Consider the following 55,261-nt stretch of genomic DNA (forward strand, 5'->3'; position numbering starts at 1 on the left):
CACCCCCGCCGTGGTCGCACCCTCGCCCCCGGGCCCCGGGGCCCCCCCCCCCCCCCCCCCCAACCGGGGGGGGGGCGGGGGGGGGGGGGCCCCCCCCCCCCCCCGCCGGAGCCGCTGCCGATCAGGCGTCGACCGCCGCCATGACCTCGTCGCTGACGTCGAAGTTGGCGAAGACGTTCTGCACGTCGTCGCTGTCCTCCAGCGCGTCGATCAGCTTGAACATCTTGCGCGCGCCCTCCTCGTCCAGCTCGACCTGCATGGTCGGGACGAAGCTGGACTCGGCCGAGTCGTAGTCGATGCCCGCCTCCTGGAGCGCGGAGCGGACCGCGACCAGGTCGGTGGCCTCGCTGATGACCTCGAACTGCTCACCGAGGTCGTTGACCTCCTCGGCGCCCGCCTCGAGCACGTGCTCCAGGACGTCGTCCTCGGTCAGCTCGCCCTTGGGCAGCACGACGACGCCCTTGCGGTTGAACAGGTACGAGACCGAGCCCGGGTCGGCCATCGAACCGCCGTTGCGGGTCATGGCGACGCGCACGTCGGACGCGGCACGGTTGCGGTTGTCGGTGAGGCACTCGATGAGCACCGCGACGCCGTTCGGGCCGTAGCCCTCGTACATGATCGTGGCGTAGTCGACGCCACCCGCCTCAAGACCACCGCCGCGCTTGACCGCGGAGTCGATGTTCTTGTTGGGCACCGAGCTCTTCTTGGCCTTCTGGATGGCGTCGAAGAGGGTCGGGTTGCCGTCCGGGTCGGCACCGCCGGTGCGGGCCGCGACCTCGATGTTCTTGATCAGCTTCGCGAAGAGCTTGCCGCGCTTGGCATCGATCACGGCCTTCTTGTGCTTCGTCGTAGCCCATTTAGAGTGGCCGGACATCCGCCTGTCTCCTTCGCGTAACCAACAGTGTTCGCCTCAGATCCTACCGGGGCCGCGTCAGGCGCTCGCGCGCACCATGTCGACGAAATACGCGTGGACGCGGTCGTCGCCGGTGAGTTCCGGGTGGAACGAGGTCGCCAGCACGTTGCCCTGACGCACCGCCACCGTGTGGCCGTCGTACGTCGCGAGGACCTGGGCGGAGGCGCCGACCGACTCCACCCACGGCGCGCGGATGAAGACGCCCTCGACGGGGCCGCCCTCGATGCCCTCGAAGGCGATCTGCGCCTCGAAGGACTCGTTCTGGCGGCCGAACGCGTTGCGGCGGACGATCATGTCGATGCCGCCGAGCGTCTCCTGGTCCTCGCGGCCGTCCAGGAGCTTGTCGGCGAGCATGATCATGCCCGCGCAGGTGCCGTACACCGGCATCCCGGCGCGCACGCGCTCGCGCAGCGGCTCCAGCATGCCGAAGAGGACGGCGAGCTTGGACATGGTCGTGGACTCGCCGCCGGGGATGACCAGGGCGTCGACCTCGGCGAGCTCCTCGGGGCGCCGGACCGGCCTGGCCACGGCGTCAGCCGCGGCCAGGGCGATCAGGTGCTCCCGGACGTCGCCCTGGAGGGCCAGGACGCCGATGATGGGAGGGTTGTTCATGTTCCGGGGTGCCTTACCAGCCGCGGGAGGCGTAGCGCTCGGCCTCGGGCAGGGTGTCGCAGTTGATGCCGACCATGGCCTCGCCCAGGTTGCGGGAGGCGTCCGCGATGACCTTCGGGTCGTCGTAGAAGGTGGTGGCCTTCACGATGGCGGCGGCGCGCTTGACCGGGTCGCCCGACTTGAAGATGCCGGAGCCGACGAAGACGCCCTCGGCGCCGAGCTGACGCATCAGGGCGGCGTCGGCCGGGGTGGCGACGCCACCGGCGGAGAACAGCACGACCGGGAGCTTGCCGAGCTCGGCGACCTCCTTGACGATCTCGTACGGGGCGCGCAGCTCCTTGGCGGCGGCGTACAGCTCGTTGTTGTCGTAGCCGCGCAGCTGGGCGATCTCGTTCTTGATCTGGCGCAGGTGGCGGACGGCCTCGACGACGTTGCCGGTGCCGGCCTCGCCCTTCGAGCGGATCATGGCCGCGCCCTCGGCGATGCGGCGCAGGGCCTCGCCCAGGTTGGTGGCGCCACAGACGAAGGGGGTGGTGAAGGCCCACTTGTCGGAGTGGTTGATCTCGTCGGCCGGGGTGAGGACCTCGGACTCGTCGATGTAGTCGACGCCGAGGGACTGCAGGACCTGGGCCTCGACGAAGTGGCCGATGCGGGACTTGGCCATCACCGGGATGGAGACCGCGTCGATGATCTCCTCGATCATGTTCGGGTCCGACATGCGGGCGACGCCGCCGTCCTTGCGGATGTCCGCGGGGACCCGCTCCAGGGCCATGACGGCCACGGCGCCGGCGTCCTCGGCGATCTTCGCCTGCTCGGCGTTGACCACGTCCATGATCACGCCGCCCTTGAGCTGCTCGGCCATGCCGCGCTTGACGCGGGAGGTGCCGATGGCCGACTCAGCGGACTGCGGGGTGGTGGGAAGCGTGCTCACGGATTGACCTCACTCGATGGAGACGGGGTACTGCGGTACTACGCAGCCAGGAAACCCGGCGGGGGCCGGAAAGTCCGACCTGAGCCAGCAAACCGGGCCGATCAGTCCACTGCAAGGGCCAATGTGGAGCGAGTGGATCCTTCCGCATGGCCAGAGTGGCCAGTGTCAGCTGCCGGGGCGGTCTGCCAAGGCCACCGGAGGCTCATCGTCCATTTCGAAGGCGAGCGGGAACGGCGCGTGGCCGGCCAGCCGGAACCAGCGGACCTTGCGGTGGCGGCGCAGGGCACGGGCCGCGCGGACGGCGTCGTTGTGGAACCGCCGGGCCATGGGGACGCGGCGCACGGCCGCGGCCAGCTCGCCGGCGGCCTCCTCGCCACCGGGCGCCTCCTTGACGGCCTCGACCTGGTCGGGGTCCTCGAAGACGGCCCGCAGGGCCTGGCTGAGCTCGCTCTCGGCGACCTCGCGGTGGTCCTCCTCGGCCTGGCGGGCCGCGTGCGCGGCCTCGTAGAGCACGATGGACGCGGCGGGATCGAGCACCCCCGAGGTGGCCACCTCCAGCGCGACGGAGGCGCGGCGCACGAGCTGCGCGTCGAGTGCGGCGCGGGCGGCGTCGATGCGCGTGTGCAGCCGGTCGAGCCGTCCGGCGGTCCAGCTGAGGTAGATCCCGACGGCGACGAGCGCCAGGGCGATCCAGACGAGGGTTTCGATCACGCCCGGCGACTCTACCGGTCCGCTGCGCTTGGCCGACCTCCGCGGTACCGGTCTGGCGCGCCCGGCCGGCCTCCGCAGTACCGGTCCGCTGTACGGCGCCCGCCCGGCGCCCTCGGGCTCGGCGGACTCCGGCGCGGACGGCATCCCGGCCGGCGCGCTCGCGCCAACCGCGCGTCGGCGCCTGCCGCGGGCCGTGCCCCCGCCCACCGGGAGGAGGTACCCCACCCCGCCCTTCTTCCGTTCACCGGGACTCGGCCCCGGACCCCCGCGCGAAGGACGGAGGTGCGGCCGACCGGCCGCGGCGTGCCTCGGGCAACGCGTGCGGCCCGGGGCGGCGGCTTTCAGCCCCTGCGGCGTTTGAGCAGCGGGGCCCGGGGCGGAGATCCGGTGAACGGGAGAAGGGCGGGGAGGGGCCGCCCCGCAGGGCAGCGGCCCCGGAGCCCGGGGGCGGCTCCGGGTGCACGGCTTCGCTGCCTGGGCCGCGGCCAGGGCGCAGCTTCGGGAAGCCGGGGCGGGCTCCGGACAGCCAGGAGCCCGTTTCGGCTGCGGCGCCCGGCCTTCGCGGCTTGGGCGCCGTTTCAACCCGGCCGGGGCCTCTTCGGCAGGTCGGGCCGCTCCGGGTGGCCGACGCCGGGGGCCGCTTCCGGGAGCTTGGGCCCGCTTCGAAATAGGCCAGGGCCCAGTGCGCGCAGGCCGGGGAGCCCAGGCCCGCTGCGCAGAGGCAGGGGAGGAGCCCAGGGCCTGGTCGGGAGCCCAGGCCTCCTCGGCAGTGGCCTGGGAGGGAGCCCGGGCCCGCTGCGCGGAGGCCCGGGAGGGGCCAGGGGTCACTTCCGGGCGGCCGTTCCGGGGGCCCGGGCCTCGCTTCGGGGGCCCGGGGCCGCGGCGGCGGTCAGTCCCGGGTGAGGCCCCATCTCGTGCGGAGGGGGACACGTTCGTCGGTGGCGACCGAGGCCGCGCCGTCCGTGACCGTCTCGTAGACCGCCAGGATGTCCGCGCCCACCGTCGACCAGTCGAAGCGCTTCACGTGCGCCGAGCCCCGCGCGCTCAGCTCCGCGCGCCGGGCCGGGTCCTCCAGCAGCCGGACCGCGCCGCGGGCCAGCGACGCCGGGTCCTCGTTCGTGAAGAGGTCGCCCGCCGCGCCCTGGTCCAGCACCTGCGCGAACGCGTCCAGGTCCGAGGCCAGCACCGGAGCCCCCGCCGAGAGGGCCTCGACCAGGATGATCCCGAAGCTCTCGCCGCCGGTGTTGGGCGCCACGTACACGTCCACGCTGCGCAGCAGCCGCGCCTTGTCCTCGTCCGAGACCATGCCCAGGAAGGTGACCTTCGAGCGGAGCTCGGGCGGCAGCGTCGCCACCGCCTCCTCCTCGTCGCCCCGGCCCGCCACGAGCAGCCGTACGTCCGGGCAGGCCGCCGCGATCTCCGGGAACGCCGCCATCAGCACCGGCAGCCCCTTGCGCGGCTCGTCGATGCGGCCGATGAAGCCCAGGGTCCGCCCGGTCCACTCCGGGTTCGGCTCCGCCTTCTCGAAGAAGCCGACGTCGACGCCGTTGGGGATCACCACCGCGTCGCCGCCCAGGTGCTCCACCAGCGTGCGCCGCGCGTACTCGCTCACCGCGATGCGGGCGCTGATCTTCTCCAGCGCGGGCTGGAGGATCGGGTACGCGGCGATCATCGCCCGGGAGCGCGGGTTCGAGGTGTGGAACGTGGCCACGATCGGCCCCTGCGCCGCCCAGCAGGCGAGCAGGCCGAGCGAGGGCGAGGCCGGCTCGTGGATGTGGATCACGTCGAAGGTGCCGTCGTGCAGCCACCTCCGCACCCGTGCCGCCGACAGGAAGCCGAAGTTCAGCCGTGCCACGGAGCCGTTGTACGGCACCGGCACGGCACGCCCCGCGGAGACCACGTACGGCGGGAGCGGGGTGTCGTCGTCCGCGGGCGCGAGGACGGAGACCTCGTGGCCCAGCCGGATCAGGTGCTCGGCCAGGTCCCGGATGTGGAACTGGACCCCGCCCGGTACGTCCCAGGAGTACGGGCAGACGATGCCGATCTTCACGCGCGGTCCCCCCGCGGTTCGAGGTCGTCCAGCCACAGCCGCTGGAGCATGTGCCAGTCCTCCGGGTGCTCGCCGATGCCGGAGGCGAAGGCGTCGGCCAGCGCCTGCGTCATCGTCGCCGTCTTCGCGGGCCTGGTGCCCTCCTCGGGCACCTCGACCGGCGGGTGGATGCGGCCGCGCATCATGGCCGCCCCGTCGTACCAGAGCGTCACCGGCAGCAGGACGGCCCCGGTCTGCTGCGCCAGCAGCGCGGGCCCGGCGGGCATCCGGGCCGCGGCGCCGAAGAAGTCCACCTCGACGCCCGAGGAGGACAGGTCCCGGTCCGCGACCAGGCAGATCAGGCCGCCCGAGCGCAGCCGCCGGGCGAGCGTGCCGAAGGCCGCGCCGCCGCTGTGCGGGAGCACCTCCATGCCGAGGCTCTCGCGGTAGGCGACGAACCGGTCGTACAGCGACTCGGGCTTGAGCCGCTCCGCGACGGTGGTGAAGGGCACCCCGAGGTACGTGGTGACCCAGGCGCCCGCGAGGTCCCAGTTGGCCAGGTGCGGCAGGGCGATGATCACACCGCGTCCGGAGGCGAGCGCCTCCCGCAGGATGTGGTCGTCCTTGATCTCCACGGTCTCCCGGACCCGCGCGGCATCCCAGGCCGGCAGCCGGAACGACTCCATCCAGTAGCGCATGTACGAGCGCATGCCGGCCCGCGACAGCTCGCGCAGCCGCTCGGCGTCCGCCCCGGGCACCACCCGGGCCAGGTTCGACTCCAGCCGCAGCACGCTCTTGCCGCGCCGCCGCCAGGCGAAGTCGGCGATGCGCCGCCCCAGCCCGGTGGCCGCGGGCTCCGGCAGCTTCTTCACGGTGCTCCAGCCGAGCCCGTACACCCCGTCCGTCAGCCGGTCGCGCAGGTTCACGCGGCACCGTCCCCGGCCGTGTGGGCGCCGTTCTCGGCGGTACGGGAGCCGTCCCCGGCCCCGCCGTCCCCCGCCGTACGGGAGTCCCCCGCCGTACGGGAGCCCTCCGCCGCGTCCGCCTCCGCCGACTCACGCCGCACGGTCACCACGCGCTGCACCAGCGTGACGAGCGAGCCGACCGCCACCACCCAGAGCGCCACCGGCAGCAGCACGCCGATCCAGCCGGGCACCCCGAAGATCTGGAGGCCCGACAGTCCGGCCGCCACCAGCGTGATGACCAGCCGCTCGGCCCGCTCGACCATGCCGTTCACGGCCACCGGCAGCCCGATCGACTCGCCGCGCGCCTTGGTGTACGAGACCACCTGGCCGCTCGCCAGGCAGAAGATCGCCACGGCGCACAGCACGTTGTCGTGCCCGCCGCCCGCGTACCAGAGCGCCAGGCCGCCGAAGATCGCCGCGTCGGCGACCCGGTCCAGGGTGGAGTCGAGGAAGGCGCCCCACCGGCTGGACACGCCGGCCTGCCGCGCCATGTTCCCGTCGACCAGGTCGGAGAAGACGAACAGGGTGATCGTGATCGTGCCCCAGAAGAAGTCGCCCCGGGGGAAGAAGACCAGCGCACCCGCCACCACCCCGGCGGTGCCGATGAGGGTGACCGCGTCCGGGCTCACCCCCCGGCGGAGCAGAAACGCGGCGAACGGTGTGAGGACACGCGTGAAGAATGCACGCGCGTACTTGTTCAGCATGGCCTTCCCGGAGGGTCGCTGGGCCGCGCGGCCACAGCGGCCACCGGCTGGCCCATCGTAGCCAGGGGTGGCGTGTTCACCCCCTCGCACCCACCGGTTCGCGTCGGGTACGACGTATGGACGCACCGTGACACGGGTGCAAAGCTCGAAGGACCGCGGGCGTCGCCGGAGCCGTCGATTCCCCTCGCGACTCCCCTGGGTCCGCGCTCACATCCTCCTCGCCGTGCAAGGAACAGGGAGGCAAGGCAACCATGGGCGACAAGGCGAACCAACAGCCCGGGGCCGCCGGCAGGGCACTGACGGCCGACCGGCCCTCCGACATCCGGAACGTGGTGCTGGTCGGCCACAGCGGAGCCGGGAAGACGACCCTGGTCGAAGCGCTCGCGCTGACCGCCGGAGCGGTCAACCGGGCCGGACGGGTCGAGGACGGCGGCACGGTCTCGGACTACGACGAGATCGAACACCGCCAGCAGCGGTCCGTACAGCTCTCGCTCGTCCCGGTCGAATGGGGCGGCATCAAGATCAACATTCTGGACACCCCCGGATACGCCGACTTCGTCGGGGAACTCAGGGCCGGTCTGCGGGCGGCGGACGCGGCCCTTTTCGTCGTCTCGGCCTCCGACGGCGTGGACGGCGCCACCCGCATGGTCTGGGAGGAGTGCGCCGCGGTCGGCATGCCCCGGGCCATCGTCGTCACCCATTTGGAGGCATCCCGCGCCGACTACGCCCAGATGACCGCGGTCTGCGGCGAGATCTTCGGCGCGGACGACCCCGACGCCGTCACACCGCTCTACCTCCCCCTCCACGGCCCCCCGGGCCCCGACGGCCACGCCCCCGTCCACGGCCTGCTCGGCCTGCTCTCCCAGCGCGTGTACGACTACACCTCGGGCGAACGCCGCGAGCGCGACCCGGAGCCGGACGAACTGGCCCTGATCGCGGACGCGCGGAACCGGCTCATCGAGGCCGTCATCGCCGAGAGCGAGGACGAGGGCCTCATGGACCGCTACCTGGGCGGCGAGGAGATCGACCTGAAAACGCTGGTCGACGACCTGGAGCGGGCCGTCGCCCGCGGCACCTTCCACCCCGTGCTGATGGCCGCGCCCGCCACCGACGGCGCCCGCCAGGGCCTGGGCACCGTGGAACTCCTCGAACTGATCACCGGCGGCTTCCCCACACCCGAGGAACGGCCGGAACTCGCCGTCACCACCCCCCAGGGCGGCGCGCGGCCCGCCGTCACCTGCGATCCCGCCGGCCCGCTCGTCGCCGAGGTCGTCAAGACCTCCTCCGACCCCTACGTGGGCCGCGTCTCGCTCGTACGCGTCTTCTCCGGCACCCTGCGCCCCGACGAGACCGTGCACGTCTCCGGCCACGGCCTGGAGGACCGCGGCCACGAGGACCACGACGTCGACGAACGCGTCGGCGCCCTGTCCTCCCCCTTCGGCAAGGCCCAGCGCAGCCTGGGCAGGGCCATCGCCGGCGACCTCGCCTGCGTGGCCAAGCTCACCCGCGCGGAGACCGGCGACACCCTCTCCTCGAAGGACGACCCGCTCCTGATGGAGCCCTGGGTGATGCCCGACCCCCTGCTCCCCCTCGCCATCCAGGCCCACAGCAAGGCCGACGAGGACAAGCTCTCCCAGGGCCTGGCCCGGCTGGTCGCCGAGGACCCGACCATGCGGCTGGAGCAGAACAAGCACACCCACCAGGTGGTCCTGTGGTGCCTGGGCGAGGCCCACATGGACGTGGCGCTGGAGCGCCTGCGCACCCGGTACGGCGTCCACGTCGACGCCGTGCCCCACAAGGTCTCGCTGCGGGAGACCTTCGGCGCCAGGGCGGCCGGTCGCGGCCGCCACGTCAAGCAGTCCGGCGGCCACGGCCAGTACGCCATCTGCGAGATCGAGGTCGAGCCGCTGCCGCCCGGCAGCGGGATCGAGTTCGTCGACAAGGTGGTGGGCGGCGCCGTGCCACGGCAGTTCATCCCGTCCGTCGAGAAGGGGGTGCGCGCCCAGGCCGCCAAGGGACTGGCCGCCGGGTACCCGCTGGTCGACGTACGGATCACCCTGGTCGACGGCAAGGCGCACTCGGTGGACTCCTCCGACGCCGCCTTCCAGACCGCCGGCGCGCTCGCCCTGCGCGAGGCCGCCGCGGAGGCCCGGATCCACCTGCTGGAGCCGGTCGCGGAGCTGTCCGTGCTGATCCCCGACGAGTACGTCGGCCCGGTCATGAGCGACCTGTCCAGCCGGCGCGGCCGGGTCGTCGGCACCGAACAGGCCGGCCCCGGCAGGACGCTCGTACGCGCCGAGATCCCCGAGATCGAGATCGACCGGTACGCGGTGGAGCTGCGCTCGGTCTCCCACGGCACCGGCCGCTTCGACCGCGCGTACGCCCGGCACGAGCCCATGCCGCAGCAGTTGGCGGACAAGATGCGCGAAGAGGCCCAGAAGGGAACGTAGTCGGTCATGCCATCCGGAGCCGCCCGCCCAACTCGCTTGCGGCGGGCGGCATTTCCGGGTCCCGTACCGGGGTGATGCACCTGGCGGATAGGCTTCGTCACGAAGTGTGCCGGGTGTGACCACGGGGAACAGCCGCAAGGTAGGGGGCACCGCCCGGGCACGGCGGGCGGGGTCAAGCACGCGTGATGGGGGCAGCGGTGGCGGACGATCTTTTCGACTTCAGTCCCGGAGCACAGGTCCCGCTCCAGGGCGCGGGCGGCCAGACCGCGGCGACGAACGCCCTCGCCTCGGCGGCGTACCGCGACAGCCCCGTGGACGAGATCCAGAAGGCCGACAACGACTGGTACAAGACCGACGTGAAGGCGGGCAAGCTCTCGCTCTTCAAGCCCAACCTGGGCGAAGCCTTCTGCACCGCGGTCGAGGCCCGGATGCTCGGCGCCAAGCGCAAGGCCCTCGTCCAGTCCTTCGGCGCCGAACCGCAGACCGTGGTCGAGCACTGCCTGGCCGCCTCCCGCATCCGCAAGCAGCGCGACGCCAAGCTCCGCATGATCATGTTCGTGTGCGGCGTGGTCTTCCTCCCCGGCCTGCTGCTCTGGCTCGGCCTCTTCCAGCTCCGCAAGACCCTCGCGGGCAAGGAGGGCGACCGGAAGGCCACCTGGATGGGCACCGCCGTCCTCGTCGGCATCGGCATCGTCGCCGCCGTGGCCATGTTCCGGCTGCCGTTCACCGGCTTCTGGGGCTACTACCTCCGCGCCATGGTGATCGCCCCCGCCGTCGGCTGGCCCCTGGCCCGCCGCATCTGCGAGGCCACCGCCAAGGACATGCGGGCCCGCTGGGACGGCCTGCTCTCCGGGGGCGGCATCGGCGCCAAGATCCCCGAGGCGGTGCCCGGCAACCCCGACGAGACCGCGGCCGAGGAACTGCGCCGCCAGCTCGCCAGGCTCACCGCCGAGGACCGCAGCAACTCGGTCTTCTACGCCGGCCCCAAGGGGATACTCGGCATGGGCACCCGGTGGGGCAGCTGGCAGCTGGCCGAGGAGCTGGCCCCCCGCACCGCCGGCACGGAGATCCACCCGTTCCGCAGCTGGGACGTCATCCGCATGATCGAGAAGCAGCTCACCCAGCTCGACCGCGGCCCCCTGCACACCGGCGGCTTCCCCGCCCCCTCGGTCAAGCACTGGATCGTCAGCCCGGTCGGCGAGGGCGCCAAGGAGGTGACCCGGCCGTCCGGCGAGGGCGCCGACAGCTTCCAGATCACCGGCCAGGAGATAACGCGGATCTGCAACGAGCAGCAGTTCGGCAGCGGCAACCGCCACTACCTGGGCGTGCAGTTCACCCTCTGGGACGGCCAGCTGGTGCTCACCATGCTGGTCACCGTCACCGTGCTCTACCAGACCCTGCGCGTGGAGGTCACCGGCCACGCCCTGGGCCCGGTCCACGGCCTGTTCACCACCAAGTCCGCGCCGAAGACCCACGAGGTCCCCAAGAGCATCCGCTTCTGGGAGACCGTCGAGATCGTCGAGCCGCTCTGCGACACCAACGAGGTGGTCAGGCTCAGCGTCCGCGCGCTGCTCAGCTGGTACCCGCCGGTGCTGAACTTCCTCGGCGGCAAGATCGTCCTGCCCGAGCCGTTCGGCGTCCGCCACGTCTGGGCCGCCCAGCCCTGGCGCCACCGCTTCATGGCCGACGACGCGATGCGCGCCGCCACCCCGGTGCTGCGGGTGGTGCACTCCGCCGCGATGAAGGTGCTGGAGGAGAACGGCGTGGACACCGAGCGCTTCACCAACCGTTCCATGATCGTCAGCGGCCTGGTCCAGGACCCGTCCCCGCGCAAGGCGGACCTGTACGACGCGTAGCGCGCCCGGCGCGACGCGAGGGGGCCCGTACGGCGATCCGTACGGGCCCCCTCGCGTCCGGCACCGGGCCGGCGGCCGGGGCCGGCCGCTCGGCCGGGCGGCGTCAGTCGCTCGGCCAGGCGTCCGCCAGCATCGCGCGGGTGTCCGCCAGCAGCTGCGGCAGCACCTTCGTGTGCCCCACCACCGGCATGAAGTTCGTGTCCCCGCCCCAGCGCGGCACGATGTGCTGGTGCAGGTGGGCGGCGATGCCGGCACCGGCCGCCGCGCCCTGGTTCATGCCGATGTTGAAGCCGTGCGCACCCGAGGCCTTCCGCAGCGCGACCATGGCCCGCTTGGTCAGGTCGGCGAGCTCCGCGGTCTCCGGGCCGTCCAGGTCGGTGTAGTCGGCCACGTGCCGGTACGGGACCACCATCAGGTGCCCGCCGTTGTACGGGTACAGGTTGAGCACCGCGTACACGTGCCTCCCCCGCGCCACGACCAGGCCGTCCGTGTCGGACATGTCCGGGATCCCGCAGAACGGACAGCCGTCGCCCGCCTCCGGGCCGGTGGGCTTGTTCTCCCCCTGGATGTACGCCATCCGGTGGGGCGTCCACAGCCGCTGGAACGCGTCCTGCACCCCGACACCGATCTGCTGCTCCGGCTCAGTCGTCATGCCATGCAGCATATGGCTTCGCCCCCGCGCGGCGTGTCGCCGGGGCGCACACCGGCCGGCCTGCGGCGATCCTGTCCGGATGGAGACCGAACCCGAATCCCGCCTGGCGCGCTGGGAGAGCCGTACCGAGCTGCCGCTGTTCCTGATCTCCCTGGCGTTCACCGCCGGATACGCGGTCCGCGTACTGGTCCCGGACTCCGAGGAGACAATGCGCGAAGCCGGCCTCGCGATCACCTTCGCGGCATGGGGCTGCTTCGCCGGCGACTACCTCGTGCGCCTGGAACTCAGCGGCCGGCGCCCGCTGCGCTTCGCGCGCACCCACATGCTGGACACCCTCGTGCTGATCCTGCCGCTGCTGCGGCCGCTGCGCATGGTGCAGGTGTACAACGCCGTCCAGAAGCGCCGGGACCAGCCGCGCCTGGGCCTGTACGCGCGCGTGATCGCATACGCGAGCCTCTCCGCCGTGCTGCTGGGCTTCTCGGGGGCGCTGACCGTGTACGACCACGAACACGAGGCCCCCGGCGCCTCGATCGTCACCTTCGGCGACTCGATCTGGTGGGTGTGCGCCACACTGACCACCGTCGGGTACGGGGACGTGGTGCCGGTGACCCCGATGGGGCGAACCGTGGCGGCTGGCCTGATGTTCGGCGGCATGGCCCTGCTCGGCGCGGTGACCGGCTCCTTCTCGTCCTGGCTGCTCCAGGTGTTCACCAGGGAGGACGAGAAGACCCCCGGGAAGTGACCTTCCCGGGGGCCGGCCCCGCACGCGGCGGGGTTCAGTCCTCGATGCCTCGGAGCAGGACCGGGCCTCAGACCTGGACGCGGTCCTCGACGACCTTGACCAGCTTGGCCAGCGCCTCGTCCTTCGGGATGCCGTTCTCCTGCGAACCGTCGCGGTAGCGGAAGGAGACGGTGCCCGCGGCCATGTCCTCGTCACCGACGATGATCATGAACGGGACCTTGAGCTTCTGGTGGTTGCGGATCTTCTTCTGCATGCGGTCGGAGGAGGCGTCCACCTCGACCCGCAGGCCCCTCTTCTTCGCCTCGGCGGCGAACTCCTGCAGGTACTCGACGTGCGCGTCGCCGATCGGGATGCCGACCGCCTGCACCGGCGCCAGCCACGGCGGCATGGCACCCGCGTAGTGCTCCAGCAGCACCGCGAAGAACCGCTCGATGGAGCCGAACAGCGCGCGGTGGATCATGACGGGCCGCTGGCGCGAGCCGTCCGCCGCGGTGTACTCGAGGTCGAAGCGCTCCGGCAGGTTGAAGTCCAGCTGCACGGTCGACATCTGCCAGGTGCGGCCGATGGCGTCGCGCGCCTGCACGGAGATCTTCGGGCCGTAGAAGGCCGCGCCGCCCGGGTCGGGGGTCAGCGGGAGGCCCTGCTTCTCGGCGACCTGCTGGAGGACCGCGGTGGCCTCCTCCCAGACCTCGTCCGAGCCGACGAACTTCTCCGGGTCCTTGGTGGACAGCTCCAGGTAGAAGTCGGTCAGGCCGTAGTCGCGCAGCAGGTTCAGCACGAAGGTGAGGGTGCGGTCGAGCTCCTCGGCCATCTGCTCACGGGTGCAGTAGATGTGCGCGTCGTCCTGGGTGAAGCCGCGGGCCCGGGTCAGGCCGTGCACGACGCCGGACTTCTCGTACCGGTACACGGTGCCGAACTCGAAGAGGCGCAGCGGCAGTTCACGGTACGAACGCCCGCGCGCGTCGAAGATCAGGTTGTGCATCGGGCAGTTCATGGGCTTGAGGTAGTAGTCGGTACCACCGTCGAGCTGCATGGGGGGGTACATGCCCTCCGCGTACCAGTCCAGGTGACCGCTCTTCTCGAAGAGGGCGCCCTTGGTGGCGTGCGGCGAGTAGACGAACTCGTAGTTCTCCTCCTCGTGCCGCTTGCGGCTGTAGTCCTCCATCACCCGGCGGATGATGCCGCCGCGCGGGTGGAAGACGGCGAGGCCGGAGCCGATCTCGTCCGGGATGGAGAAGAGGTCCAGCTCGTTGCCGAGCTTGCGGTGGTCGCGCTTCTCGGCCTCGGCGAGGAAGTCGAGGTGGGCCTTCAGCTCCTCCTTCGACGGCCACGCGGTGCCGTAGATGCGCTGGAGCATCGGGTTCTTCTCGCTGCCGCGCCAGTAGGCGGCGGCGTTGCGCATCAGCTTGAACGCCGGGATGTTCCGGGTGGTGGGCAGGTGGGGACCGCGGCAGAGGTCCTTCCAGCACAGTTCGCCGGTCTTGGCGTCCAGGTTGTCGTAGATGGTCAGCTCGCCGGCGCCCACCTCGACGTTCGCGCCGTCGTCGGTGGAGGCCGAGCCCTTGATGCCGATGAGCTCCAGCTTGTACGGCTCGTCGGCGAGCTCCTCGCGGGCGGCCTCGTCGGTGACCACGCGGCGCGAGAAGCGCTGGCCGCGCTTCTGGATCTCCTGCATCTTCTTCTCGACGGCCTTGAGGTCATCGGGGGTGAAGGGCTTGGCCACGTCGAAGTCGTAGTAGAAGCCGTCCCGGACCGGCGGGCCGATGCCCAGCTTGGCCTCGGGGAAGAGCTCCTGCACGGCCTGCGCCATGACGTGCGCGGTCGAGTGGCGCAGGATGTTCAGGCCGTCCTCGGAGGAGATCTCCACCGGCTCGACGGTCTCGCCGTCCGCGGGCTCGTACGAGAGGTCCTTGAGCTCGCCGGCGACGCGCGCGGCGATCACGGTGCGCTCGCCGGAGAACAGGTCCGCCGCAGTGGTGCCCGTGGTCACCACGCGCTCTTCCCGCTCGGAATCGCGTTGGATGATCACACGGACGTCTGACACCGGTCTCTCCTGACTCTGGGGGCACCTCCCGGGCGACTGCCCGGGGAGATCGCGGCAGTGGTCACTGCGCGCCTGAATCGTACCGAGCCGACCGGCCCGCCCGCGAAACGGTTAACCCCCAGGTCCCGCCGTCAGTCCTCGCCGCACGCCTCCGCCAGGAAGTCCACGCCGTCCCCGCTGCCCTGGAGCGACTTCATCAGCCGGTCCCGCTCCACCTCGTCCAGCGGTACGGGAGCCACGTCGCGGGCGTCGGTCAGCCGCCGGAACCCGCCCCGGCGCTGGAGCCGGCCGGACAGCCGCACCGGCAGCCCGGCCAGGTGCGCGTGGCCCGCGACCTGGTACGCCTCCTCGTCGAGCGCGGCGCGGACGTACGGCACCTCCGCCCCGGCCAGCACCCGCAGCCGTACGCTCCCGCCGCCCCGCGCGGACGCGCGCCGCATCCGCACCACCGTGCCCGCGATCCGCACCGGCACGGCCGGCTCGTCCCGCGTGTACCGCTCCCCCGCCTCCCGCAGCACCGGGAGGTCCCCCGGCGAGAACTCCACGGGCTCGGGCCGCACCGCGCACCCGGCGGGGGTCCCGGCCGCCGGCGCCCAGGCCAGCGCCACGCGCGCCCCCTCCGTGCCCCGCACCAGGGAGATCAGGGCCTCGGCCAGCTCGCGGCTCACGCCCGCCTCGACCGCCGCGTCGAAGGCCTCCATCCCTCCCGTGGCCCGCCGGTAGTCGACGGCCTCCCGGGCGGCGTGCAGCGCGTGGTGGAGCCGGATCACCGTGCCCCGGCCCCCGTCCACCGGCACGAAGGCGGTCAGCCTCGACCCGCCGGGCGAGGGCCCGACCAGCACCCCCTCCAGGGCCCGCTCGGCCTGCGCCCGGTGCCGCGCCCCGTGGTAGCCGGCCCGCGCCCGGTCGGCCAGCGCCCCGGCGAGCAGCAGCCGGTGCGCGGCGTTCCGCAGCTGTTCCTGGGCGCCCCAGGAGGACTCCTCGCGCAGCCCGGGCGGGACCTCGCGCCACCAGCGCACCTCGTCGCTGGGCACGGTGAGCCCGTAGAGCACCTCGCGGGCGCCGGGCAGGGCGCTGCGCGACAGGGCGGTGAGGGCCTCGCCGAGCAGGTCCTCGCTGTCGGGGAAGCCGGTGCTCTCGGGCACCAGCAGGCTGGTGCCGCCGGGGCCGGCGCCGGGCGGCGTCCAGCGGCCGTACTGCCCGGCGGCCCCGCCCCTGCGCTGCCAGCCGTGCCGGTGCAGCAGGGCGCCGAGCACGGTCGGGTCGACGTCCGCGGCGGCCGGCCGGCGGGGCGGGGCGGCGGGGTGGTCGTGGTGGGTCCAGTGCATCAAGGTCTCCCTCCGACCCCGACCCGGGTCATGATCTCGCAGAGCGCGCGGTCGTCGAAGATCCGGTGGGTGGGGATCCTGACGGTGGTCCTGCTCCGGCCGGTGACGGGGTGTCCGGCCAGGTTGGTCCAGTAGCAGCAGTGGCGCAGCCCCAGGGCGTCGTGCCCGGCCCCGATCCAGTCCTCGCGGGACCGGGGGACGAGCATCACGACGAGGATCTTGTGCACGGCGACGGGGGTGCGGGCGAGCTTGACCAGGTGGTCGTTGTCGAGGGTGAAGCCGAAGCTCGGACCCGGCGGGCGGGGGGCCACCTGGTAGGTCGCCTTGAGCTGGACCTTGATGGTGACCTCGTCGTCGACGGTGTGGCCGTCGGAGCCGTGGCTGACGTGCCAGTCGATGCCGTTGTCCGGGAACGGCTGGGACAGCGAGCAGCCCGCCGCCGCGGCGACGGCGTGCAGATAGCCCACCTGGAGGGTCTCCATGCAGGCGGTGGTGGCGAGGTTGCCCCGCAGCGGCTCCGTCCGCTCGGGTTGTACGAGCGCCATGGCTCCCCGTGCCTTCCGGGTCGTGTCAGCAGGTCCATGACGACCGTTCAGGTGTACGGTCCCCCACCGGTGTTGTCTCCGCGACGGCCGTGCCGCAAACGGCGTACGGCGCCGGGGCCACGGGTATCACGCTCTCGGGCAGGGGTGGCCGGATCGAAGGCGCGCGCCATCTGCCGATCGGGGACGAGGAGTTCGGACATGACGCGCTGGTACGAGGGGCCGCTGGCCGCATTTGACACCGAGACCACCGGGGTGGACGTCGAGCAGGACCGCATCGTCTCCGCGGCGGTGGTGGTCCAGGAGTGTGCGGGCGGCCGGGTCCGGGCCACCCGCTGGCTGGTCAACCCGGGCATCCCGGTGCCCCGCGAGGCCACCGACGTGCACGGCCTGACCGAGGACCACCTGCAGCGCAACGGCCGGTGGCCGGCGCCGGTGGTGGAGGAGATAGCCCGCGCGCTGGCGGAGCAGACGGCGGCGGGCCGCCCGCTGGTGGTGATGAACGCCCCCTTCGACCTGACGCTGCTGGACCGGGAGTTGCGCAGGCACCGGGCGTCGTCGCTGTCGCGGTACCTCGACAACCGGCCGCTGACGGTGCTGGATCCGCGCGTGCTGGACAAGCACCTGGACCGGTACCGCAAGGGGCGGCGGACGCTGACGGACCTGTGCGCGCACTACGGCATAGCGCTGGAGGGCGCGCACGACGCGGCGGCGGACGCGGTGGCGTCGCTGGAGGTGGTCCGGGCGGTGGGGCGCAGGTTCGCGGCGCGGCTGGAGCGGCTGAGCCCGGCGGAGCTGCACGCGCTGCAGGCGGTGTGGCACGCGGCGCAGGCCCGGGGGCTCCAGGCGTGGTTCGCGCGGAACGGCTCGGAGGAGGCGGTGGACCCGCACTGGCCGCTGCGCCCGGAGGTGCCGGCGGCGGCGTGAGACGGGGCGCGCGCCGCGGAGGAACCGGCGTACCCCGGAAACGAGTTGAGGCCGGTCCGTCTGCTGACGGACCGGCCTCTCCCGGTGGGCGATACTGGGATCGAACCAGTGACCCCTTCGGTGTGAACGAAGTGCTCTCCCGCTGAGCTAATCGCCCGGGAACGAGTTGAACCATACAGGGCACGGGCGGGTGGTTCAAAACCCGGTCCTCAGGCAGCGTCCCGGCCCCCCGCCAGGAAGCGCGTGAGCCCGCGCCGTCCGGCGCGCATCATCAGTGCGTGGTTGGCGCGGAAGGCCGGGCGGGCGGGCACCGCGAGCCGCCGCATCAGGGGCTTGCGCACCACGACCTCCTGCTCGTAGACGGCCCGCGTGCCCCCGCCGGGGCCGGGGCGCACGGTCCACCGCGCCCAGCCGTCGAGGTCCCCGCTCATCGCCACCTCCAGCACGCCGGCCCCGGGGTCGTTGCGCCGCTCCGAGGCGGTGACGACCAGGTCGTACGGGAGGAGGGAGCGGAAGCGCGCGGTGCCGGTGCCCGCCCCACCCGGGGCCACGCGGCGGACCTGCGGCCACCACTCGGGGTACCGTCCGGGCTCCGCGAGCACGGCGAAGACCCGGCCGGGCGGCGCGGGGAGCTCCCACACGCTGCGGAAGCGGTAGCGGCACCAGTCCATACGGGGAGTCTGCGCGCCGGGCGGGCCCGGTACTCGCCGGCGGCCGCCTTTCCCCGCTCCCTCCGGCTTCCGCGGCTTCCGCGGCTCACCCGGCTTCCGCGGCTCACCCGGCCGCCGCGGCTCCCCCGGGCTGCCGACGGGCACCCACCCGTACTCAAGCGCGTCCCCGGGGAAATCTGAGTATCCGCACCCATGTTCCCGCCGGGTGACCGGCGCCACACTCCGGGCATGGAAAACGTTCCGCCGCACATGCCGCCGCCCCAGGGGCCTCCCGGGCCCGGCGTACCGCCGCCCGCCGAGGAGCTCGTCCTGCTCGACCGGGAGCTGGTGCAGCTCGACGCGCGCCGCGCGCAGCTGCTGGCCCGCCGGGCCTGGCTGGTCTCGGTGCTGACGGCGCCGGCCGCCCCGGCCGCGCCCTTCCCCGGGTGGCAGGCGCCGCCGGCCGCCGGTCCGGCGCGTGACGCGTCCGGGCCGAGCGCCCAGAACGTGCTGCTGACCCTGGGCGCGGTGCTGCTGACCATCGCCGCGTTCGCGTTCACGGTGGTGAGCTGGGGCTCCATGGGCATCGGCGGCCGGGCCGCGGTGCTGGGCGTGGTGACGGCCGCGGCGCTGGCCGCGCCGGTGGCGCTGCTGCGCCGCGGGCTGCGGTCCACGGCCGAGTCGGTGGCGGGGCTGGGGCTGGCGCTGACGGTGCTGGACGCGTACGCGCTGTACGCGGTGGCGCTGCCGGGTAAGGACGGCACGGCGTACGCGGCGGGTGCGGCGGCGGTGCTGGCCGCGCTGTGGACGGGTTACGGGCTGGCCCTGGGCGCGCTGCGGCTGCCGGTGCCGGTGGCGCTGGTGACGGCCCAGCTGCCGCTGCCGCTGGGCGCGGTGGCGGCCGGGGCCCCGGCGCCGGTCGTGGGCTGGGCGCTGCTGGGGACTGCGGCACTGGACGCGGCGGTGGCGCTGTGGTGGCGGGACCGGTTCGTCCGGGTGCTCGCGGTGGTGGCCGGTGTGGCGACGGGTGGCTGGGCGCTGCTGGGCGCGCTGTGGCTGTCGCTGGCGGCCGGTGACCCCGCGGCGGCGGTGGCGCCGGGCGCGCTGCTGCTGGGCGGTGCGGTGCTGGCGCTGGCCGTGGCGTTCCGGGTGCCGGAGCCGGGCGCGGTGCCGCTGGCCGGTCTGGCGGGCGCGGCTGCGGTGGCGGCGCTCGGCGGGGTGCCGCGGGCGGTGCTGCCGGACGGCTGGGGGGTGCTGCCGTACCTGGTCTGCGCGGTGCCGCTGCTGCTGTTCGCGCGGGTGGCCGGGCTGCGTGCGGGGGTGCGGCGCGGGCTGGCGGGTGCCGGGGCGGGCGTGGCGGTGCTGGGCGCGCTGTCGGCGCTGCCCGCGGTGCTGCTGGCGCTGGCGCTGCCGGTGGAGGTGTGGGGCGGCGTGTGGGCGGGCCGGGTGCCGGTGCCGGCCGACGCGCGGCTGCCGGGGATGCACGCCGCGCCCGTGGTGCTGCTCGCGGTGGCGGGCATGGCCTGGCCCTGGCTGCGGCGGCGGGCCGAGGCGGGGGTGGCGGTGGTCGTCCTGGTCTGGGCCGGTCTCTTCACGGCCTCGGCGGTGCTGCCGCCGGCCCAGCCGGTGGTGCTCGGCTCGCAGGTGCTGCTGACCGCGCTGGCCGTGGGGTACGCCCTGCGGGCCGACGGGCCGGTGGCGGGGGCGCTCGGGCGGTCCGTGGCCGCGGGGGCGTGCGCGGTGGCCGGTGCGGCGAGCGCGTCGGTGCTGTCGCTGGCGGGGAAGCCGGGCACCTTCGCGGTGCTGGGGGCCTTCCTGGTGCTGTTCGCTGCCGCCGCCTTCGCGGGCCGGGGGCCGGTGTGGGCGCGGTCGGCGGCCGCGGTGCTGTCCGTCGGCTACGCCACCGGGCTGCTGCTCGCCCTGGGGCGGGCCCTCGGCCTGCCGGCCCACACGACCGCGCTGCTGGTGCTCGCGGTGCCCGTGGCGGTGGCCCTGGCCGCGGTGACGCCGGCGGCCCGCCCGGTGCGGGTGCCGTTCGAGGTGGCCGGTGCGGGCGCGGGGGCGTTGGCCGTGGCGCTGGCGCTGCCGGACCTGCCGGTGCTGGCCCTGGTGCTGGCGCTGCTCGGGGTGGTCTGCGCGGGGACGGCCGTACGGGCCGACCGGCGTCCGGTGGGGTACGCGGCGGGGGCGCTCTTCCTGCTGGCCGCCTGGGTGCGGCTGGCGGCGTCCGGGGTGACCGTGCCGGAGGCGTACACGCTGCCGGTGACCGTGCCCGCGCTGGTGGTGGGCCTGCTGCGGCGCCGGCGCGACCCCGGAGCGGGGTCCTGGACGGCGTACGGGCCCGGACTGGCCGCGACGCTGGTGCCGAGCCTGGTCGCCGCCTGGGGCGACGCGCACTGGCTCCGGCCGCTGCTGCTGGGGGTGGCCGCCCTGGTGGTGACGCTGCTCGGGGCGCGGTACAAGCTGCGGGCGCCGCTGCTGCTGGGCGGCGCGGTGCTGGCCCTGGACGCGCTGCACGAGCTGGCGCCGTACGTCGTCCAGGTCGCGGACGCGCTGCCGCGCTGGATGCCGCCGGCGCTGGCCGGGGTGCTGCTGCTGGCGGTGGGCGCGACGTACGAGCGGCGCCTGCGGGACGCGCGGCGGGTCCGTGAGGCGCTGGGCCGCATGAAGTGACGCGGGAACGCCGAAGGCCCGGAGACTCTCACGAGTCTCCGGGCCTTCGGTCCGGGTGGGCGATACTGGGATCGAACCAGTGACCCCTTCGGTGTGAACGAAGTGCTCTCCCGCTGAGCTAATCGCCCCGGCGCACCTCAAACATTACCGCATGTCAGAGGGTGCCCGGGACCACGGAGGCGCCGGGCGCCCGCGGGGTCACTCGGGTGCGTTCCAGGGCATGGCGAAGCCGACCCTCCAGAGGTAGATCCCCAGCGCCGCCAGGATGATCACCAGGCCGATGGAGGTCAGGATGATGTTGCGGCGCCGGACCTTCGGGTCGAGCGCCTTCTGCGCGGCCTCGGTCACCTTGCGCTTGGTCCAGCGCAGGACGAGCTGCGCCCAGACGAACTCGGTCGCCCAGATCGCCATGCCCGCGAAGATCACCAGCCAGCCCGGGCCGGGCAGCGGGAGCATGATGACGCCCGCGACCACGACGGCCAGGCCCACGATGAAGACGCCGACCTGCCAGCTGAGGTGCAGGGTGCGGCGTGCCTTGATGAAGTCCGGCGCGCGCGAGCCGAGCGGCGCCTCTTCCGTCTCTGCGGCCGGGTTCTCGCTGTCCCCGCGGCCGTCACTCCCCGTGTTCATGGGAGCAAACCTACCGGAGCTCCAAGCACAGGTGAACGGGCTGCGGGATCCGCCGTACGAGGTACCTGAACGCCCGCAAAACGGTCAGAGGGGTTTACAACGGCACCGTAGGTGGCATGTCGATTTCGCCGACGTGCGAATCCCCGAGCGCACACTGAGCGAAAGGCCCTGGCGCTTATGAACACCACGGTCAGCTGCGAGCTGCACCTGCGCCTCGTTGTGTCGAGCGAGTCCTCACTGCCTGTACCCGCGGGCCTGCGGTATGACACGGCCGACCCCTACGCCGTGCACGCCACCTTCCACACCGGCGCCGAGGAGACGGTCGAGTGGGTCTTCGCCCGCGACCTCCTCGCGGAGGGCCTCCACCGGCCCACCGGTACCGGAGACGTCCGCGTCTGGCCGTCCCGGAGCCACGGTCAGGGCGTCGTCTGCATCGCCCTGAGCTCACCGGAGGGAGAAGCCCTGCTCGAAGCCCCCGCGAGGGCCCTGGAGTCGTTCCTGAAGCGGACCGACGCGGCGGTGCCACCCGGCACCGAGCATCGCCACTTCGACCTCGACCAGGAGCTCTCCCACATCCTGGCGGAAAGCTGAGCCAGGGCGAGAGCCGCCCGACACCGTCCGACTCGGGGCGACGGTGTGGGCCGGACAACCACATACGGCAGTGCCGGCGCTGTTCCCGCGGAAGCCACCCGCGCGGACGGCGCCGGTGCGCTTTTTCCAGGGGACGCTATTGTTCGGCGACATCGGCGGGCACCGGCTCGCAGGCGGCCCCAGGGAGCGAGAACCCCATGCAGATCCCCCACGACACGCGTCGCGCACTCGACGTCGTCGTCGATCTGGTGAACACCGCGCCCGATCCGGGCGGGCCCGACGGGCTGGCCGATCTCGGGGCGCTGCGCGAGTTCGTACGGGAGCACGAGATCAGCGACGTCGGGGTGCTCGGCGCCCGCGACCTCGCAGGGGTGCGGACGGTACGCGGACTGTTCGGGCAGATCTTCGCGGCCGGCACCGACCGCCTGGCGGCCGGTGTGATCAACGAGCTGGTGGCGGCGGCCGGCACGACGCCCCGGCTGACCGACCACGACGGCTACGACTGGCACGTGCACTACTTCGCCCCCGGCGCCTCCGTCGGCGACCACATCGCCGCCGACTGCGGGATGGCGCTGGCCTTCATCGTGGTCTCGGGCGAGCGGGAGCGGCTGCGCCGGTGCGAGGCGCCCGACTGCCGCCGGGCCTTCGTGGACCTGTCCCGCAACCGGTCGCGCCGCTACTGCGACTCCCGCACCTGCGGCAACCGCCTGCACGTGGCCGCGTACCGCGCCCGGCGCAAGGAAGCCGCCGAGTAGCCCCCGCTCCGGCCCCTCCCCGGCCCTAGAGGAGGAAGAGGTCGTGCGTGGCGGCGAGCAGCAACAGGGTGCCGATCACCGCCAGGAAGATCATCAAGGGTGGCTGGGAGAGCGCGAAGAGGCAGCCGCGCTGTTCCTCCGTGGGAACGGTGGTGGCGGGCTCGCCCCGCGATGTGTCCAGCATCTCGGGGCGAATGATGACGCAGCCCCCTCGCGCCACACCCTCAACACGCCAGGACCACGCGGCAGTTCGCCGGATCCCGCGTTTCTTGATCGAGATGCGCCCGACCTGCACACACTCGCGACCACCTGTGATCGTCAGATCCCGTGCTTCTTCAGGATCGCTTCGATGTCGGAGAAGTCGTCCGCCGGAGTGGCAGCCGGGGAGGCGGGCTTCCGTTGCGGGCGGGTGGTGGTCGGTGCCGGCGCGGGCGCGACGGCTGCCGGGGCCGTGCCGGAGGCCGCCTTGCGTTCCTTGCGGGTGCCGGTGCCGCGGCGCTCCACGGCGCGGGTGGTGGCGAGCAGCACCCAGGCCAGGGCGAGGAGTCCGAAGCCGATCCAGACGCCGGGATTGAAGACGATGCCGGTGACCCACTCCACGAGGCCGGTCATCACCAGCGCCACGGGCACCAGCGAGTAGGCCGCGATGCGCGTGGCCGCCAGGTACCGCTTGCGGTAGGCGGTGAGCGCGGCGATGCCCAGGCCCGCCGCGGACACCGCGGAACATATGGTCTCGGCAAGCATGCGGTCCCTCCAGCTGTGGGTGTGGCGCGTGGGCGGGCGTTTCCGCCCCTTCCATCCTGCACCGGGCGGGTGCGCGCGGGCCACGGATCGGGGCCCGTGGCGGCACATCTCGGGGAGATCTCCGGGGCGTCTCGGGGTCGGTCTCCTCCTCAGGGAGGGTCTGGGAGACTGACCCCATGAGCGATTCCCAGCCTTCCGGCGCCCCCGGTCCCGTCGTCCTCGAGGTCTGGTGCGAACTCCAGTGCACCGACTGCCGCACCGCCCTGGACGACGTGCGCGCCCTGCGGGCCCGGTACGGCGACCGGATGGACATCCGGCTGCGGCACTTCCCCCTGGCGAAGCACAAGCACGCCTTCGCCGCGGCCCAGGCCGTCGAGGAGGCCGTGGAGCAGGGCCGGGGCTGGCCGTACGCGGAGGCCGTGCTCGCCCGCACCGAGGAGCTGGAGCGCCGGGGCGAGGCCTTCCTCGTCCAGACCGCGAAGGAACTCGGCCTGGACGCCGAGGAGTTCGACACCGCCCTGATCGACGGCCGGCACATCCTGATCGTGGACGCCGACCAGGCGGAGGGCAAGGCGATCGGCGTCACCGGCACCCCGACCTACGTGATCGACGGCGAGCGCCTGGACGGCGGCAAGAGCCAGGAGGGCCTCCGCGAGCGCATCGAGGAGATCGCCGACCGCCTGCTGGCCGCCCGGTAGGACGCCCCCGGCTGCCGGGATGCCCGGCAGCCGCGGTCGGGCCGCTCCCCCGCCGGGTCAGATCAGCGGCTTCGTGAAGTTGTGCTGGACGACCTGGTACCCGAGGGACTCGTAGAGCCGCCGGGCCGGCGTGTTCGACACCAGGACGTGCAGGCCGATCAGCCGGGCCCGGCCGGCCAGGGCGGCCCGCTCGGCGAGCAGCATCAGCGAACGCCCGTGGCCGCGCCCGCGGTGCTCCCCGGCCACCGCCACGTCGAAGACGTACGCGCCGGGGTCCCCCGGCAGGCCGGCGACGCCGCAGCTCACCCACACCTGGCCGACGGGCACGCCCCCGCTCTCCAGGACCGAGAAGGACGTGCCGGGGGTGTCGAGACCCCGCGGCAGCTGCTCGTCGTGGGCCTCCCGCGACCGGGCGAGCGCCGCTGCGGGCGCCAGGCCGCGCTCCCGCCACACGGCCGCGTAGCCCTCGACGGCCGGGCCCAGCCAGGCCTCGAACTCCCCGGCCGTCATCGGCCGGCCCGTGTCGCCCGCGGGCAGCGCCGGCGGCCGGGCGGAGACGCGTTTGACCATGTGGCGGCCGGTCTCGGTGTAGCCGAGGGCGCCGGCCATCCGGCGCGCATCGGCGGCGTCCCCGGGAACGGCGACGTCGATCCGCCGGCAGCCCCAGCCGCGCAGCACCTCCTCGGCGGCGAGCGCCGCGACCGTGCCGCGGCCGCGCCGCCGGTCCGGGCGGTCGATCCACAGCCCGCGAATCAGGCCGACGGCGGGGCCGGCGGCCGGATCGGCGGCCAGCTCCACCTTCCCGACGACGCGGCTGTTGACGCGGACCTCGTACGGGCGCGAGCGCGCCCCTTCCGCGGTGCTCTGGAGCGGCCCGGCCGGCCGCAGGGTCGTGGTCATCACGCCTGTTGTACCCGCCCGCGGGCCCGCCCGTCACCGGTGCGTCGCCCGCGCCCCGCGACTGCGCCGCCTCCGCTACGCGGGGTCGGCGTCCTGGGCCGCGCGCTCGTCGAAGATGCGCATGGCCTTCGCCGTGACGGGGCCGGGGGCGGCGGCCAGCTCGCGGCCGTCGACCCGGTGGACGCCCTGCACGTCGCGCAGCGTCGAGGTCAGGAAGATCTCGTCGGCGCGCTCCAGCACGTCGAAGGGCAGGTCGGTCTCGTGCGCCCCGGTCCACTCGACCGCCAGGGCGCGGGTGATCCCGGCGAGGCAGCCCGAGGGGACGGGCGGGGTGTGCAGCTCGCCGTCCAGGACCACGAACACGTTGGAGCCGGTGCCCTCGCACAGCTGCCCCACGGTGTTGGCGAAGAGCGCCTCGGAGGCGCCCGCCTCGTTGGCCTTGGCCAGGGCGACGACGTTCTCCGCGTACGAGGTGGTCTTCAGGCCCGCGAGGGCGCTGCGCTCGTTACGCACCCACGGGACGGTGATCACGGCGGTGGTGTCGGGGCGCCGGATGGTCTCGCCGACGGCCACGACCAGCGTGGGGCCGGTCTCGCCGCGGTCGGAGCCGAGCGGCGACAGCCCGCCGGTGTAGGTGATGCGCAGGCGGCCGAGCGGCATCGGGTTGGCCCCGAGGACGGCGGCGCAGGCGCGGCGCACCTCGTCGAGGTCCGGGTCGGGCAGGCCGAGGCCGCGCGCGCTGCGGGTCAGCCGGTCCAGGTGGCGGGTCAGCGCGAAGGCCTCCCCGTCCACGGCCTTGAGCGTCTCGAAGACGCCGTCCCCCACGGTCAGCCCGTGGTCGAAGACGGAAACCCGGGCGTTCTCGGCGTCCCGCAGCTGCCCGTCGAGCCAGATCCTCACCGTACGGTCCCTTCACTCGCCTGGTACGTACCCGACGCTACCGCGAGCAGCCGGGCGGCCTTCAGTTCGGTCTCGGCCCACTCACGCTCGGGGTCGGAGCCCCAGGTGATGCCGGCGCCGGTGCCGAAGCGGAGCCGGGGGCCGCCGGGGGCCTCCCGGTCGATCCAGAAGGTCCGGATGCCGACGGCCAGCTCGCCGGTGCCGCGGTCGGCGTCGACCCAGCCGATGCCTCCGCAGTACGGGCCGCGCGGGGCGGTCTCCAGGGCCTCGATGATCCGCAGGGCGGAGGACTTGGGGGCGCCGGTGACGGAGCCGGGCGGGAAGGTGGCCGCCAGCAGCTCGGGCCAGCCCGCGCCGTCGGCCAGCTCGCCGCGGACGGTGGAGACCAGGTGGACCAGTCCCGGGTGCTCCTCGACGGCGCACAGCTCGGGGACGGTCACGGAACCGGTGGCGCAGACGCGGCCGAGGTCGTTGCGGACCAGGTCCACGATCATCACGTTCTCGGCGTGGTCCTTGGGGAGGAGGTCGTCGGCGGTGCGGCCGGTGCCCTTGATCGGTCCGGACTCCACGGTGCGGCCGGTGCGGCGCAGGAAGAGCTCGGGCGAGGCGGTGGCGATCTCCACGCCGTGCGCGGGGAGCCGAATCGTTCCTGCGTAGGGGGCCGGGTTGCCGCGGGCCAGCAGTGCGGTGAGGGCGTCCACGTCTGCGCCGTCGGCGTCCGGGAGCGGCGCGGACATCACGCGGCAGAGGTTGGCCTGGTAGACCTCGCCGCGCGCGATGTGGGCGCGGATGGCCCGTACGCCGGCCACGTAGGCCTCGCGGTCCAGGGAGGAGGTCCAGGACGCGGGCTGTGGTCCCCGCCAGGCCCCCGGGACGGGTGCGGGGACGGGGTCGGGGCGTATGTCCCCGAAGCGCGCGCACACGAGGCGGCCTTCGAAGTCCGCCGACACGGCCCAGAAGCCGGCCGAGTCCAGCGCTGAGGGGTCGCCTGTGACGTCACGGAGGTCGGTCGCGATGAGGCCGCCGAAGCGGGCCATGGGAGGCAGGTGCTGCACGGCTGTGAGTCTAGGACGGGTGGGGTGGGGGCGTCGGTGAGTGTGGGGTGGGGACGTCGGTGAGTGACGGGTCGGACCCCCGCTGAGCTGGCCGTGCGGGTGGGCTTCGGTGAACGCCCGCAGCACGCTGCGGAAACGCGTTTTTGAGCTGGCCCGGGAATCCGCTAGAGTTCAACACGTCGCCGGGGAGCGAAGGAAAAAACCCCGGAAGCAACACCGGCGACCTGCGGACGTGGCTCAGTTGGTAGAGCATCACCTTGCCAAGGTGAGGGTCGCGAGTTCGAATCTCGTCGTCCGCTCGAAGTGGGGGATCTTCCCGAGAACCCCTGCAGCTCCGTGGTGGAGTGGCCGAGAGGCGAGGCAACGGCCTGCAAAGCCGTCTACACGGGTTCAAATCCCGTCTCCACCTCCAAGGACGATTAGCTCAGCGGGAGAGCGCTTCCCTGACACGGAAGAGGTCACTGGTTCAATCCCAGTATCGTCCACTTGATCCGCAAGGATCATCCCGCGCGATTAGCTCAGCGGGAGAGCGCTTCCCTGACACGGAAGAGGTCACTGGTTCAATCCCAGTATCGCGCACGCAGCACGCCCGACCTGCGGTCTCCGGACGATGGTCAACGGATCCGCAAGGATCTTCCCGCGCGATTAGCTCAGCGGGAGAGCGCTTCCCTGACACGGAAGAGGTCACTGGTTCAATCCCAGTATCGCGCACCACCCGGAAGCCCCGGCCGATCTGATCGGCCGGGGCTTTCCGCCGTGTGCGGTCGCGGTCGCGGACGCCTGCGGTCTCCGGCCGCCCGTACGGCGGGCCGGGACCGCAGTGGCGTCGGCGCCCTCGGGTCAGGAGGAGAACAGCATCCGGCCGAAGCCGCCGCGGTGGTGGTGTCCGTGGCCGTGTCCGTGGTGCTGCGGGGCACCCCAGGCGGGCGCCTGGCCGGCCGGGTAGGCGGGGGGCGCGGGCGGCGGCGGGACCTGGCCGTACTGGGACTCCAGGCGGGTCAGGGCCTCCAGCTCGCCGTAGTCCAGGAATATGCCCCGGCACCCGCTGCACTGCTCGATCTGGACCCCGCTGCGGTTGTACGTGTGCATCATCGCGTGACACTTCGGGCACTGCATGATCGGCTCAACTCCTCGCCGTCGGACGTCGTCCCCGGAATGCTGCCCGGTGACGTGACGCTCACCCTACGACGGAAGGACGGACTCCAAGTCCGGTGGGAGTGTGGCGATTCGGGAACAACTGTCGGCCATCATCCGCTCCACCTCGTCCAGTCCGCGCCGCTCCGCGACCGACTTGGCGATGGCCAGGGCCGCGGTCTGGACCGTCAGCGCCCGGGCGGGGACGTCGAGTTCGGGCCAGGGATCGGCACCCCGGGGGCCGGCGGCGGGGCCCCCGGCGTCCTGGTAGGCGCCGAGGAACCGTGTCCACACGTCCGGGTCGAGGAGACCGGCGGCGTACCAGGCGGCGGGGCGGGCCAGGTCCCAGCCGGGGTGGCCGAGCCCGAGGTCGTCCACGTCGATGAGCAGCCAGGGGCCGTCGGGGCCCGGGTGCCGGACCAGCTGGCCCAGGTGCAGGTCGCCGTGGCAGACCGTGGCGGAGGGGGGCGCGGGCACCTCGCCGCGGGCCCAGGCGGGCAGCCGGGCGACGGCGGCGAGGACGACGGCGGAGTCGGGGTGCGGGCCCACGGCGGCCATGCGGGACAGGGCGCGGGCCACCTTCGCGGGGCCGCGCATCGGGGGCAGCCGCTCGGGCAGGGCGGCGGCCGGGAGCGTGTGCAGCCGCGCCAGCAGCCGGGCCGCGTCCTCCCAAGGGGCGGCCTCGGGGGCGGCGGGGTCCACCGGGGTGCCGTGCGGCCAGGCGGAGACGGCGCGGCCCCGCAGCACGGTGGTCAGGGCGGGCTCACCGTCCCGGGCGAAGGCGGGCAGCGGGGGCAGCAGGATCCCGGTGAGGGCGGGGGCGGCGGCCAGGCGGACCCGTACCGCGAGGGCGGCCTGGTCGGTGCCGGGCGCGTGGGCCTTGACGACGACGCCGCCGGTGCGGACCACGGTGCCGTCGGGCCGGTCCGCGAGGAGGGTGTGCTGGCGGGGCACGCCGGGCCGGCCCCGCGGGGCGTCCCCGCCGACGAGCGCGGCCAGCTCCGCCGCGAAGCGCGCGTTCACGGATTCCCCCAGTCGTACGGTCCCGGTCGCCTCGGATCGTACGGGTTCCCGCGCCCCGTACGCGCGTCCCGGCCCGGTGCCGCGGCCAACGCCCACCGGGCGGAGGACGTCCCGGGGCCGGGACGTGGAAAAGGGTGCCGGCGGCGACGGCTCCCCAGCCGTCACCGCCGACACCCTCTACAGCCGTCCGCCGCACCCCCGTCCCCACGGGGTTGATGGGCGATGTCCCGGTCCGGGCCGCTCTCCCGGACCCGGGGCGCCGCTCAGCGCCCCAGCAACGCGCCCACGGACGACGCCTGTGTCACCACCGATTCCCAGCCGCCGAAGACGACGACCAGGAGGGCGGCGAGGGGGAGGACCATGGCCGCGGCCACCAGCGGGTGGCGCGTCCCGGACGGCTTGCGTCCCTGCGTGCGGATGATCGCCATGTCCCGCTCCTCGGTCCTCTCTCCCTGGTCTGGCAGCGGCGGGTGTCTGACCTCGGGGGACGAGTGCTCCACCCGCCGCTTGTCCTCAACACTAGGAGCGCGGGCGTCCCGAGTCCTCATGCCTCCGTACCCATTCCCGGGCCTCCGGGAGGATGACGGGGGTCCCCCTCGCGTACTCCCCTGGGTGGAGACGGTCCTCCCGGAGTCGGGGTCCTCCCGGAGGGGATCCCGGCTTGCGGCCGGTTACACCCCGCGACCGCGTGACTTCGGTCACTTCCGCCCCAGTGGCGGGCGTCCCGCCGCCCGGCCCGTCGGCTCGCCCGGGCGGGCGCCGGTCCGCACGCACGCCGTCGCGCCGGTGCGCCCCGGAACGCGCAGCCGGGACCGCCGCGGGGCCCAATCCCCTTTGCCGCGGCGGATTTTGATCGCACGGCCCAGGCGAACCGGTGTTCGAGCACAGGGATCTGACCAACCCTCAAGTGTCCCTCGCCGTACTGACAATCGAATCCCCGGACGAGGGCGCGGCCTCTGAGCACACATGGCGGATCGTCCGTAAGCTGTGGCTCGTCAACAGGACGACCGGGCAGCGGGGTGGACATGGCGATGATGCGGCTCCGGCGCGAGGACCCGCGTGTCGTCGGCTCGTTCAGGCTGCACCGGCGGCTCGGTGCCGGCGGCATGGGCGTGGTCTACCTGGGGTCCGACCGGCGCGGCCAGCGCGTCGCCCTGAAGGTGATCCGGCCGGATCTCGCCGAGGACCAGGAGTTCCGCTCCCGCTTCGCCCGCGAGGTCTCCGCCGCCCGCCGCATCCGGGGCGGCTGCACCGCCCGCCTGGTGGCCGCCGACCTGGAGGCCGAGCGCCCCTGGTTCGCGACCCAGTACGTCCCCGGACCCTCCCTGCACGACAAGGTCAACGAGGGCGGCCCGCTGTCCGCGGCGCAGATCGCGGCCATCGGCGCGGCGCTCTCCGAGGGCCTGGTGGCGGTCCACGAGGCCGGCGTGGTGCACCGCGACCTGAAGCCTTCGAACATCCTGCTCTCCCCCAAGGGCCCCCGGATCATCGACTTCGGCATCGCCTGGGCCACCGGCGCGAGCACCCTCACCCACGTGGGCACGGCGGTCGGCTCGCCCGGCTTCCTCGCGCCCGAGCAGGTGCGCGGGGCGGCCGTGACGCCGGCCACCGACGTGTTCTCGCTGGGGGCGACCCTCGCGTACGCGGCGACGGCCGACTCCCCCTTCGGGCACGGCAGCTCCGAGGTGATGCTCTACCGGGTGGTGCACGAGGAGCCGCAGCTGTACGGCGTACCCGACTCGCTCGCGCCGCTGGTGCGGGCCTGCCTGGCGAAGGACCCCGAGGAGCGGCCCACCACCCTCCAGCTGTCGATGCGGCTCAAGGAGATCGCGGCCCGCGAGGCCCAGGGGCTGCCCGAGGCGCGCACGCCGGCCCCGCGGACGGACCCGGAGCGGCCCAGCGGGCGGCTGGCGGAGCAGTACGCACGCCAGCGCACGGAGCGCCGTACCGCGGGCACGCCCGCTCCGCGCCCCCAGGGCGGCGCCACCAGCGGCACCCGGAACCCCGCGCGCGGCGCCGAGCAGGCACGGCCGGGTGCGGGCCGGGACACCGGCCGGGACACCGGCCGCACGGGTCCCCGTACCGGATCGCGGACCGGCGGCCGGCCGGCGCCGCGGAGCACCACGGGCGGGCGGCGGCCGGCCGGACCCGACCGGCGGCTGCTGCGGCAGCGGCTCATCGTGTTCGTGGTGGTCACGCTGATCGTGGCGCTCGGCATCGCGGCGGCGCAGCACTTCTAGACGGCCCGCGCGGAGCGGTGGGCGCCGGGCGGGGACTGTGGGCCGGGCGGCCCGATCCGGGGATCTCCCGCCGTATCCCTGCGTCGTCATGGCCCAAGGTCATACAGTCCGTGGCATGTTGGACTTCCAGTTGCTCGGCGCCATCGCCGGTATCGGGGGCGTCGCCCTCGGCGGACTGTTCCTGATCTACCGCAACTTCATCCAGAACCTGATCCGGCAGCGGCTGTTCCGGACACTGACGGCCTTGCAGGCGACCGTCCTGTTCGGGGCCGTGATCACCCTCACCTTCGCCATCGCGATCCTGGGCATCTTCGCCACGCTCGCGGACGGCAGGGGTGCGACGAAGTTCATGGTCATGGTGGGCCTGCTGCTGCTCTTCCTGCTGGCGGCGGTGGTCGTGGTGGGACGGTTCGTGGCGCCGCGCCCCGGACCCGCCGCCGGGGCCGACCCGGAGGAGCGGACCCTGGCGCGGGTGGCGCGGCTGGTCTCCCAGGGCGAGCCCGCGGCGGCCGAGCGCGCGCTGGAGGGCTCGGGCACGGACCGGGAGTCCGAGGAGTTCTGGTACTGGAAGGCCCGGATCGCGCTGGCCGGCGGCAATGCGGCGACGGCCCTGGGGTACGTGGACGAGGCCCTGAAGCTGGAGCCGGGCAACCCGCACGCCACCGCCCTCAAGATCCGGATCCTGCTGGTCGGCCAGGACCCCGCGGACCTCGGCCGGGCGCAGGCGCTGGCCACGGCCGCGGAGGGACGGGACGCGGGTCTGGACGTGTGGCTGCGCCGGCTGCGGGCCGAGGGGATGTTCCGGGTCGGCGTCCGCACCAACACCGAACTGGACGACCGCTTCCCGCTGCCGGTCCGGCAGGGCCGGCCGGCGGGGCGCTGACACACCGATGGCGGAGGAAGAGCGCATGACGGACGACTTCTGGGAGGCCGGGCCGGGGGCCCCGACCGTGTTCTACGTGCCGCGGACGGCGGGCGGGGAAGACCTGGCGTCCTTCGCCGCCGTGGAGTCCGAGACCCGCTGGCAGGCACGGCGGAAGGGGCTGCGGCTGCTGGGGAGGACGGTCCGGGCGCCGGAACTGGTGGACCTGTTACTGGACCGCCAACCGCGGGCCGGAGTGCTGGTCCGGCCGGTGCTGGAGGGCCGGACGCTGCGGGAGTACCTGCTCGGCGGGGGCCCGGAGCTGGTGGAGGGGCTGCTCGCGCTGGGGGCCTCGCTGCGGCTGTGCCGCGAGGGCGCCGAGATGTCCTGGGCCGCCCGGGACGACTGGTCCGGCGGCCGGGTGGTGATGCTGGTCGCCGATCCGTTCGGCCGTGCCGGGCTGCCGGCCGGGGAGCGGGCGGGGCGCGAGCGGGCATGCGCGCGGTACGCGGCGTTCCTGGGGGCGTACGGGATCGACGTCGTCCACGACCGGGCGACCTACGGGGAGTTCGTCGACCGGGAGCTGGGCCGCTTCCACCGGGATCCGGGCGTGACCGTGGTGATCCACGCGGATGCCTTCGCGGACGGAGCGGCCGGGGCGGCCGCGGCGGAGGGACGGCCGGCGCGCCGCGAGAGCCCGCTCTGGCGGTGGCTGGAGCGGGGGGCGGTCGTCCACTCGGCGGGTCGGGTGCGGGTTCCGGCGGAGCCGGGACGGGGGGTGCGGGCCAAGGGGGAAGGGTCGTCGGCCGGGGAGATGGGCGAGGCGGAACCGATGCGGGAGGAGCGGGAGGGGACCGAGCGCACCGAGGGGCCGGCGGTCCGGACGGAGGCCGAGTGGCAGGCCCCGGTGGGGCGGGCGGTGAGCGCGGAGCGGCTGCGGGATCTGGAGGCGGAGGTCGAGCGGCTGCGGCAGCAGACCGCTCTCCTGCGCGAGCGGGAGGGGGAGCAGCTGGACCGTGCGGCCGCCGTGCCGCCGCAGGCCCAGGCAGCCGCCCGCGAATTCCTGGGGACCGTTTCCGTGGGCGGGGACGCTGCGTACTACGACGACGCGTTTCCCGGCGTCGGCGAGCGGGACACCGTCTCCACGCGCTCCGTCCGCCCCCGTTACAGCGACGCCGGCAACCGGCCGTCCGTACCGCCCGCCCGGAGTGAGCCCGGCCGGGATCCCGGGGCACCGCTCCCCCGCGACGGGCTGTTCATCCGCCGGAGCACCGCCTACGGCACGCGGGCCGGGCTCGGGGTGCCCGAACTCATCGAGAACGGGGTGATGGTCGGGCAGGACCAGATCCGGTTCGACGACTTCGTCGCGCCCCGCGCCGACCAGGTGCCCGGGCCGCCCCCGGGCGAGGCCGTCGCCGTGAACCACGGGATCGCCGCCGTGCCCGCCGGGTCCAGGGCCCGCGCGGCCACCACCCACTTCGTCGAGATCGCCCTCAAGGCGGGGGCGGGCGCGGCGGAGGGGGCGCCCGCCGGCGAACCGCTCCCGGTCAACCTCGTCTTCGCGGTCGACGTCAGCGGCTCCATGGTGGGGGCCAAGCTCGACATGGTGAAGGCCGCCCTCCACGAGGTGTACCAGCGGCTCCGCCCCGCCGACTCGCTGGGCATCGTCACCTTCGCCACCGAGGTGGCCACCCTCCTCCCCGGCACCCGCAAGGCGGATCTGCCGCCCGAGCGGTTCGCCGAGCTGGTGACCGGCATGACGGCCGACGGCGGCACGGACATCAACCTCGGCGTGCAGTACGGGATCGCGGAGACCGGCCGCCGGGCGAGCCCCGCCCGTACCGTCAACCGGCTGTACCTGCTCTCGGACGGCGACCCGAACTCCGGCGAGCGCAACTGGACGGTGATCCGCCGGAACGTGGCCGCGAGGCTGCGCGGCGACCTGACCCTCTCCTGCTTCGGGTTCGGCGCGAACGCCCGGATGACGGAGCTCTCCGCGCTGGCCGGCACCGCCGGCGGCAGCGCGACCTTCGTCGCCCGCCCCGAGCAGGTCGCCACCGGGCTGCTGGACGACCTGGAGCGGCGGGACCACCTCGCCGCCGTCGACATCCAGCTCCGCATCGACCTCGACGCCGGGGTCGTGCCGTGGCACCTCTACGGGCACGACCTGGTGACCGACCCGCGGGAGCGGGCCCGGGTGTTCGAGGACGCGGCGGAGGCAGCCCGGACGGCGCGCGAGGTGTACGGCACCGAGGTGCTGCCGGACCTGATCACCGACGAGAAGGGGATCCGGATCTTCGCGCCCGACCTGGCGTACGGCGAGACGTACTGGGTGGTGCTGGAGGTCCAGGTGCCCGAGGGGTGGCGGGCCGGGGACGGGCTGGGCACGGCGACCGTGCAGTACGCCGACACGCTCGCCCGGGAGAGCCGGAGCCGCGGGATCGCGCTGGCGGAGGGGGGCGCCCTGGCCGAGGAGACCGTGGTCGTGCACGCGGTGGGCCTGCGGACCAGCGAGGTCACGTACCGCGCGCTCGACGACCTGTACGCGAACGACCGCATGGCCGCCGGGCGGCGGATCGACCGGCACATCCGGGTCCTGCGGGACGTGGCGGCGGCCAGCCCCGCCGAGGAGCTGTCGAACGACCGGGTGACGCTGGAGAAGTTCAAGGCGCTGGCGGAGGGCCTGGGCGCGGCGGTCTCCTACTCGGATTCCGGCGAGCCGCCCGCCGGCATCCGGGCGATGAACGCCTTCGCGCAGGTGCGGTCGGGCGCCGTGTCCTTCTGAGGGGGTGGGCGGGTGCGGCGTGGACGGCCCCGGAAAGGGGTGTCCACGCCGCACCGGCGTCAGCTGATCGGGAGGTGTCCCACCGCACCGGCGTCAGCCGGTCGGGAGGTGTCCCGCCGCACCGGCGTCAGCCGGTCGGGAGGTGTCCCGCCGCACCGGCGTCAGCCGGTCGGGCGGCCCGTCGCCACCGCGTAGAAGGCCACGGCGGCCGCCGCGCCCACGTTCAGGGAGTCCACGCCGTGGGCCATCGGGATGCGGACCCACTCGTCGGCCGCGACCAGCGCCTGGGTGGACAGGCCGTCACCTTCGGCACCCAGCATCAGCGCCACCCGGTCCAGGGTGTGCGGGGCCGCCTCGTCGATGGCGGAGGCCTTCTCGTGCGGGGTGAGCGCGAGCAGCTTGAACCCGGCCTCCCGCACCGTCTCCAGTCCCTTCGGCCAGGACTCCAGGCGGGCGTACGGCACCGAGAAGACCGCGCCCATCGAGACCTTGACGGACCGTCGGTAGAGCGGGTCCGCACAGTCCGGGGAGAGCAGCACCGCGTCCATGCCGAGGGCGGCCGCGCTGCGGAAGATCGCGCCGATGTTGGTGTGGTCGTTCACCGACTCCATGATCACCACCCGGCGGGCGGTGGCCAGCAGCTCGTCGGCGGTGGGCAGCGGCTTGCGCTGCATGGACGCCAGCGCCCCCCGGTGGACGTGGTAGCCGGTGACCCGCTCGGCGAGCTCGGGGCTGACCGCGTACACCGGGGCCGGGAGCTCGTCGATGACGTCGCGCATGACGTCCACCCACTTGGCCGAGAGCAGCATCGACCGCATCTCGTACCCGGCGCTCTTGGCCCGTCTGATGACCTTCTCGCCCTCGGCGATGAACAGGCCCTCGGCGGGCTCTCGCTTGCGCCGCAGTTCGACGTCGGTCAGGCCCGTGTAGTCGCGCAGGCGCGGGTCGTCGGGGTCCTCGACGGTGATGAGATCAGCCACAGGGTGATACTGCCTTGTCCTGGGTGTGGTGCCAACGGCCGGGTACGAGATCTGTTACCCGCGGTTACTCGGTGCGGCCGGATCAGTCGGTGACCGGCGCGGCCGCGATCGGCGGGATGCCGACGTTGACCACGTCGCCGATCACGATGACGGCGGGCGGCCGGACCTCCCGGGCCACCACGGTCTCGCCGACCGTGGCCAGGGTGGCGTCGACACGGCGCTGGGCGGCCGTGGTGCCCTCCTGGACGACGGCGACCGGGGTCTCCGGGGACTTCCCGTGGGCGACGAGCGCGGCGGCGATCGCGCCGATCTTGTCGACGCCCATCAGGATCACGAGGGTGCCGGTGAGGCGGGCCAGGGAGGCCCAGTCGACCAGCGAGCGCGGGTCCTCGGGCGCCACGTGGCCGCTGACCACGGTGAACTCGTGGGCCACGCCCCGGTGCGTGACCGGGATGCCGGCCGCGGACGGCACCGAGATGGAGCTGGAGATGCCGGGCACCACCGTGCAGGGGATGCCGGCCTCGGCCAGCGCCTGCGCCTCCTCCATGCCGCGGCCGAAGACGTACGGGTCCCCGCCCTTGAGCCGCACCACGGTCTTGCCGGCCTTGGCGTGCTCGATGAGGGCGTTGTTGATGGCCTCCTGCGCCATGAAGCGCCCGTAGGGGATCTTGGCGGCGTCGATCACCTGGACGTGCGGCGGCAGTTCGTCCAGCAGGTCGCGGGGGCCGAGGCGGTCGGCGATGACGACGTCGGCCTCGGCGAGCAGCCGGCGGCCGCGGACGGTGATGAGGTCCGGGTCGCCGGGGCCGCCGCCGACCAGCGCCACGCCCGGGTTCCGGGCCGGCCCGCGGTGGGCCGGGGCCGCCAGCGAGCCGTCGCGCAGGCCCTCGACGATGGCGTCGCGCACGGCGGCGGAACGGCGGGGGTCGTTGCCGGTGAGCACCGCGACGGTGACGCCCTCGGTGCGGCCGGTGGCGGGGGTCCAGGCGGTGGCCGCCTCGGCGTCGTCGCTGCGGACGCACCAGATCCGCTCGCGCTCGGCCTCGGCGGAGGCGCGGTCGTTGGCCTCGCGGTCGCGGGTCGCGATGAGCGCGTACCAGGCGCCGGCCAGGTCGCCCTCCTCGTACCGGCGGCGCTCCCAGCGGATCTCGCCGGTCTCCGCCATCACGTCCACGGAGGGGGTGGCGGACGGGGAGATCAGCACGACGTCCGCGCCGGCCGCGACCAGCGCGGGCAGCCGGCGCTGGGCGACCTGGCCGCCGCCGATGACGACGACGCGGCGGCCGGTGAGGCGCAGCCCTACGGGGTAGGCGGGGGTTTCGGCCATGACGGTGCGCTCCTGAGTGGCGGTGGGCCTGTTTCGCCGCTGCTGCGCTGGAGCGGCGTGTCGGTGACGTGCGGGTTTGCCGGTGGTGCGGGGTCCACGATACGGCGCGTGCGGGCGGGCCTCCGTGCCGGGTGGCGGGTCGGGTACGGGTCCCGTGCCGGGTGCCTGTCCCGTGCCGGGTGCGGGTCCCGTGCCGGGTGCGGGTCCCGTGCCGGGTGCGGGTCCCGTGCCGGTCCCGTGCCGAGTGCGTGTCCTGCCGGGTGCGGGTCCCGTGCCGATCCCGTGCCGAGTGCGTGTCCTGCCGGGTGCGGGTCCCGTGCCGATCCCGTGCCGAGTGCGGGTTCCGTGCCGATCCCGTGCCGGGTGCCGATCCCGTGCCGGGCGCGGGTCCCGTGCCGGGTGCGGGTTCCGTGCCGATCCCGTGCCGGGTGTGGGTCCTGTGCCGAGCGCGTGTCCCGTACCTCTCCAGTGCCGGGTGCGGTCTGTGCCCATGCCGGGTGCGATGCCTCGCCGGTGCCCGTCCCGCGACAGGGTGCGGTGCCGTGTCAGTGCGGAGTGCGGGTGGTTGCCCTGCGGGGCTGGTCCCCTACCCGCCCTTCCTCCGTTCCCCGGGCTTCGCCCGGACCTGTTTCGGGGGCTCCGCCCCCGTACCCCCGCTCCTCAAACGCCGGAGGGGCTGGGTTTGCCTGCGGCACTGGGTATGCCAGCGGCGCTGGGCATGTCCGTGGCGCTGGGTATGCCTGGGACGCGGGATGTGTCGGCGGGGGCTGGGTTCGCGCAGCGAAATCCAGCCTCGCCGGCGTTTGAGGCGCAGGGTCCGGGCGGAGCCCCCGTTTCGCTCCAGCCTCACCGGCGTTTAAGGCGCGGGGTCCGGGGCGGAGCCCCGGTTTCGCTCCAGCCTCACCGGCGTTTAAGGCGCGGGGTCCAGGCGGAGCACCGGTTTCGCTCCAGCCTCACCGGCGTTTGAGGCGCGGGGTCCGGGGCGGAGGACCGGTTTCGCTCCAGCCTCACCGGCGTTTGAGGCGCGGGGTCCGGGGCGGAGCCCCGGTTTCGCTCCAGCCTCGCCGGCGTTTGAGGCGCGGGGTCCGGGGCGGAGCCCCGGTTCGGGAAGGGGCGGGGTGGGGAAACGGCTCCGCGCAGCGGCAACGGCCCGCACCCCGCACGACGCCGCACCCAGCACGGACCGGCACCCCGGCGCAGAGCCGGGGTGTGGGAGCGAGCACCCGCGTGCGGGCCAGGGTCAGGGGCAGAGGCAGAGGCAGAGGCAGAGGCAGGACCCCAGCGGCGCCGGGCTCGGGCCGGCACCGGACCGGCCGGCGCCAAGCCGGGCCGGCCCTTGGCAGGCCGGCACCTGGCCGACCAGGGTCGGGCCCAGCCGGAATCACGCCTGGCCGGCCGGCACCGGGCCAGGAAGAGCCGGCCTGGCCCGGCACCCGGGCAGCCGGCATCGGGCGGGCCGGCACCGGGGTGCGCCGGTGCCGGGCCCGGCGGCACCGGACGTGCGCCAGTGTCGACCCCGGCGGCGCCGGACGTGGGCCGGTGTCGGGCGTCGGCGGCGCCGGGGGCCGGCCTGCAGCGGGCCGGCCGGCAGTGGGCCGGGCCCGTGTCGGGACGGCGCGGCTACTTTTCCGTGACGCCTGCCGAGTCGAAGGTGGCCACCTCGTGCATCGCGCGGGCCGCGCTCTGGACCAGCGGGAGGGCCAGCAGGGCGCCCGTGCCCTCGCCCAGGCGGAGGTCCAGGTCGACCAGCGGACGCAGACCCAGCTTGTTCAGGGCGGCCACGTGCCCCGGCTCGGCACTGCGGTGACCGGCGATGCACGCGGCCAGCGACTCGGGGGCGATGGCACGGGCCACCAGCGCCGCGGCACCGGCACTGACACCGTCCAGGATCACCGGCGTACGCAGCGACGCGCCGCCCAGCACCAGGCCGACCATCGCCGCGTGTTCCAGGCCGCCGATGGCGGAGAGGACGCCGATCGGGTCGGACGGATCCGGCTGGTGCAGTTCGAGCGCGCGGCGGACCACGTCGACCTTGCGGGCGTGCGTCTCGTCGTTGATGCCCGTGCCACGGCCCGTCACCTCGGCGGGGTCGACGCCCGTGAAGACCGAGATCAGGGCGGCCGACACGGTGGTGTTGGCGATGCCCATCTCACCGGTCAGCAGCGCCTTGTTGCCCGCCGCGACCAGGTCGCGGGCGGTCTCGATGCCGACCTCGATGGCCGCGACGGCCTCCTCGCGGGACATCGCGGGGCCGGCGGTCATGTCGGCGGTGCCGGGACGGACCTTGCGGGGCAGCAGGCCGGGGGTGGCCGGGAGGTCGCCGGCGACGCCGACGTCCACGACGCAGACCTCGGCGCCGACCTGGTTCGCGAAGGCGTTGCAGACCGCGCCGCCGCCCAGGAAGTTGGCGACCATCTGCGAGGTCACCTCCTGCGGCCAGGGGGTGACGCCCTGGGCGTGCACGCCGTGGTCACCGGCGAAGATCGCGACGGCGGCCGGCTCCGGGATCGGCGGCGGGCACATCCGGGACAGTCCGGACAGCTGCGCGGAGATGATCTCCAGCATGCCGAGGGCGCCCGCGGGCTTGGTCATCCGCTTCTGGCGCTCCCACGCCTCGCCGAGCGCCTTGGCGTCCAGCGGCCGGATGTTGCCGACCGTCTCGGAGAGCAGGTCGTGCGGCTCCTCGCCGGGCAGCGCGCGGCGCCCGTACGTCTCCTCGTGGACGACCCAGGACAGCGGACGGCGCTTGGACCAGCCGGCCTGCATCAGCTCGGGCTCGTCCGGGAACTCGTCGACGTACCCGACGCAGAGGTAGGCGACGACCTCCAGGTGCTCCGGGAGCCCCAGCGCGCGGACCATCTCGCGCTCGTCGAAGAAGCTGACCCAGCCGACGCCCAGGCCCTCGGCACGGGCGGCGAGCCAGAGGTTCTCCACGGCGAGCGCGGAGGAGTACGGGGCCATCTGCGGCTGCGTGTGGCGGCCGAGGGTGTGGCGGCCGCCGCGGGTCGGGTCGGCCGTGACGACGATGTTGACCGGGGTGTCGAGGATGGCCTCGATCTTCATTTCCTTGAACTGCTTGGCCCGGCCCTTGGGCAGCGACTTGGCGTAGGCCTCGCGCTGCCGGGTCGCCATCTCGTGCATGGTCCGCCGGGTGTCGGCGGAGCGGATCACGACGAAATCCCAGGGCTGGGAGTGGCCGACGCTGGGCGCGGTGTGGGCCGCCTCCAGGACGCGCAGCAGCACCTCGTGCGGGATCGGGTCGGTGCGGAAGCCGTTGCGGATGTCGCGGCGTTCGCGCATCACGCGCAGGACGGCCTCGCGCTCGGCGTCGGCGTAGCCGGGGGCCGGGGCGGGGCGGTCCGCGGGCTCGGCCTCGGCCTCGGCCTCGGTGGCAGGCTCCACGGCGGCGGCCTCGGTGGCGGGCTGCTCCGCGTCCTCGTCCGCGGCGGGGGCCGTGGGGGCCGCCTCGGCGGGAGCGGCCTCGGCCGGCTCCAGGGGCTCGGCGAACTCCGGCTCGGCGACGGGCAGGGGCAGGGGCACGGCCTCGGCGGCCACGGGCTGCTCGGCGACCGGCTCCGCGGGAACGGCTTCCGCGGGTACGACGGCCTCGGCCGGTACGGCGGGTTCCACCGGTACGACGGGCCCGGCGGCCGGGACCTGGACGGCGGCCGGCACGGCGCCGGAGACCAGGACGTCGGCCAGCACCGGCTCCGCGGGGGCGACGGGCGCCGGAGCGTCGAGGGGCTGCGGCACGGCTTCGGCGGCCACGGGCTGCACGGCCACCGGCTCGGCGGCCACGGGCTGCGGTACGACGGGCTCGGCCGCGGCGGGCACCTCGGCCACCGGCTCCGCGGGAACGGCTTCCGCCGGCGCGGCCTCGGGCTGCGCGGGCTCGGGCTGCGCGGCCTCGGGCTGCGCGGCCTCGACGCCTCCCGCCTCGGCCACGACGGCGGCCTCAGCGGGCTCCACGACGACGACCGGCGCTGCCGGGACCACGGGCTCGGCGGCCTGCGGTGCGACCGCCCCGGCCACGGGCTGCGCCGCGACGGCCGGCTGCACGACGACCGGCTCCGCCGCGACGGGCTCGGCGGCCGGCTCGGCGGCGCCCACGGCAACCGGCTCGGCGACGACCGGCGCACCGGCCGGTGCCTCCGCGGCGGCCTCGGTGCCGGCCTCCGGGACCGCAGCGGCCCCGGCCGGGACCGGCTCCGGAGCCGCGGGGGCCACCGGGGCCTCGGCGGGTGCGGCGGAGTCGGCCGGCTGCTCCGGCCCGGCGGCCGCGGCCACCGGGACGACCGTTTCTGCAGGGGCCGGGGATGCGTCGGGGGTGGCCGCCACGGGCTGCGGCGCGGCCACCGGGCCCTGCGCGGGCTCGGCCACGGGCGCCACCTGCGCGGCGCCGTCGCCCCAGGGCGCGCCGGCCTGCGGCGGGATCTCGCCGAGCTGCGGGCCGGGCAGCACCACGGACTCGGTGCGCGGGACGTCGAGGTACTCGGGGCCCGTGGTGGGCGGGCCGGGCTGCCGCACCGGTACGGGCGTGGGCTGGACGGCGACGGGCGGGACGGGCGGCACGGCGGCCGCCGGAGCCTCGGCCGGCGCGGCGGGGCCCCGGTCGGCGAGGGAGCGTACGAGACCGCCGGTGGCGTCCGGCACGGGCGGGCCCATGTGCAGCGGACGGCGTCCGGCGGCCGGGGCGCCGGGTGCGGCCGCCGGGGGGACGCGCACGCCCCCGAGGTCGACGTGGCCGGAATCGCGGCCCGCGGCCTCGTGCGCGCCCGCCTCGTAGGCCACGGCTCCCGTGTCGAAGGTGCCGGTCTCGAACACACCGGTCTCGAAGGTGCCCGTCTCGACGGTCTCCTGGACGAAGGGGTTCGGCGGCACGACCTGCGGGTCGCTCCAGGCGCCCTGCGCGCTCGGCATCAGCAGGATGTCGTCGTCCTCGGCGCCGTTGTCGGCGGGGTCGACGAAGGCGTAGGCACCGGGCACGGGGGTGTGCTGGTCGGCAGCGGGGATGCCGCCCTGCTGATCCACCATGCCCGCGTTCTCCGGGAAACCCTCGCCCGGAACCTGGCCGGTGTCAGTCATGCGTACCCCTCGCCCATCGGTTGTGCTTCTGCGATCAGCTCACCGGGCGCCCGATCGCGGCACACCCCGGCGCCCGTCATGAAGAACGAGCGGGTGCGCCGCGCGGCACGAACGCCCGCCGACTACTGAAGCATTGTCGCGTCCGTTCGCCGCCGTGACAGCCCTTGCCGCCACGGCCCGCTGTGGACTGCGCCACGTCGCGCGTCCCCTCCGGCCTCGCCGTACCACAAAAGGCGCCCAAGCGGGGCGCCTTCTCCGGACATTGGCGGACGATTCCGCCACACGGCCCAGTGCGGTACAACGATCGGCCAGCCTACCCCCCGTGGCGCGGCGTCAGGATCACGGGGCGCGGTCCACGCGTTCGGCCGCGAGCAGGAAGACGACGGACCGCTCGTGTTCCTCCCAGGTGCGGGTGTCGAGCCCGAGGGACTGGAGGAGTACGCACTCGACCGCGTACCCGCCCTCGGCCAGCGTGCGGCCGAGGCGCTCGGCCTCGTCGCGGGTGGCGGCGTGGGTGACGATCCGTTCGGGGCGGCGGTCGGCGCAGGCGGCGACCACCTCCGGTCCCCCGCCGCCGACGCGCACGACGTCGGGTTCGGGCAGGGCTTCGAGGACGTGCGGTGCCCGGCCCTGGACGGTCTGGACCTGTACGCCGCGCGCCCGGGCGGCGGCCGTTACGCGTTCGCAAGCGCGTGGGTCGGCGTCGATGGCGATGACGGCGGCGCCGAAGGCGGCGCAGTCGACGGCGAGGGCGCCGCTGCCGGTGCCGATGTCCCAGACGAGGTCGCCGGTGCGGGGGCCGAGCCGGGCGAGCTGGGCGGCGCGGAGCTGGGCGCCGCCGCCCTCGGTGGCGTCGGGTTCGGGGCGGGCCCAGCCGCGGTCGCGGGCGGAGCCGACGGTTCCGGCGAGCCAGCCGCCGTCGTGTCCGTCGACGCTGCCGGCGCCGCCGATGACGATGACGACGTTGGGGTCGCGCCAGCTGTGGTCGGCGGCCTTGTCCGAGGTGAGGACGGTGACCTGCTCGTTGGCGGTGCCGAGTTCCTCGCAGATGACGAAGGTGCGGTGGACGCCGTCGAGGAGGAGGGCGAGTTCGGCCGGTCCGGCGCCCGGTGAGGTGAGGACGGCCACCTTGGGGTGGGCGCGGCAGACGTTCACGGCGCGGCGGAGCGTACGGGGGTGGGCGACGACCACCCGGGCGTCGTCCCAGGGCATCCCGGCGCGGGCGAAGGCGGCGGCGACGGAGGAGACCGCCGGGACCACCTCGACCTCCAGGCCGTGCTCGGGGGCGCGGAGGGTGCGGACCACGCCGAAGAAGCCCGGGTCGCCGTCGGCGAGCACGACGGCGGTGCCGCGGTGGCCGGCGATGCGGCCGGCGGCGAGGCCGATGCTGCCGAGGCGGACGCGCTCGGCGGCGTCCGGGATCTCGGGGAGCGCCAGGTGGTGGGCGGCTCCGGCCACGAGGGTGGCGGCGGAGAGCGCGGAGCTGGCGGCCCTGGTGAGGGGCGAGCCGTCCCAGCCGATCACCGTGACGCGGTCGGCCATCGTCGTCAGTCTCCTTAGGTCCTCACCCCCGGCGGCTGCCGGTCCGTACCAACCGGCGCCAGCATCGTGAGACTACCTGGTCATCGGCTCAGTTCCAGTCGGTGTAACCGGCGTATCCGCCCGCGTCGACCATCCGGTCGTCGACGCCGTCGAGGTCCTCGGGCAGCAGGCTCCAGACGATGAGGTCGGTGCGGACCTCGGCCCAGCCGCCGTCCTGCGTCTGGGTGCGCACTATCCCCGCGTTGCGGAGCACGCCTTCACTGATGCAACCGATGCGCTGGGCGACCTGCTGGGAGGCGGTGTTGTCGGCCGCGGTGCGCAGTTCCAGGCGTTCGAACTTCTGGTCGCTGAAGAGCCACTGGGCGACGGCGAGGACGGACTCGCAGGCGTAGCCCTCGCCGCGGGCCCACGGCGCGGTGACGTAGCCGACCTCCGTGCTGCGGGTGCGCCAGTTCGTGTTGCGCAGGTGGACGTAGCCGACCAGGCGCTGGGTGAGGAACTCGGTGACGGCGAAGAGGATGCCGCGGCCCTCGGTGCGTTCGGCGGGCGCGTGCTGGAGGGTGCGGGCGCGGGCGTCCTCGGCGGTGTACGGGTGGGGGGCCGAGGTCCAGGCCGTGACGAGCTCGTCGTTCATCATCTCGGTGAACGCCATGACGTCGGCTTCCTCGAAGGGACGCATCACCAGCCGGTCGGTGCTGATCGAGACGTCCGGGAAGGTGGTAGTCATGCGCAGCTCCATGCCAGTGGGACCGGTTTCCGGGCCGTTTCCGTGTCGTAGGCGGCCAGTTGGGGGGACTCCTTGGCACAGCATGCAGCATCGGCCGGGAGAAGTGCATGGGCGGGTGTCCGCGTTGCGGACACCCGAAGGGCCCCGCGCGCCGGACGGCTGCGCGGGGCCCCTGAGGGACCGTCGGATCAGGCCTGGGGGGCGCCGAAGGCCGGGATGACCGAGCCGTCGTACTTGTCCTCGATGAACTTCTTGACCTCGGGGGAGTTCAGGAGCTTGGCGAGCTTCTGGACGCGCGGGTCGTTCTCGTTGCCCTTCTTCACCGCGAGGAAGTTGGCGTACGGGTTGCCCTCGGCCTTCTCCAGGACCAGGGCGTCCTTCGCGGGCTTGAGGTCGGCCTCCAGGGCGTAGTTGCCGTTGATGACCGCGGCGTCGACGTCGTTCAGGGCGCGCGGGACCGTGGCGGCCTCCAGCTCCTTGAACTCCAGGCCCTTCTTGTCGGTGATGTCGGAGAGCTTGGCGGAGGTGCCGACGCCGTCCTTCAGCGTGATCAGGCCGTTGGCGGCGAGCAGCTGGAGGGCGCGGCCCTCGTTGGTGGTGTCGTTGGGGACGGCGATGGTCTGGCCGGCCTTGATGTCCTTGAGGCCCTTGACCTTCTTGGAGTAGAGGCCCAGGGGCTCCAGGTGCACGTCGACGACCGGGACGATGGTCGTGCCGTTCTTGGCGTTGAAGTCGTCCAGGTACGGCTTGTGCTGGAAGTAGTTGGCGTCGACCTGGCCCTGCTGGGTGGCGGTGTTGGGCAGGACGTAGTCCGTGAACTCCTTCACCTCCAGGTCGAGGCCGGCCTTCTTCGCCAGGTTGTCCTTGACGAAGTTCAGGACGTCGGCGTGCGGGCTCGGGGAGGCCGCGACGACGAGGGGCTTGGACGCGGCGTCCTTGCCGCCGTCGGCCTTCGAGGAGGCCGGGTCGGAGGAGGTGCCGCAGGCGGTGAGGCCGAGGGCGATCGCGGCGGTGGCGGCAGCGGCGGCGGTGAGCTTGATGTTCTTGCGCACGAAGAGTGCCTCTTTCTTGGTGGTGCTGACTGCGCCCGAGCACAACGAGTGCGGGCTGGGGGGGAGGGAGGTCTGTGGGTCAGGCGGTCCGGCCGCGGCGGGCGAGCAGGCGTACCGCCACGTCGCCGACGAGCTGGATGACCGTGACGATGGCGATCAGGACCACGACGGTCGCGATCATGAAGCCGGTCTCGAAGCGCTGGAAGCCGTACGTGATGGCCTTGGAGCCCAGGCCCTCGCCGCCGACCGCGCCGGCCATGGCGGAGTAGCCGACCAGGGTGATCACGGTGGTGGTGACGCCGGCGACCAGGGAGGGCAGGGCCTGCGGGAGGAACACCTTCCAGACCAGCGTGGGGACGCCGCCGCCCATGGACTGGACGGCCTCGACCAGTCCGTGGTCGACCTCGCGGACCGCGGTCTCGACGAGGCGGGCGAAGAAGGGGATGGCGCCGATGGCCAGCGGCACGATCATCGCGGTGGGGCCGATGAAGGTGCCGACGACGAAGGTGGTCACCGGGATCAGGAAGATCAGCAGGATGATGAACGGCAGCGAGCGGCCGATGTTCACGATCACGCCGATGATCTTGTTGAGGATCCGGTTCCGGAGGAGTCCGCCCTTGTCGGTGAGGACGAGGAGGATGCCCAGCGGCAGGCCGCCCGCGACGGTGACCAGGGTGGACCACAGCACCATGTAGAGGGTGTCGTAGGTTCCCTGGGTCAGCAGGGGCTGCATCTCCGACCAGCTCACTTGGCACCTTCCTTGACCAGCGCGCGGCCGGCGGTCCGGACGCCGGCGTCGACGGCGGCGTCCTCGTCCACGATGTCCACCTGCAGGCCCCGCTCGCGCAGGAAGCCGACGGGCACGACGTTGTCCTCGTAGCGGCCGGGCAGCTCGATCCGCATGCGGCCGATCTGCCTGCCGGCGACGGTGTCCATCGCGGCGCCGAGGATCGAGATGTCGATGTTGTACGTACGGGAGAGCTGGGAGATCACCGGCTGCGTGGCGGCCTCGCCGTGGAAGGTGACGTCCACGACGGTGCGGTCGGCGCCGGTGGCGGCGCCGCTGACCGGGAACAGTTCCGCGGCGAGCTCCGAGCCGGGGGTGGCCAGCAGTTCGGAGACGGTGCCGGACTCGACGATCCGGCCGCGCTTCATGAGGGCGGCGGAGTCGCAGATGCTCTTGACCACGTCCATCTCGTGCGTGATCAGCAGGACGGTCAGGCCGAGCTGCCGGTTCAGGTCGCGCAGGAGCTGGAGGATCGAGCGGGTGGTCTCGGGGTCCAGGGCGCTGGTTGCCTCGTCGGAGAGGAGCACCTTGGGGTCGCCGGCCAGGGCGCGGGCGATGCCGACGCGCTGCTTCTGGCCGCCGGAGAGCTGGCCGGGGTAGGCCTTGGCCTTGTCGGCCAGGCCCACGAGGTCGAGGAGTTCCAGCGCCTTGCGGGAGCGCTCGCGGCCGGAGACGCCCAGGATCTCCAGGGGCAGCTCGATGTTGGCGGCGACGGTGCGGGAGGACAGCAGGTTGAAGTGCTGGAAGACCATGCCGATGCGGCTGCGGGCCTCGCGGAGCTCCTTGCCGGCGCGGCGGGTGCCGCCGGCGAGGGCGGTGAGGTCCGTCCCGTCGACGGTGACGGTGCCGGAGGTGGGGCGCTCCAGCAGGTTCACGCAGCGGATCAGGGAGGACTTGCCGGCGCCGCTCTGGCCGATGACTCCGTAGACCTCGCCCTCGCGGACGTGCAGGTCGACGCCGTCCAGGGCGGTGACCTCGCGGCCACGGGACTGGTAGACCTTCGTGAGGCCCGATGTGGTGATCACAGGAATTCCGTCGCTGTCGAGTGCGCGGCGCGGGCGTGCCGGGCACGGGGCAAACATCTGGGGCGCGAAACGGGCTGGACCGGGAGGAACCGGTGGGCAGCGCGTGCGCGGGGCAGGAGCCGGTCCGTGCTGGGTTCAGCGGGCGGACGGGCTCGGCCGGGTCTCGCTTCGGGGCGCGAGGCTCAGGAAAGGGGCCCTCAGAAGGCGCACATTCGACACATACAACGAGCACCGGGCGTCATCATCGCCTCGGTCGCAAGGGTGCGGCTGCTCGTCGTGGTCATGGGCATCAGTAAAGCAGACAAGTCCCCGGACCGATCACGACTGTCCGTATAGCGGACAGAATCCGGCCGCATAACGGACAGGACGGGGCAGTCCCAGCCCTTCGTCCCGGCCTCCGGGCCACCCGCCGTGACCTGCACGGACATGGCCGGAAGGACCCTCACGACCCGGTCCGCGACGAGCACGCGCGGGAGGGTGCGTTGTGGTCAAGGCCACGGACCGCATGCGGGGGTGCGGAAGGTCGTGCCCTCCCGGAGACCCGGGCCGGAAGCCCGGGCCGGGGGCCCGGCGCATCGGGTCTTTCGGCCCGTAATACCCTCGCTGCATGCTCGACGCCCTCACCCTCACCCTCGGCGTGGCCGCGCTGGCCCTGGCCGTGTGGTGCGGCCACGCCGCGTACAAGGACCAGCCGACCAAGGACTGGCACTTCATCGGCATGGCCGTGGTGACCGTGCTGGCCCTGGCCCAGCTGGTCATCGGCGCGGTGCGGCTGTTCCAGGGCGCGGAGCCCGACGAAGGCGGCGTGATCTTCGTGGCGTACCTGGTCGGCGCCTTCGCCGCGGTCCCTGCCGCCGGGTTCCTGTCGCTGTCCGAGCGGACCAAGTGGGGCTCGGTGACGGTCGCCGCGGGCGCGGTGGTCCTCGCCGTCCTCGAAGTACGGCTCACCGACATCTGGGGAGGCACCGGTGCCTGAGACGGCCGAGGTCACGAACGGGCGCCGGCGGCTGGTCTCCGGCCCCGGGCTGCTGCTGGTCTGGCTGTACGGGGTGATGGTGGTGGGCGCGCTGTCGCGGTCCGTCTACCAGATCTCCACCGAGTTCGACCGGGCCCCGCTGGCCTACTCGCTCTCCGCCGTGGCCGCGCTCGTGTACGCCTTCATCACCTATTCCCTGGTGCGGGGCGGCGAGAAGGCCCGCAGGGCGGCGCTGGTGTGCTGCGCCGCCGAGCTGGCCGGCGTGCTGGTGGTCGGCGCGTGGACGCTGGTGGACCCGGCCGCCTTCCCCGACGCGACCGTGTGGTCGGACTTCGGGATGGGCTACCTGTTCATCCCGGTGGTCCTGCCGGTCACCGGGATGCTCTGGCTGCGCGCCCGGCGCTGAGCGCGGGGCGCGCGTACCGGAGCGGGGCTCGTGGGGCTCAGGCGCTGACTGCGTAGCTCCCGGGCTCCTTCGCGGCCTCCTTCTCCAGGACGATCAGGCGTACGCCGTCCTCGCCGGTGCGGTCGCCGACCGGTACGTACCCGGCGCGCCGGTACAGCCGGAGGTTGCCCTCGCTGCGGTGGCCGGTGAACAGCTGGTACTTCACGGTGCCCGAGCGGCCGGCCAGCGCGTCCTCGACGGCGTTCAGCAGCCGCGCGCCCAGGCCGTGGCCCTGCAGGCGGGGGTGGACGCAGAGCTTGCCGATCCGGCCGGTGCCCTCCTCGGCCGCGGCGCCGCGGACCATGCCGACCACCTCGTCGCCGAGCCGGGCCACCAGCACGCAGTCCGCGGCGAGCTCGGCCCTGACCGAGTCGAGGGACTGGACGAGCGGCTGGATGCGGTAGTTGCCGTAGAGCTCCGCCTCGCTCTGGAAGCACAGGTACTGGAGTCTGAAGATCTGCTCGGCATCGTCCGCGTCCGCCGCAGAGATGGTCACACTCATGCCCATGTGCGCATGCCTCCCGCTCACCAGGTAGCCCGTCGGTCTACCGCTCCATTCCCCGGAGTTCAGGAGCCGCAACCTCTGCCGCCAGCATTCTGCGCAGACATCCCAGGCAACGGGAACGAACGGGCCCAAGACTTCCTTGTGAGATACCCAACTCGCCTGCGATTTCGCGGTAGGTGAGGTCCCTGGGCGACAGAAGCGCCCGTAACAGCTCCGGGCACCTTCCCGGCAGACGGGCGACGGCCGACCGGAGCACCCGCTGCTCCTCCCCCTCCAGGGCGGCCCGCTCCGGCGAGCTCTCGCCGCCGGGGGCGAGGGCCGCGTACGGCACCTCGCGCAGGGCCCGGCGGCGGGCCGCGCGCGCCTCGGCCCGGACGGCCCGGCGCAGCCAGCGGGCTGCCTCGGGGGTGCGGCCTGCGGCGGTGTCCCGCTCCAGCAGGCGCAGCCAGACCGCCTGTTCCAGGTCTGCGGGGTCGACCCCGGCGGCGGGGGCCTCGGCGGCCGCCTCCGCGGAGAGCAGGGGGCCGAGTTCGGTTACCAGGTCCATGCCCGGGGGACGGGCGGGCCGTGGCCGGCGGTTTCGCCTCCGGCCATGGCTCACCCGTACGAGAGGTTCCGCCCCGCGGTTGACGGCGCGCGGGGCGGGCGGAACGTTCCGGCGGACGGGCGCTCCCGAGGCGGGGAGGCCCGGCCTGATCCGAAAGGCACGGACTAGCGGCCGGTGAAGTCCGCGGCGGCCAGCAGGGCGGTGTCCGGCTGGTCGGTGAAGATGCCGTCGATGCCCTGCGCGAAGTACGTGCGCAGGGCGCCGAAGACGTCGCCGTACGCGGTGGAGTCGGTGCCCCTGCGGAAGTCCGCCGGGAGGAACTGGTTCTCGTTGCGCGCCGTGTAGGGGTGCAGGACCAGGCCGCGCGCGTGCGCGTCCCGCACCAGCGTGGTCGGCGTGCCCAGGCGGCCGGCGGCGTCGCGCGGGATGACCAGGTCGAGGGTGGGGCCGATGCCCTGCGCGAAGCCGGCGATCCACTTCAGGCCCTCGGGCGTGACCAGGTCCGCCACGGTGCGCGGGTCCCCGGCCTGCTCGAAGTCCCAGGGCCGGGAGGCGGCCGAGGACAGCAGCACCACGCGCGGGGAGTCGACCAGGCGGCCCAGCCGCTGGATGCTGGAGGGCTCGAAGGACTGCAGGAACACCGCGGAGTCGCGGCGGTCGCGCCCGTACCGGCGCAGCAGCCGCGCGAGCGGCTCCTCCAGGCCGAGGCCGAGGCCGCGGAAGTAGCTGGGGTGCTTGGTCTCGACGTGCAGCCAGACCTCCCGGCCCCGGCGGCGGCCCTCGCGGCGGGCCCAGCGCAGCACCTCCTCGAAGGTGGGCACGGCCCAGCGGCCGTCGTAGAGGGTGTTCCGCTGCCGGACGGCCGGGATGCGCTCCTTGGCGTGCAGGGTCTTCAGCTCGGCGAGCGTGAAGTCCTCGGTGAACCAGCCGGTGACGGCCACGCCGTCGACGGTCTTGGTGGTGCGGCGGCCGGCGAACTCCGGGTGGTCCGCGACGTCGGTGGTCCCGCCGATCTCGTTCTCGTGCCGGCACACCAGGTGCCCGTCCTTGGTGGGGACCAGGTCCTGCTCGATCACGTGCGCGCCCAGGTCCAGGGCCAGCTGGTACGAGCCGAGGGTGTGCTCGGGCCGGTAGCCGCTCGCACCCCGGTGGCCGATGACCGTGGGCACCGGCAGCCGCCGGTAGCCGCCCTCGCCCCCGTGCCCGGCCGCCGCCCCGGCGCCCGCGGGGGCGGGGGTGCCGGAGGCCGTCGCGGCCGCGGCCGCGGCGGGCGCCAGGCCCACGGCGGTCCCCCCGGCGGCGAGCACCGCCGCGCCCAGCACGCTGCGGCGCGCCGTCCCTCCCTGCGTCATGAGTGCTCCTCACCTCGGTGGGGCCCTGTGCCCCGGGATCTCCGGGGCCCCTGGGGCCCGAATCGGTGCGGCGATGGTAGGCAGCGGCCCCTTACATCGGGGCGATCCCGGCCGGAACATGGCGGAAACACGCGTCAACACTGCGTATCCGATCTGTGAACCCGATGTGCGATCAGCGCGGAGCCGCGAGTATGGTCCTCACCTGCACTGACTTCGTGCCGTGCAAGAACCGCTCACGACGCCGGAGGGCTCTGTTGTCCCGTTTCGCGCTGATCAGGGGATCTCTTCGACCGCTCCTGCGCCTGATGTTCCGCCCCCAGGTGGAGGGCGTGGAGAACATTCCGGGCACCGGCCCGGTCATCCTCGCGGGCAACCACCTCACGTTCATCGACTCGATGATCCTCCCGCTGGTCTGCGAGCGGCAGGTGTGCTTCATCGGCAAGGACGAGTACGTCACCGGCAAGGGCCTCAAGGGCCGCCTGATGGCCTGGTTCTTCACGGGCGTCGGCATGATCCCGGTGGACCGCGACGGCGCGAACGGCGGGGTCGCCGCCCTGATGACGGGCCGCCGCATCCTGGAGGAGGGCCGGATCTTCGGCATCTACCCCGAGGGCACCCGCTCCCCCGACGGCCGCCTGTACCGCGGCCGCACCGGCATCGCCCGGCTGACCCTGATGACCGGCGCGCCGGTCGTCCCGTTCGCGATGATCGGCACCGACAAGCTCCAGCCGGGCGGCGCGGGCCTGCCGCGCCCGGGCAAGGTCACCGTCCGGTTCGGCGAGCCGATGGAGTTCTCCCGGTACGAGGGCATGGACCGGGACCGCTACGTGCTGCGCGCCGTCACCGACTCGGTGATGTCCGAGGTCATGCGCCTCTCGGGCCAGGAGTACGTCGACATGTACGCGACGAAGGCCAAGGCGGCCTGACCCGCACCGTCCGTCGAGGAGGGCCGGATCCCCGCGGGGGTCCGGCCCTCCTCGCGTTCACTGGCGGCTCAGTGACCGGGTGATGCCCGCGGCGATAGTGGTGGCGAGGGTCCAGCCGGTGACGATCAGCAGGTACGAGAGCCACTGCTGCCACCCGCGGGGCGCGAAGGCCGCCTCCTGCCCGAAGCCGATGATCGGCAGCAGCAGGTCCAGGGTGTAGAAGGCCGGGTTGAACTCGGGGGCCTCCCCCGGTTTGAGGGGCGGCGGGGTGCGGACGGCGAAGGCCAGCGAGCCGACGAGCAGCAGGGCGGCCAGCCAGCCGGCCGCCCGCATCGGCCGGAACCCGTAGCCGACCGTGGCGTCCTGGAGGTGGCCCCACAGCCGGGCGAACCGGGGCAGCGTGTGGCGGTGGCGGCGGAGCTTGGCGAGCTGGACGGTACGGGCGGCCGCCTCGTCCCCCGCCGTGCGGTAGGCGGCGGCGAGCTGCTCGTAGGCGTACGGCAGGTAGCCCGTGTCGTCGCGTTCGAGGAGCGGCAGCCGTTCCTCGGGAGGACGGTGCGGTGCCAGCGTGCGGTAGGTCAGGCCGTCGAGGCGGACGCGCTCGGGCCACGCGGCGGGCGGGGCGTGGAGCACGTCGAACTGGGAGCGGCGCAGGTTGACGATGCCCTTGACGGGCTCGGCATCGCGCAGCCACAGCTCGCCGACGTCGGCGCTGCTGATCCGCAGGGCCTGGCCGCCCGGGTTGGACAGGACGGCGCGGTGCAGGTCGAGCTGGCCGGGTATCCGGGCGCCCTTGAGGTCGACCCGGCCCTCGGCCCGGATGTCCTTGGCGGACAGGTCGGTGCCGACGGACAGGGTCTCGGCGTGGATGGCGCTGCCGCCGGGGTTGGAGAACGAACCGCCGTCGAGGAGCACCCGGCCGGTCACGGTGGTGCCGTTGAGCAGGAACCGGCCGTGCACCGTGAGGCGCTTGGCCCGGATGTCGGTGCCGACGGTCGTGTGGTTGAGCAGCAGGCTGGTGGGCTGGGACTCGTCGCCCCGGAGGGAGGCTCCGGGGGTGCCGATCACGGCGTCGTTCAGGAAGATCCCGCCGCCGATGCGCGCCCCGGAGAGCTTGAGCTGGCCGGTGACGCGGCAGCAGGAGAGCCGGAAGTACACCTCCAGGTCGAGGTTGGAGGCCTCCAGACCGGGGAGGACGGAATCGGTGAGGACCAGGGCCCGCATCCGGGCCGCGTAGAGGTCGGGCTCCGCCTCGAAGTGGCACGAGCGCAGGCGTACGGGCTGGTCGATCACGGCGTACTTCAGGCGCAGGGTGCCGGTGATCCGGGCGCCGTGGAGGTTGAGGCCGGCGGCGGCACCCTCCTGAGTCGGGGCCGTGAGGAGCAGGGACCGCAGGACCTCGGCCCTGATGGTCCGCTCGGGACCCCAGGAGGCGCCGGCGGCCGGGTCCTCTTCGGCGCCCTCGCGGAAGTCCACGGGCTCGTCGAGCGGGAACGCCTGCCAGACGCGGCGTTCCGCGGGGGTCAGGTCGGTGATCTCCACCAGCCGGATCGTGCCGGGCCCATGATCACAATGTCAACCGGGGCCGGAGGGAACCGGCCTGGCGGGGCGTCAGCCCCGGCCGGCCGGTTCCCTCCGTGACGTCGTTCCCCGGGAGAGAGGTCGCTCTCCCGGTCGCGTCAGTGCTCGACGCCGTCCGCCAGCTTCTGGCCCCGCAGCAGGAACCAGGCCGCCACGGCGGTGGCCAGCAGCACCGCCGCGCCGACGCCGGAGGCCATCCGCAGGCCCTCCACGAAGGCGTCCTGCGCGGCCGTGGTGACCGCCGCGGCCGTGGCGTCCGGCAGGGTCTTGGCCGCCTCGACGGCGCCGCCGAGCGAGTCGTGGGCAGCCCGGGCGACGTCGGCCGGCACCTCGGCCGGGACCTGGAAGCCCCGGTAGACGCCGGTGACGATCGAGCCGAGCAGGGCGATGCCGAGGGCGGCGCCCAGCTCGTACGCGGTCTCCGAGACGGCGGAGGCCGAACCGGCCTGCTCCTTGGGCACGCTGGACAGGATCACGTCGGCGGTCACCGTGAAGGAGAAGCCGGCGCCGACGCCGACCACCAGCAGCGCCGCACCCAGCACCGGGTAGCCGCTGTGGGCGTCGATCAGGGTCAGGGTGCCGAGCGCGAGGCCGATGCCGGCCAGGCCGGCGGTGACCACGGACCGCACCGAGTACCGGCGGGCCACCCGGCCCGCGAGCAGACCGGTGGCCACGGCGCCGATGGCGGCGGGCAGTTCGGCCAGACCGGCCTCCAGCGGCTGCCGGCCCTGCACCAGCTGGAGGAACTGGGAGAGGAAGAAGACCAGTCCGGACAGGCCGAACACGGTGAGCAGGTCGGCCAGCACGGCGCCGGAGAACCCGCGGTGGCGGAAGAGCCGCATGTCGAGCAGCGGCGCCGGGAGGGTCAGCTGGCGGCGTACGAAGGCCCAGAGCGCGCCCGCGCCGATCAGCGCGGCGGCGAGGACCTGGCCGTTCAGGCCGTGGCCGGCGGCCTCCTTGACGGCGTAGACCAGGCCGATGATGCCGACCAGCGACAGGGCGACGCTGAGCAGGTCCCAGGGCCCGGCGACGGCGTTCTTCGACTCGGGGAGCAGCTTGGCGCCGACGAGCACGAGGACGGCCATGACCGGCAGGTTGATCAGGAAGACCGAGCCCCACCAGAAGTGCTCCAGCAGGAACCCGCCGACGACCGGGCCGACGGCCGCGCCGGCGGACGCGGCGGCGCCCCAGATGCCGATGGCGAGGCTGCGCTCCTTGGGGTCGTGGAAGATGTTGCGGATCAGCGCGAGGGTGGAGGGCATCAGGGTGGCGCCCGCCACGCCGAGCAGGGCCCGCGCGACGATCATCATCTCGGGGGTGGTGGCGTACGCGTTGAGCACGGAGACCGCGCCGAACGC

The 55,261-nt window shown here is 73.9% G+C and carries 48 protein-coding genes and 7 tRNA genes (1 of these 55 cut by a window edge); 19 read left to right on the forward strand and 36 right to left on the reverse strand.

The features are described 5' to 3' along the window. Window positions 1-121: 121 nt before the first annotated feature. From ACIQUQ_RS22785 to pgsA, 7 genes are all read right to left on the reverse strand, one after another. Window positions 122-874 (reverse strand): YebC/PmpR family DNA-binding transcriptional regulator, encoded by a 753-nt coding sequence (locus tag ACIQUQ_RS22785; protein WP_403978686.1) that lies wholly within the window; start codon window positions 872-874, stop codon window positions 122-124. Window positions 875-931: 57 nt separating this feature from the next. Then, window positions 932-1,525: a pyridoxal 5'-phosphate synthase glutaminase subunit PdxT gene (gene pdxT / locus ACIQUQ_RS22790; RefSeq protein WP_403978689.1), complete on the reverse strand. Its 594-nt coding sequence runs from the start codon at window positions 1,523-1,525 to the stop codon at window positions 932-934. Between the two features lie 13 nt (window positions 1,526-1,538). Further along, entirely contained in the window at window positions 1,539-2,456 is a 918-nt protein-coding gene (gene pdxS / locus ACIQUQ_RS22795) for a pyridoxal 5'-phosphate synthase lyase subunit PdxS (RefSeq protein WP_403978692.1), read from the reverse strand. 165 nt (window positions 2,457-2,621) lie between these two features. Continuing rightward, complete coding sequence (locus tag ACIQUQ_RS22800) at window positions 2,622-3,167, reverse strand: hypothetical protein (protein WP_403665824.1); 546 nt, start codon at window positions 3,165-3,167, stop codon at window positions 2,622-2,624. A gap of 889 nt (window positions 3,168-4,056) precedes the next feature. Further along, window positions 4,057-5,217: a glycosyltransferase family 4 protein gene (locus ACIQUQ_RS22805; RefSeq protein WP_403978694.1), complete on the reverse strand. Its 1,161-nt coding sequence runs from the start codon at window positions 5,215-5,217 to the stop codon at window positions 4,057-4,059. Continuing rightward, window positions 5,214-6,122: a phosphatidylinositol mannoside acyltransferase gene (locus ACIQUQ_RS22810; RefSeq protein WP_403978696.1), complete on the reverse strand. Its 909-nt coding sequence runs from the start codon at window positions 6,120-6,122 to the stop codon at window positions 5,214-5,216. The genes ACIQUQ_RS22805 and ACIQUQ_RS22810 overlap by 4 nt, the downstream gene beginning before the upstream one ends. Beyond that, on the reverse strand, window positions 6,119-6,865 hold the full coding sequence (gene pgsA / locus ACIQUQ_RS22815; RefSeq protein WP_403978699.1) for a phosphatidylinositol phosphate synthase: 747 nt from the start codon (window positions 6,863-6,865) through the stop codon (window positions 6,119-6,121). Before pgsA ends, ACIQUQ_RS22810 begins: the two co-directional genes overlap by 4 nt. 251 nt (window positions 6,866-7,116) lie before the next feature. Here pgsA and ACIQUQ_RS22820 point away from each other — a divergent pair, with 251 nt between their 5' ends. Next, entirely contained in the window at window positions 7,117-9,315 is a 2,199-nt protein-coding gene (locus ACIQUQ_RS22820) for an elongation factor G-like protein EF-G2 (protein WP_403978701.1), read from the forward strand. A gap of 197 nt (window positions 9,316-9,512) precedes the next feature. Next, window positions 9,513-11,171 (forward strand): hypothetical protein, encoded by a 1,659-nt coding sequence (locus ACIQUQ_RS22825; protein ID WP_403978704.1) that lies wholly within the window; start codon window positions 9,513-9,515, stop codon window positions 11,169-11,171. A gap of 103 nt (window positions 11,172-11,274) precedes the next feature. Here the strand turns inward: ACIQUQ_RS22825 and ACIQUQ_RS22830 are convergent, their stop codons facing one another. Further along, window positions 11,275-11,835 carry an HIT family protein gene (locus tag ACIQUQ_RS22830; RefSeq protein WP_403978707.1) on the reverse strand — a complete coding sequence of 187 codons (561 nt, stop codon included), beginning with the start codon at window positions 11,833-11,835 and terminating at the stop codon, window positions 11,275-11,277. A gap of 67 nt (window positions 11,836-11,902) precedes the next feature. Here ACIQUQ_RS22830 and ACIQUQ_RS22835 point away from each other — a divergent pair, with 67 nt between their 5' ends. Further along, window positions 11,903-12,565, forward strand: coding sequence for a potassium channel family protein (locus ACIQUQ_RS22835; RefSeq protein WP_403978710.1), 663 nt, complete (start codon window positions 11,903-11,905; stop codon window positions 12,563-12,565). 67 nt (window positions 12,566-12,632) lie between these two features. Here the strand turns inward: ACIQUQ_RS22835 and thrS are convergent, their stop codons facing one another. From thrS to ACIQUQ_RS22850, 3 genes are all read right to left on the reverse strand, one after another. Continuing rightward, window positions 12,633-14,609 (reverse strand): threonine--tRNA ligase, encoded by a 1,977-nt coding sequence (thrS, locus tag ACIQUQ_RS22840; protein ID WP_403978713.1) that lies wholly within the window; start codon window positions 14,607-14,609, stop codon window positions 12,633-12,635. Between the two features lie 131 nt (window positions 14,610-14,740). Further along, a complete protein-coding gene (locus ACIQUQ_RS22845) occupies window positions 14,741-15,937 on the reverse strand; it encodes a hypothetical protein (protein WP_403978716.1) in 1,197 nt (398 codons plus the stop codon). Beyond that, on the reverse strand, window positions 15,937-16,482 hold the full coding sequence (locus ACIQUQ_RS22850; protein ID WP_403978719.1) for a DUF4365 domain-containing protein: 546 nt from the start codon (window positions 16,480-16,482) through the stop codon (window positions 15,937-15,939). Before ACIQUQ_RS22850 ends, ACIQUQ_RS22845 begins: the two co-directional genes overlap by 1 nt. Window positions 16,483-16,680: 198 nt before the next feature. On the opposite strand from ACIQUQ_RS22850, the gene ACIQUQ_RS22855 reads away from it, so the two are divergent. Continuing rightward, a complete protein-coding gene (locus ACIQUQ_RS22855) occupies window positions 16,681-17,406 on the forward strand; it encodes a 3'-5' exonuclease (RefSeq protein WP_403978722.1) in 726 nt (241 codons plus the stop codon). An 85-nt stretch (window positions 17,407-17,491) separates the two neighbouring features. Here ACIQUQ_RS22855 and ACIQUQ_RS22860 read toward each other — a convergent pair. Next, a tRNA-Val gene (locus ACIQUQ_RS22860) sits at window positions 17,492-17,563 on the reverse strand. A gap of 52 nt (window positions 17,564-17,615) precedes the next feature. Then, on the reverse strand, window positions 17,616-18,077 hold the full coding sequence (locus tag ACIQUQ_RS22865) for an SRPBCC family protein (RefSeq protein WP_403978725.1): 462 nt from the start codon (window positions 18,075-18,077) through the stop codon (window positions 17,616-17,618). Between the two features lie 228 nt (window positions 18,078-18,305). On the opposite strand from ACIQUQ_RS22865, the gene ACIQUQ_RS22870 reads away from it, so the two are divergent. Next, entirely contained in the window at window positions 18,306-20,729 is a 2,424-nt protein-coding gene (locus ACIQUQ_RS22870) for an SCO7613 C-terminal domain-containing membrane protein (protein ID WP_403978727.1), read from the forward strand. 56 nt (window positions 20,730-20,785) lie between these two features. Here the strand turns inward: ACIQUQ_RS22870 and ACIQUQ_RS22875 are convergent. After that, window positions 20,786-20,857: transfer RNA gene (locus tag ACIQUQ_RS22875), tRNA-Val, on the reverse strand. A 70-nt stretch (window positions 20,858-20,927) separates the two neighbouring features. After that, a complete protein-coding gene (locus tag ACIQUQ_RS22880) occupies window positions 20,928-21,359 on the reverse strand; it encodes a TIGR02611 family protein (RefSeq protein WP_403978730.1) in 432 nt (143 codons plus the stop codon). Between the two features lie 177 nt (window positions 21,360-21,536). On the opposite strand from ACIQUQ_RS22880, the gene ACIQUQ_RS22885 reads away from it, so the two are divergent. Further along, window positions 21,537-21,950 carry an SsgA family sporulation/cell division regulator gene (locus ACIQUQ_RS22885; RefSeq protein ID WP_004002642.1) on the forward strand — a complete coding sequence of 138 codons (414 nt, stop codon included), beginning with the start codon at window positions 21,537-21,539 and terminating at the stop codon, window positions 21,948-21,950. Window positions 21,951-22,147: 197 nt separating this feature from the next. Further along, window positions 22,148-22,705, forward strand: coding sequence for a CGNR zinc finger domain-containing protein (locus ACIQUQ_RS22890; protein WP_403978733.1), 558 nt, complete (start codon window positions 22,148-22,150; stop codon window positions 22,703-22,705). Window positions 22,706-22,730: 25 nt separating this feature from the next. Here the strand turns inward: ACIQUQ_RS22890 and ACIQUQ_RS22895 are convergent, their stop codons facing one another. After that, on the reverse strand, window positions 22,731-22,889 hold the full coding sequence (locus tag ACIQUQ_RS22895) for a hypothetical protein (RefSeq protein WP_399947600.1): 159 nt from the start codon (window positions 22,887-22,889) through the stop codon (window positions 22,731-22,733). 134 nt (window positions 22,890-23,023) lie between these two features. Beyond that, on the reverse strand, window positions 23,024-23,449 hold the full coding sequence (locus ACIQUQ_RS22900) for a hypothetical protein (protein ID WP_403978736.1): 426 nt from the start codon (window positions 23,447-23,449) through the stop codon (window positions 23,024-23,026). A gap of 176 nt (window positions 23,450-23,625) precedes the next feature. Between ACIQUQ_RS22900 and ACIQUQ_RS22905 the strand changes: the two genes are divergently transcribed. Beyond that, window positions 23,626-24,147, forward strand: coding sequence for a DsbA family protein (locus ACIQUQ_RS22905; RefSeq protein ID WP_403978739.1), 522 nt, complete (start codon window positions 23,626-23,628; stop codon window positions 24,145-24,147). Window positions 24,148-24,204: 57 nt separating this feature from the next. Here the strand turns inward: ACIQUQ_RS22905 and ACIQUQ_RS22910 are convergent, their stop codons facing one another. The 3 genes from ACIQUQ_RS22910 to ACIQUQ_RS22920 all read right to left on the reverse strand — a co-directional run bounded on the left by ACIQUQ_RS22910 (window position 24,205) and on the right by ACIQUQ_RS22920 (window position 27,002). Continuing rightward, a complete protein-coding gene (locus ACIQUQ_RS22910) occupies window positions 24,205-25,047 on the reverse strand; it encodes a GNAT family N-acetyltransferase (RefSeq protein WP_403978742.1) in 843 nt (280 codons plus the stop codon). A 75-nt stretch (window positions 25,048-25,122) separates the two neighbouring features. Then, window positions 25,123-25,947, reverse strand: coding sequence for an aminotransferase class IV (locus ACIQUQ_RS22915; RefSeq protein WP_403978744.1), 825 nt, complete (start codon window positions 25,945-25,947; stop codon window positions 25,123-25,125). After that, the gene (locus ACIQUQ_RS22920) at window positions 25,944-27,002 is read right to left on the reverse strand and encodes a chorismate-binding protein (RefSeq protein WP_403978747.1); all 1,059 of its coding nucleotides are present in this window, start codon (window positions 27,000-27,002) and stop codon (window positions 25,944-25,946) included. The genes ACIQUQ_RS22915 and ACIQUQ_RS22920 overlap by 4 nt, the downstream gene beginning before the upstream one ends. Window positions 27,003-27,228: 226 nt before the next feature. On the opposite strand from ACIQUQ_RS22920, the gene ACIQUQ_RS22925 reads away from it, so the two are divergent. The 5 genes from ACIQUQ_RS22925 to ACIQUQ_RS22945 all read left to right on the forward strand — a co-directional run bounded on the left by ACIQUQ_RS22925 (window position 27,229) and on the right by ACIQUQ_RS22945 (window position 27,716). Further along, window positions 27,229-27,301 (forward strand) — tRNA-Gly (locus ACIQUQ_RS22925). 39 nt (window positions 27,302-27,340) lie between these two features. Next, window positions 27,341-27,414 (forward strand) — tRNA-Cys (locus ACIQUQ_RS22930). 1 nt (window position 27,415) lies between these two features. Continuing rightward, window positions 27,416-27,487 (forward strand) — tRNA-Val (locus ACIQUQ_RS22935). A gap of 22 nt (window positions 27,488-27,509) precedes the next feature. Next, window positions 27,510-27,581 (forward strand) — tRNA-Val (locus ACIQUQ_RS22940). Between the two features lie 60 nt (window positions 27,582-27,641). Next, a tRNA-Val gene (locus ACIQUQ_RS22945) sits at window positions 27,642-27,716 on the forward strand. A 126-nt stretch (window positions 27,717-27,842) separates the two neighbouring features. Here ACIQUQ_RS22945 and ACIQUQ_RS22950 read toward each other — a convergent pair. From ACIQUQ_RS22950 to ACIQUQ_RS22960, 3 genes are all read right to left on the reverse strand, one after another. After that, window positions 27,843-28,118 carry a zf-TFIIB domain-containing protein gene (locus ACIQUQ_RS22950; RefSeq protein ID WP_399947611.1) on the reverse strand — a complete coding sequence of 92 codons (276 nt, stop codon included), beginning with the start codon at window positions 28,116-28,118 and terminating at the stop codon, window positions 27,843-27,845. A 66-nt stretch (window positions 28,119-28,184) separates the two neighbouring features. Continuing rightward, window positions 28,185-29,159: a phosphotransferase family protein gene (locus ACIQUQ_RS22955; RefSeq protein ID WP_403978750.1), complete on the reverse strand. Its 975-nt coding sequence runs from the start codon at window positions 29,157-29,159 to the stop codon at window positions 28,185-28,187. A gap of 263 nt (window positions 29,160-29,422) precedes the next feature. Further along, window positions 29,423-29,587, reverse strand: a complete 165-nt coding sequence (locus tag ACIQUQ_RS22960; protein WP_399947615.1) for a hypothetical protein — start codon at window positions 29,585-29,587, stop codon at window positions 29,423-29,425. 591 nt (window positions 29,588-30,178) lie between these two features. Between ACIQUQ_RS22960 and ACIQUQ_RS22965 the strand changes: the two genes are divergently transcribed. The 3 genes from ACIQUQ_RS22965 to ACIQUQ_RS22975 all read left to right on the forward strand — a co-directional run bounded on the left by ACIQUQ_RS22965 (window position 30,179) and on the right by ACIQUQ_RS22975 (window position 35,046). Beyond that, window positions 30,179-31,399 carry a protein kinase gene (locus ACIQUQ_RS22965; RefSeq protein WP_403978753.1) on the forward strand — a complete coding sequence of 407 codons (1,221 nt, stop codon included), beginning with the start codon at window positions 30,179-30,181 and terminating at the stop codon, window positions 31,397-31,399. A 115-nt stretch (window positions 31,400-31,514) separates the two neighbouring features. After that, window positions 31,515-32,282, forward strand: a complete 768-nt coding sequence (locus ACIQUQ_RS22970; protein ID WP_403978756.1) for a hypothetical protein — start codon at window positions 31,515-31,517, stop codon at window positions 32,280-32,282. Window positions 32,283-32,307: 25 nt separating this feature from the next. Then, window positions 32,308-35,046 carry a VWA domain-containing protein gene (locus ACIQUQ_RS22975; protein WP_403978759.1) on the forward strand — a complete coding sequence of 913 codons (2,739 nt, stop codon included), beginning with the start codon at window positions 32,308-32,310 and terminating at the stop codon, window positions 35,044-35,046. Window positions 35,047-35,207: 161 nt separating this feature from the next. On the opposite strand, the gene ACIQUQ_RS22980 is transcribed toward ACIQUQ_RS22975, so the two are convergent. The 8 genes from ACIQUQ_RS22980 to ACIQUQ_RS23015 all read right to left on the reverse strand — a co-directional run bounded on the left by ACIQUQ_RS22980 (window position 35,208) and on the right by ACIQUQ_RS23015 (window position 47,571). Further along, window positions 35,208-36,026: a TrmH family RNA methyltransferase gene (locus ACIQUQ_RS22980; RefSeq protein WP_403665879.1), complete on the reverse strand. Its 819-nt coding sequence runs from the start codon at window positions 36,024-36,026 to the stop codon at window positions 35,208-35,210. An 82-nt stretch (window positions 36,027-36,108) separates the two neighbouring features. Continuing rightward, on the reverse strand, window positions 36,109-37,353 hold the full coding sequence (gene cobA, locus ACIQUQ_RS22985) for a uroporphyrinogen-III C-methyltransferase (protein WP_403978762.1): 1,245 nt from the start codon (window positions 37,351-37,353) through the stop codon (window positions 36,109-36,111). Between the two features lie 1,620 nt (window positions 37,354-38,973). After that, window positions 38,974-42,438, reverse strand: coding sequence for a nicotinate-nucleotide--dimethylbenzimidazole phosphoribosyltransferase (cobT, locus tag ACIQUQ_RS22990; protein WP_403978765.1), 3,465 nt, complete (start codon window positions 42,436-42,438; stop codon window positions 38,974-38,976). 339 nt (window positions 42,439-42,777) lie between these two features. After that, window positions 42,778-43,980 carry a precorrin-6y C5,15-methyltransferase (decarboxylating) subunit CbiE gene (gene cbiE, locus ACIQUQ_RS22995; RefSeq protein ID WP_403978767.1) on the reverse strand — a complete coding sequence of 401 codons (1,203 nt, stop codon included), beginning with the start codon at window positions 43,978-43,980 and terminating at the stop codon, window positions 42,778-42,780. 88 nt (window positions 43,981-44,068) lie between these two features. Further along, window positions 44,069-44,707, reverse strand: coding sequence for a GNAT family N-acetyltransferase (locus ACIQUQ_RS23000; protein ID WP_399947629.1), 639 nt, complete (start codon window positions 44,705-44,707; stop codon window positions 44,069-44,071). 188 nt (window positions 44,708-44,895) lie between these two features. Further along, the gene (locus ACIQUQ_RS23005) at window positions 44,896-45,759 is read right to left on the reverse strand and encodes a MetQ/NlpA family ABC transporter substrate-binding protein (RefSeq protein WP_403978770.1); all 864 of its coding nucleotides are present in this window, start codon (window positions 45,757-45,759) and stop codon (window positions 44,896-44,898) included. A 79-nt stretch (window positions 45,760-45,838) separates the two neighbouring features. After that, window positions 45,839-46,507, reverse strand: a complete 669-nt coding sequence (locus tag ACIQUQ_RS23010; RefSeq protein WP_403978773.1) for a methionine ABC transporter permease — start codon at window positions 46,505-46,507, stop codon at window positions 45,839-45,841. Next, complete coding sequence (locus ACIQUQ_RS23015; protein WP_403978775.1) at window positions 46,504-47,571, reverse strand: methionine ABC transporter ATP-binding protein; 1,068 nt, start codon at window positions 47,569-47,571, stop codon at window positions 46,504-46,506. The genes ACIQUQ_RS23010 and ACIQUQ_RS23015 overlap by 4 nt, the downstream gene beginning before the upstream one ends. Before the next feature lie 607 nt (window positions 47,572-48,178). Between ACIQUQ_RS23015 and ACIQUQ_RS23020 the strand changes: the two genes are divergently transcribed. Both ACIQUQ_RS23020 and ACIQUQ_RS23025 read left to right on the forward strand, forming a co-directional pair. Next, a complete protein-coding gene (locus ACIQUQ_RS23020) occupies window positions 48,179-48,547 on the forward strand; it encodes a hypothetical protein (RefSeq protein ID WP_403978778.1) in 369 nt (122 codons plus the stop codon). Beyond that, window positions 48,540-48,953: a hypothetical protein gene (locus ACIQUQ_RS23025; RefSeq protein WP_399947639.1), complete on the forward strand. Its 414-nt coding sequence runs from the start codon at window positions 48,540-48,542 to the stop codon at window positions 48,951-48,953. The genes ACIQUQ_RS23020 and ACIQUQ_RS23025 overlap by 8 nt, the downstream gene beginning before the upstream one ends. Window positions 48,954-48,990: 37 nt before the next feature. Here the strand turns inward: ACIQUQ_RS23025 and ACIQUQ_RS23030 are convergent, their stop codons facing one another. The 3 genes from ACIQUQ_RS23030 to ACIQUQ_RS23040 form a co-directional block, all read right to left on the reverse strand. Continuing rightward, window positions 48,991-49,500, reverse strand: a complete 510-nt coding sequence (locus tag ACIQUQ_RS23030) for a GNAT family N-acetyltransferase (protein WP_403978780.1) — start codon at window positions 49,498-49,500, stop codon at window positions 48,991-48,993. A 37-nt stretch (window positions 49,501-49,537) separates the two neighbouring features. Then, window positions 49,538-50,044 carry an RNA polymerase sigma factor gene (locus ACIQUQ_RS23035; protein ID WP_403978783.1) on the reverse strand — a complete coding sequence of 169 codons (507 nt, stop codon included), beginning with the start codon at window positions 50,042-50,044 and terminating at the stop codon, window positions 49,538-49,540. A 164-nt stretch (window positions 50,045-50,208) separates the two neighbouring features. Then, window positions 50,209-51,396, reverse strand: coding sequence for a glycerophosphodiester phosphodiesterase (locus ACIQUQ_RS23040; RefSeq protein ID WP_403978786.1), 1,188 nt, complete (start codon window positions 51,394-51,396; stop codon window positions 50,209-50,211). A 191-nt stretch (window positions 51,397-51,587) separates the two neighbouring features. Between ACIQUQ_RS23040 and ACIQUQ_RS23045 the strand changes: the two genes are divergently transcribed. Continuing rightward, the gene (locus tag ACIQUQ_RS23045) at window positions 51,588-52,322 is read left to right on the forward strand and encodes a lysophospholipid acyltransferase family protein (RefSeq protein WP_399947646.1); all 735 of its coding nucleotides are present in this window, start codon (window positions 51,588-51,590) and stop codon (window positions 52,320-52,322) included. A 57-nt stretch (window positions 52,323-52,379) separates the two neighbouring features. Here ACIQUQ_RS23045 and ACIQUQ_RS23050 read toward each other — a convergent pair whose 3' ends face one another. After that, entirely contained in the window at window positions 52,380-53,864 is a 1,485-nt protein-coding gene (locus ACIQUQ_RS23050; protein WP_403978789.1) for a membrane-associated oxidoreductase, read from the reverse strand. A gap of 137 nt (window positions 53,865-54,001) precedes the next feature. Next, window positions 54,002-55,261: the 3' portion of a DHA2 family efflux MFS transporter permease subunit gene (locus ACIQUQ_RS23055; protein WP_403978792.1), read on the reverse strand. 285 nt of this gene lie beyond the right edge of the window; the window shows 1,260 of its 1,545 coding nt (coding positions 286-1,545); its start codon lies off the right edge, out of view; it ends in the stop codon at window positions 54,002-54,004.

Source organism: Streptomyces sp. NPDC101118 (assembly GCF_044759445.1).
Lineage (GTDB): Bacteria > Actinomycetota > Actinomycetes > Streptomycetales > Streptomycetaceae > Streptomyces.

What these genes read in the sequence shown, in the direction of transcription:
- ACIQUQ_RS22885 (WP_004002642.1), top strand. Translation starts at nt 21,537, where the DNA reads ATGAACACCACGGTCAGCTGCGAGCTGCACCTGCGCCTCGTTGTGTCG.
- ACIQUQ_RS22910 (WP_403978742.1), bottom strand. Translation starts at nt 25,047, where the DNA reads ATGACCACGACCCTGCGGCCGGCCGGGCCGCTCCAGAGCACCGCGGAA.
- ACIQUQ_RS22865 (WP_403978725.1), bottom strand. Translation starts at nt 18,077, where the DNA reads ATGGACTGGTGCCGCTACCGCTTCCGCAGCGTGTGGGAGCTCCCCGCG.
- ACIQUQ_RS22850 (WP_403978719.1), bottom strand. Translation starts at nt 16,482, where the DNA reads ATGGCGCTCGTACAACCCGAGCGGACGGAGCCGCTGCGGGGCAACCTC.
- ACIQUQ_RS22950 (WP_399947611.1), bottom strand. Translation starts at nt 28,118, where the DNA reads ATGCAGTGCCCGAAGTGTCACGCGATGATGCACACGTACAACCGCAGC.
- cbiE (WP_403978767.1), bottom strand. Translation starts at nt 43,980, where the DNA reads ATGGCCGACCGCGTCACGGTGATCGGCTGGGACGGCTCGCCCCTCACC.
- ACIQUQ_RS22900 (WP_403978736.1), bottom strand. Translation starts at nt 23,449, where the DNA reads ATGCTTGCCGAGACCATATGTTCCGCGGTGTCCGCGGCGGGCCTGGGC.
- ACIQUQ_RS23000 (WP_399947629.1), bottom strand. Translation starts at nt 44,707, where the DNA reads ATGACTACCACCTTCCCGGACGTCTCGATCAGCACCGACCGGCTGGTG.
- cobA (WP_403978762.1), bottom strand. Translation starts at nt 37,353, where the DNA reads ATGGCCGAAACCCCCGCCTACCCCGTAGGGCTGCGCCTCACCGGCCGC.
- ACIQUQ_RS22830 (WP_403978707.1), bottom strand. Translation starts at nt 11,835, where the DNA reads ATGCTGCATGGCATGACGACTGAGCCGGAGCAGCAGATCGGTGTCGGG.
- ACIQUQ_RS22820 (WP_403978701.1), top strand. Translation starts at nt 7,117, where the DNA reads ATGGGCGACAAGGCGAACCAACAGCCCGGGGCCGCCGGCAGGGCACTG.
- ACIQUQ_RS23030 (WP_403978780.1), bottom strand. Translation starts at nt 49,500, where the DNA reads ATGGGCATGAGTGTGACCATCTCTGCGGCGGACGCGGACGATGCCGAG.
- ACIQUQ_RS22895 (WP_399947600.1), bottom strand. Translation starts at nt 22,889, where the DNA reads ATGCTGGACACATCGCGGGGCGAGCCCGCCACCACCGTTCCCACGGAG.
- ACIQUQ_RS22960 (WP_399947615.1), bottom strand. Translation starts at nt 29,587, where the DNA reads ATGGCGATCATCCGCACGCAGGGACGCAAGCCGTCCGGGACGCGCCAC.
- ACIQUQ_RS23040 (WP_403978786.1), bottom strand. Translation starts at nt 51,396, where the DNA reads ATGACGCAGGGAGGGACGGCGCGCCGCAGCGTGCTGGGCGCGGCGGTG.
- ACIQUQ_RS22905 (WP_403978739.1), top strand. Translation starts at nt 23,626, where the DNA reads ATGAGCGATTCCCAGCCTTCCGGCGCCCCCGGTCCCGTCGTCCTCGAG.
- ACIQUQ_RS23035 (WP_403978783.1), bottom strand. Translation starts at nt 50,044, where the DNA reads ATGGACCTGGTAACCGAACTCGGCCCCCTGCTCTCCGCGGAGGCGGCC.
- ACIQUQ_RS23020 (WP_403978778.1), top strand. Translation starts at nt 48,179, where the DNA reads ATGCTCGACGCCCTCACCCTCACCCTCGGCGTGGCCGCGCTGGCCCTG.
- ACIQUQ_RS22855 (WP_403978722.1), top strand. Translation starts at nt 16,681, where the DNA reads ATGACGCGCTGGTACGAGGGGCCGCTGGCCGCATTTGACACCGAGACC.
- ACIQUQ_RS22890 (WP_403978733.1), top strand. Translation starts at nt 22,148, where the DNA reads ATGCAGATCCCCCACGACACGCGTCGCGCACTCGACGTCGTCGTCGAT.
- ACIQUQ_RS22970 (WP_403978756.1), top strand. Translation starts at nt 31,515, where the DNA reads ATGTTGGACTTCCAGTTGCTCGGCGCCATCGCCGGTATCGGGGGCGTC.
- cobT (WP_403978765.1), bottom strand. Translation starts at nt 42,438, where the DNA reads ATGACTGACACCGGCCAGGTTCCGGGCGAGGGTTTCCCGGAGAACGCG.
- ACIQUQ_RS22870 (WP_403978727.1), top strand. Translation starts at nt 18,306, where the DNA reads ATGGAAAACGTTCCGCCGCACATGCCGCCGCCCCAGGGGCCTCCCGGG.
- ACIQUQ_RS22880 (WP_403978730.1), bottom strand. Translation starts at nt 21,359, where the DNA reads ATGAACACGGGGAGTGACGGCCGCGGGGACAGCGAGAACCCGGCCGCA.
- ACIQUQ_RS23045 (WP_399947646.1), top strand. Translation starts at nt 51,588, where the DNA reads ATGGTCCTCACCTGCACTGACTTCGTGCCGTGCAAGAACCGCTCACGA.
- ACIQUQ_RS22845 (WP_403978716.1), bottom strand. Translation starts at nt 15,937, where the DNA reads ATGCACTGGACCCACCACGACCACCCCGCCGCCCCGCCCCGCCGGCCG.
- ACIQUQ_RS22785 (WP_403978686.1), bottom strand. Translation starts at nt 874, where the DNA reads ATGTCCGGCCACTCTAAATGGGCTACGACGAAGCACAAGAAGGCCGTG.
- pgsA (WP_403978699.1), bottom strand. Translation starts at nt 6,865, where the DNA reads ATGCTGAACAAGTACGCGCGTGCATTCTTCACGCGTGTCCTCACACCG.
- ACIQUQ_RS22835 (WP_403978710.1), top strand. Translation starts at nt 11,903, where the DNA reads ATGGAGACCGAACCCGAATCCCGCCTGGCGCGCTGGGAGAGCCGTACC.
- pdxT (WP_403978689.1), bottom strand. Translation starts at nt 1,525, where the DNA reads ATGAACAACCCTCCCATCATCGGCGTCCTGGCCCTCCAGGGCGACGTC.
- ACIQUQ_RS22975 (WP_403978759.1), top strand. Translation starts at nt 32,308, where the DNA reads ATGACGGACGACTTCTGGGAGGCCGGGCCGGGGGCCCCGACCGTGTTC.